General features: G+C 70.8%; 49 protein-coding genes and 2 pseudogenes (1 of these 51 running past the window's edge). 28 read left to right on the top strand and 23 right to left on the bottom strand.

What is annotated here, in order from left to right:
• The 8 genes from IE325_RS23730 to IE325_RS23695 all read left to right on the top strand — a co-directional run.
• A protein-coding gene (locus IE325_RS23730) for a DUF6519 domain-containing protein (RefSeq protein ID WP_190072047.1) crosses the window boundary here: on the top strand, positions 1-1204 show its 3' portion. The gene continues 347 nt to the left of window position 1, outside the view; only the last 1204 of its 1551 coding nucleotides appear in the window; its start codon lies off the left edge, out of view; it ends in the stop codon at positions 1202-1204.
• Positions 1204-2091 carry a peptidoglycan-binding protein gene (locus IE325_RS23725; RefSeq protein ID WP_190072046.1) on the top strand — a complete coding sequence of 296 codons (888 nt, stop codon included), beginning with the start codon at positions 1204-1206 and terminating at the stop codon, positions 2089-2091. Before IE325_RS23730 ends, IE325_RS23725 begins: the two co-directional genes overlap by 1 nt.
• A gap of 140 nt (positions 2092-2231) precedes the next feature.
• Entirely contained in the window at positions 2232-3170 is a 939-nt protein-coding gene (gene paaA, locus IE325_RS23720; protein WP_190072045.1) for a 1,2-phenylacetyl-CoA epoxidase subunit PaaA, read from the top strand.
• Entirely contained in the window at positions 3167-3460 is a 294-nt protein-coding gene (gene paaB, locus IE325_RS23715) for a 1,2-phenylacetyl-CoA epoxidase subunit PaaB (protein WP_190072044.1), read from the top strand. The genes paaA and paaB overlap by 4 nt, the downstream gene beginning before the upstream one ends.
• 10 nt (positions 3461-3470) lie before the next feature.
• Positions 3471-4298 (top strand): 1,2-phenylacetyl-CoA epoxidase subunit PaaC, encoded by an 828-nt coding sequence (paaC, locus tag IE325_RS23710; protein WP_190072043.1) that lies wholly within the window; start codon positions 3471-3473, stop codon positions 4296-4298.
• Entirely contained in the window at positions 4292-4795 is a 504-nt protein-coding gene (paaD, locus tag IE325_RS23705) for a 1,2-phenylacetyl-CoA epoxidase subunit PaaD (RefSeq protein ID WP_190072042.1), read from the top strand. The genes paaC and paaD overlap by 7 nt, the downstream gene beginning before the upstream one ends.
• The gene (paaE, locus tag IE325_RS23700; protein WP_190072041.1) at positions 4796-5911 is read left to right on the top strand and encodes a 1,2-phenylacetyl-CoA epoxidase subunit PaaE; all 1116 of its coding nucleotides are present in this window, start codon (positions 4796-4798) and stop codon (positions 5909-5911) included.
• Positions 5912-6047: 136 nt separating this feature from the next.
• On the top strand, positions 6048-7010 hold the full coding sequence (locus IE325_RS23695; protein WP_190072040.1) for a Dyp-type peroxidase: 963 nt from the start codon (positions 6048-6050) through the stop codon (positions 7008-7010).
• 13 nt (positions 7011-7023) lie between these two features.
• Here IE325_RS23695 and IE325_RS23690 read toward each other — a convergent pair whose 3' ends face one another.
• Positions 7024-7410, bottom strand: a complete 387-nt coding sequence (locus IE325_RS23690; RefSeq protein ID WP_190072039.1) for a DUF5997 family protein — start codon at positions 7408-7410, stop codon at positions 7024-7026.
• Positions 7411-7468: 58 nt separating this feature from the next.
• Here IE325_RS23690 and IE325_RS23685 point away from each other — a divergent pair, with 58 nt between their 5' ends.
• On the top strand, positions 7469-8254 hold the full coding sequence (locus tag IE325_RS23685) for a LysR family substrate-binding domain-containing protein (protein ID WP_229911949.1): 786 nt from the start codon (positions 7469-7471) through the stop codon (positions 8252-8254).
• 12 nt (positions 8255-8266) lie between these two features.
• On the opposite strand, the gene IE325_RS23680 is transcribed toward IE325_RS23685, so the two are convergent.
• From IE325_RS23680 to IE325_RS23670, 3 genes are all read right to left on the bottom strand, one after another.
• Positions 8267-11089 carry a beta-L-arabinofuranosidase domain-containing protein gene (locus IE325_RS23680; RefSeq protein WP_190072038.1) on the bottom strand — a complete coding sequence of 941 codons (2823 nt, stop codon included), beginning with the start codon at positions 11087-11089 and terminating at the stop codon, positions 8267-8269.
• 190 nt (positions 11090-11279) lie between these two features.
• A complete protein-coding gene (locus tag IE325_RS23675) occupies positions 11280-11966 on the bottom strand; it encodes an HAD family hydrolase (RefSeq protein ID WP_190072037.1) in 687 nt (228 codons plus the stop codon).
• A gap of 19 nt (positions 11967-11985) precedes the next feature.
• Positions 11986-12465, bottom strand: a complete 480-nt coding sequence (locus tag IE325_RS23670) for an Lrp/AsnC family transcriptional regulator (RefSeq protein WP_190072036.1) — start codon at positions 12463-12465, stop codon at positions 11986-11988.
• 205 nt (positions 12466-12670) lie between these two features.
• On the opposite strand from IE325_RS23670, the gene IE325_RS23665 reads away from it, so the two are divergent.
• Together IE325_RS23665 and IE325_RS23660 are read left to right on the top strand one after the other, a co-directional pair.
• The gene (locus IE325_RS23665) at positions 12671-14161 is read left to right on the top strand and encodes an FUSC family protein (protein ID WP_190072035.1); all 1491 of its coding nucleotides are present in this window, start codon (positions 12671-12673) and stop codon (positions 14159-14161) included.
• Between the two features lie 388 nt (positions 14162-14549).
• A complete protein-coding gene (locus IE325_RS23660; RefSeq protein WP_190072034.1) occupies positions 14550-15602 on the top strand; it encodes a lactonase family protein in 1053 nt (350 codons plus the stop codon).
• An 80-nt stretch (positions 15603-15682) separates the two neighbouring features.
• On the opposite strand, the gene IE325_RS23655 is transcribed toward IE325_RS23660, so the two are convergent.
• The 3 genes and pseudogenes from IE325_RS23655 to IE325_RS23645 form a co-directional block, all read right to left on the bottom strand.
• Entirely contained in the window at positions 15683-16606 is a 924-nt protein-coding gene (locus IE325_RS23655; protein ID WP_190072033.1) for a sirohydrochlorin chelatase, read from the bottom strand.
• 119 nt (positions 16607-16725) lie between these two features.
• Positions 16726-17703, bottom strand: coding sequence for an N-acetylglucosamine kinase (locus tag IE325_RS23650; RefSeq protein WP_190072032.1), 978 nt, complete (start codon positions 17701-17703; stop codon positions 16726-16728).
• A pseudogene (locus IE325_RS23645) lies at positions 17700-17864 on the bottom strand (uracil-DNA glycosylase); the annotation flags it as partial. The gene IE325_RS23650 and the pseudogene IE325_RS23645, both read right to left, overlap by 4 nt.
• A gap of 269 nt (positions 17865-18133) precedes the next feature.
• Between IE325_RS23645 and IE325_RS23640 the strand changes: the two are divergent.
• Positions 18134-18811 carry a uracil-DNA glycosylase gene (locus IE325_RS23640; protein WP_190072031.1) on the top strand — a complete coding sequence of 226 codons (678 nt, stop codon included), beginning with the start codon at positions 18134-18136 and terminating at the stop codon, positions 18809-18811.
• A gap of 243 nt (positions 18812-19054) precedes the next feature.
• Here the strand turns inward: IE325_RS23640 and IE325_RS23635 are convergent, their stop codons facing one another.
• Both IE325_RS23635 and IE325_RS23630 read right to left on the bottom strand, forming a co-directional pair.
• Positions 19055-20275, bottom strand: coding sequence for a metallophosphoesterase (locus IE325_RS23635; protein ID WP_190072030.1), 1221 nt, complete (start codon positions 20273-20275; stop codon positions 19055-19057).
• 626 nt (positions 20276-20901) lie between these two features.
• Positions 20902-22368 (bottom strand): non-reducing end alpha-L-arabinofuranosidase family hydrolase, encoded by a 1467-nt coding sequence (locus IE325_RS23630; RefSeq protein WP_190072029.1) that lies wholly within the window; start codon positions 22366-22368, stop codon positions 20902-20904.
• A gap of 873 nt (positions 22369-23241) precedes the next feature.
• Here IE325_RS23630 and IE325_RS23625 point away from each other — a divergent pair.
• The 5 genes from IE325_RS23625 to IE325_RS23605 all read left to right on the top strand — a co-directional run bounded on the left by IE325_RS23625 (position 23242) and on the right by IE325_RS23605 (position 29299).
• Positions 23242-24672: an endo-1,4-beta-xylanase gene (locus IE325_RS23625; RefSeq protein ID WP_190072028.1), complete on the top strand. Its 1431-nt coding sequence runs from the start codon at positions 23242-23244 to the stop codon at positions 24670-24672.
• Positions 24673-24772: 100 nt separating this feature from the next.
• The gene (locus tag IE325_RS23620; protein ID WP_373315209.1) at positions 24773-26074 is read left to right on the top strand and encodes an RICIN domain-containing protein; all 1302 of its coding nucleotides are present in this window, start codon (positions 24773-24775) and stop codon (positions 26072-26074) included.
• Between the two features lie 959 nt (positions 26075-27033).
• Entirely contained in the window at positions 27034-27672 is a 639-nt protein-coding gene (locus tag IE325_RS23615) for a restriction endonuclease (protein ID WP_308437674.1), read from the top strand.
• 431 nt (positions 27673-28103) lie between these two features.
• Positions 28104-28589 (top strand): GNAT family N-acetyltransferase, encoded by a 486-nt coding sequence (locus IE325_RS23610; RefSeq protein ID WP_190072026.1) that lies wholly within the window; start codon positions 28104-28106, stop codon positions 28587-28589.
• Between the two features lie 494 nt (positions 28590-29083).
• Positions 29084-29299, top strand: coding sequence for a hypothetical protein (locus tag IE325_RS23605; RefSeq protein WP_190072340.1), 216 nt, complete (start codon positions 29084-29086; stop codon positions 29297-29299).
• A gap of 83 nt (positions 29300-29382) precedes the next feature.
• Here the strand turns inward: IE325_RS23605 and IE325_RS23600 are convergent, their stop codons facing one another.
• Positions 29383-30138 (bottom strand): SDR family NAD(P)-dependent oxidoreductase, encoded by a 756-nt coding sequence (locus tag IE325_RS23600; RefSeq protein ID WP_190072025.1) that lies wholly within the window; start codon positions 30136-30138, stop codon positions 29383-29385.
• A gap of 126 nt (positions 30139-30264) precedes the next feature.
• On the opposite strand from IE325_RS23600, the gene IE325_RS23595 reads away from it, so the two are divergent.
• Both IE325_RS23595 and IE325_RS23590 read left to right on the top strand, forming a co-directional pair.
• A complete protein-coding gene (locus tag IE325_RS23595) occupies positions 30265-30699 on the top strand; it encodes an Rrf2 family transcriptional regulator (protein WP_075032814.1) in 435 nt (144 codons plus the stop codon).
• Between the two features lie 49 nt (positions 30700-30748).
• Complete coding sequence (locus IE325_RS23590) at positions 30749-31180, top strand: transposase (protein ID WP_190072024.1); 432 nt, start codon at positions 30749-30751, stop codon at positions 31178-31180.
• 152 nt (positions 31181-31332) lie between these two features.
• Here IE325_RS23590 and IE325_RS23585 read toward each other — a convergent pair whose 3' ends face one another.
• Entirely contained in the window at positions 31333-32418 is a 1086-nt protein-coding gene (locus IE325_RS23585) for a WD40/YVTN/BNR-like repeat-containing protein (RefSeq protein WP_190072023.1), read from the bottom strand.
• A 274-nt stretch (positions 32419-32692) separates the two neighbouring features.
• On the opposite strand from IE325_RS23585, the gene IE325_RS23580 reads away from it, so the two are divergent.
• Positions 32693-33274, top strand: coding sequence for an Rv1733c family protein (locus IE325_RS23580; RefSeq protein WP_190072022.1), 582 nt, complete (start codon positions 32693-32695; stop codon positions 33272-33274).
• A 287-nt stretch (positions 33275-33561) separates the two neighbouring features.
• On the opposite strand, the gene IE325_RS23575 is transcribed toward IE325_RS23580, so the two are convergent.
• On the bottom strand, positions 33562-35235 hold the full coding sequence (locus IE325_RS23575) for a DNA alkylation response protein (RefSeq protein ID WP_190072021.1): 1674 nt from the start codon (positions 35233-35235) through the stop codon (positions 33562-33564).
• Positions 35236-35310: 75 nt separating this feature from the next.
• On the opposite strand from IE325_RS23575, the gene IE325_RS23570 reads away from it, so the two are divergent.
• Positions 35311-36069, top strand: coding sequence for a PaaX family transcriptional regulator C-terminal domain-containing protein (locus IE325_RS23570; protein ID WP_190072020.1), 759 nt, complete (start codon positions 35311-35313; stop codon positions 36067-36069).
• Positions 36070-36168: 99 nt separating this feature from the next.
• On the opposite strand, the gene IE325_RS23565 is transcribed toward IE325_RS23570, so the two are convergent.
• Positions 36169-36966, bottom strand: coding sequence for a pectate lyase (locus IE325_RS23565; protein ID WP_190072019.1), 798 nt, complete (start codon positions 36964-36966; stop codon positions 36169-36171).
• 31 nt (positions 36967-36997) lie between these two features.
• Positions 36998-37975 (bottom strand): pectate lyase family protein, encoded by a 978-nt coding sequence (locus tag IE325_RS23560; RefSeq protein ID WP_190072018.1) that lies wholly within the window; start codon positions 37973-37975, stop codon positions 36998-37000.
• Positions 37976-38407: 432 nt separating this feature from the next.
• Here IE325_RS23560 and IE325_RS23555 point away from each other — a divergent pair, with 432 nt between their 5' ends.
• Complete coding sequence (locus tag IE325_RS23555) at positions 38408-39706, top strand: extracellular catalytic domain type 1 short-chain-length polyhydroxyalkanoate depolymerase (protein ID WP_190072017.1); 1299 nt, start codon at positions 38408-38410, stop codon at positions 39704-39706.
• Between the two features lie 96 nt (positions 39707-39802).
• Positions 39803-44140 carry a cation-translocating P-type ATPase gene (locus IE325_RS23550; protein ID WP_190072016.1) on the top strand — a complete coding sequence of 1446 codons (4338 nt, stop codon included), beginning with the start codon at positions 39803-39805 and terminating at the stop codon, positions 44138-44140.
• 19 nt (positions 44141-44159) lie between these two features.
• On the opposite strand, the gene IE325_RS23545 is transcribed toward IE325_RS23550, so the two are convergent.
• Complete coding sequence (locus IE325_RS23545) at positions 44160-45239, bottom strand: NADH:flavin oxidoreductase/NADH oxidase (RefSeq protein ID WP_190072015.1); 1080 nt, start codon at positions 45237-45239, stop codon at positions 44160-44162.
• Positions 45240-45371: 132 nt separating this feature from the next.
• Here IE325_RS23545 and IE325_RS23540 point away from each other — a divergent pair, with 132 nt between their 5' ends.
• Positions 45372-45725, top strand: a complete 354-nt coding sequence (locus tag IE325_RS23540) for an ArsR/SmtB family transcription factor (RefSeq protein WP_190072014.1) — start codon at positions 45372-45374, stop codon at positions 45723-45725.
• On the opposite strand, the gene IE325_RS23535 is transcribed toward IE325_RS23540, so the two are convergent.
• Both IE325_RS23535 and IE325_RS23530 read right to left on the bottom strand, forming a co-directional pair.
• Positions 45645-47033: a nucleobase:cation symporter-2 family protein gene (locus tag IE325_RS23535; protein WP_190072013.1), complete on the bottom strand. Its 1389-nt coding sequence runs from the start codon at positions 47031-47033 to the stop codon at positions 45645-45647. The genes IE325_RS23540 and IE325_RS23535 overlap by 81 nt on opposite strands.
• Positions 47034-47154: 121 nt before the next feature.
• On the bottom strand, positions 47155-48501 hold the full coding sequence (locus IE325_RS23530) for an FAD-dependent oxidoreductase (protein WP_190072012.1): 1347 nt from the start codon (positions 48499-48501) through the stop codon (positions 47155-47157).
• A gap of 209 nt (positions 48502-48710) precedes the next feature.
• Between IE325_RS23530 and IE325_RS23525 the strand changes: the two genes are divergently transcribed.
• Positions 48711-49169: a DUF6214 family protein gene (locus tag IE325_RS23525; RefSeq protein WP_190072011.1), complete on the top strand. Its 459-nt coding sequence runs from the start codon at positions 48711-48713 to the stop codon at positions 49167-49169.
• A 24-nt stretch (positions 49170-49193) separates the two neighbouring features.
• On the opposite strand, the gene IE325_RS23520 is transcribed toward IE325_RS23525, so the two are convergent.
• On the bottom strand, positions 49194-49880 hold the full coding sequence (locus tag IE325_RS23520) for a DUF305 domain-containing protein (RefSeq protein ID WP_190072010.1): 687 nt from the start codon (positions 49878-49880) through the stop codon (positions 49194-49196).
• A gap of 63 nt (positions 49881-49943) precedes the next feature.
• On the opposite strand from IE325_RS23520, the gene IE325_RS23515 reads away from it, so the two are divergent.
• Positions 49944-51440: an LVIVD repeat-containing protein gene (locus IE325_RS23515; RefSeq protein WP_190072009.1), complete on the top strand. Its 1497-nt coding sequence runs from the start codon at positions 49944-49946 to the stop codon at positions 51438-51440.
• Here the strand turns inward: IE325_RS23515 and IE325_RS23510 are convergent.
• The 4 genes from IE325_RS23510 to IE325_RS23495 all read right to left on the bottom strand — a co-directional run bounded on the left by IE325_RS23510 (position 51428) and on the right by IE325_RS23495 (position 54322).
• Positions 51428-52123 carry a TetR/AcrR family transcriptional regulator gene (locus tag IE325_RS23510; RefSeq protein WP_190072008.1) on the bottom strand — a complete coding sequence of 232 codons (696 nt, stop codon included), beginning with the start codon at positions 52121-52123 and terminating at the stop codon, positions 51428-51430. The two genes, IE325_RS23515 and IE325_RS23510, sit on opposite strands and share 13 nt — an antisense overlap.
• Before the next feature lie 169 nt (positions 52124-52292).
• Positions 52293-52988 carry an HAD family hydrolase gene (locus IE325_RS23505; protein WP_190072007.1) on the bottom strand — a complete coding sequence of 232 codons (696 nt, stop codon included), beginning with the start codon at positions 52986-52988 and terminating at the stop codon, positions 52293-52295.
• A 52-nt stretch (positions 52989-53040) separates the two neighbouring features.
• Positions 53041-53712, bottom strand: a complete 672-nt coding sequence (locus IE325_RS23500; protein ID WP_190072006.1) for a phosphatase PAP2 family protein — start codon at positions 53710-53712, stop codon at positions 53041-53043.
• Between the two features lie 76 nt (positions 53713-53788).
• Positions 53789-54322, bottom strand: coding sequence for a DUF5134 domain-containing protein (locus IE325_RS23495; RefSeq protein WP_190072005.1), 534 nt, complete (start codon positions 54320-54322; stop codon positions 53789-53791).
• Positions 54323-54558: 236 nt separating this feature from the next.
• Between IE325_RS23495 and IE325_RS23490 the strand changes: the two genes are divergently transcribed.
• Complete coding sequence (locus IE325_RS23490) at positions 54559-55098, top strand: MarR family winged helix-turn-helix transcriptional regulator (protein WP_190072004.1); 540 nt, start codon at positions 54559-54561, stop codon at positions 55096-55098.
• 7 nt (positions 55099-55105) lie between these two features.
• Here IE325_RS23490 and IE325_RS23485 read toward each other — a convergent pair whose 3' ends face one another.
• Positions 55106-55870 carry a VOC family protein gene (locus IE325_RS23485; RefSeq protein ID WP_190072003.1) on the bottom strand — a complete coding sequence of 255 codons (765 nt, stop codon included), beginning with the start codon at positions 55868-55870 and terminating at the stop codon, positions 55106-55108.
• Between the two features lie 171 nt (positions 55871-56041).
• On the opposite strand from IE325_RS23485, the pseudogene IE325_RS23480 reads away from it, so the two are divergent.
• Positions 56042-56937 (top strand): annotated as a pseudogene (locus IE325_RS23480) (GNAT family N-acetyltransferase).
• Positions 56938-56999 lie beyond the last annotated feature (62 nt).

The following is a 56999-nucleotide window of genomic DNA, read 5'->3' as shown; positions in this document are numbered from 1 at the left end:
GCCCGCGTACTGGACGTACTGGGACCAGCCCGACGGCTTCCGCGACCCGGAGAAGCCCGGCGACCGGCTGCCCTCGCCCGCCACATCGCCGTTCGTGGTCTACCTGAACGTGTGGGAGCGCGCCGTCTCCGCCGCCGAGGACCCCGCCCTGCGCGAGGTCGCCCTCGGCGCCGCGATGCCGGACACCGCGGCCCGGGTGAAGGTCGTCTGGCAGGTGCTGCCGCTGTCGCTGGCCGCGCTGGACATCGAGGAGACCGACCCGTCCAAGGAGGTCGTGCGGGCCGCCTTCGACAAGTGGGCGCAGAAGCAGGCCACGCCCAGCGCCCGCCTGGCCGCCCGCAGCGAGCGGCCCGACCACGCCGACGAGGACCCCTGCCTGGTCAAGCCGGACGCCCGGTACCGCGGCCAGGAGAACCAGCTGTACCGCGTCGAGGTGCACGCGGGCGGCGAGGCCAAGGACGCCACCTTCAAGTGGTCCCGGGAGAACGGCTCGGTGGTCTTCCCGGTCGACGAACTCGACGGCACCTGGGTGCAGTTGGCGTCCCTCGGCCATGACGACAAGCTGGACCTGGACGTCGGCGACCACGTCGAGCTCGTCGACACCGCGTACGCCTCCCGCCTGGAGCCCCTGCCCCTGCTGCGGGTCGAGGAACTGGACCTGCCGGGCCGCCGCGTCCGCCTCAGCGCCGAGCCCGATCAGAGTGTCGGACGGCTGCCCCACCTCAACCCGTTCCTGCGTCGCTGGGACCACCATGAGGGGCCGAAGCGCAAGGGCCGTACGACTGCCCTGAAGGGCGGCGCGGTCCCGGTCGCCGAAGGGGAGTGGCTGACGCTGGAGGACGGGGTCGAGGTGTACTTCGCCAAGGGGGCGGCGTACCGCACCGGCGACCACTGGATCATCCCCGCCCGCACCGCCACCGGCAGCGTCGAGTGGCCCACGGACGCCGCCCGGCGCCCGCTGCTCCAGGCGCCCGCCGGCATCGTCCGGGGCTTCGCCCCGCTCGCACTGGTCAAGGGCGAGGGCGGCACCGTCGATCTGCGGCTCGCCTTCAACCCGCTGGCCAGCAGCATCCCGGCCGCGGACGAGGCGGCGCTGGCGGCCGAGGAACAGGCCCGCCGTGAGGAGCAGCTGGCGGAGGACCCGTCCCGAGGGAGGTCGCAGACGACCGCGGACGCGGAGGCCGCGGCGGAAGGAGACGAGTAATGGCGAAGCCCCTGAGCGCGTCCAAGATGGTGGAGATACTCCGTGCGGAGGGACTCACGGTCCACGAGGTCCGCAGCTGGCGCACCCACAACCGCAACAGCAAGGGCAACTGGGGCCCCGTGAACGGCGTGATGATCCACCACACCGTCACCAAGGGCACCGAGAACTCGGTGAGCATCTGCTACAACGGCTACTCCGGCCTGCCCGGCCCGCTCTGCCACGGGGTCATAGACAAGCAGGGCCATATCCACCTCGTCGGCAACGGGCGCGCCAACCACGCGGGACTCGGCGACAGCGACGTCCTGCGCGCCGTGATCAACGAGTCCAAGCTGCCGCACGACAACGAGGCCGACACCGACGGCAATGCCCGCTTCTACGGCTTCGAGTGCATCAACCTCGGCGACGGCAAGGACCCCTGGCCCGAGGCGCAGAAGGAGGCCATCGAGAAGGTCTCCGCCGCGATCTGCCGCCACCACGGCTGGAGCGAGCGCTCGGTGATCGGGCACAAGGAGTGGCAGCCCGGCAAGCAGGACCCGCGCGGCTTCACCATGGACGGCATGCGCAAGCGCATCGCGCAGCGGCTGAAGGGCGGCGGGGGTGGCAAGCCCGACCCGGACCCGAAGCCCGCGCCCAAGCCGAAGCTGGAGCCCTTCCCGGGCAGCGGCTTTTTCCACGTCGGGCAGAAGTCCCCGATCATCACCGCGATGGGCCGCCGTCTGGTCGCCGAGGGGTGCGGCCGCTACGAGGAGGGCCCGAGCCCCGAGTGGACCGAGCGCGACCGCCAGTCCTACGCCGCCTGGCAGCACAAGCTCGGCTTCAAGGGCAAGGACGCGGACGGCATCCCCGGCAAGGTCAGCTGGGACAAGCTGCGGGTGCCCAACGTGTGACACACGTGCTGTGCGAACGGCCCAGGTACCCCTCGGGGGTGTCCTGGGCCGTTTTCGTGCGGCGACAGGGTCTTGCTCACCTGGCGGAAACCCGTCACACTGGATACCGAACGAATGGTCGGTTGGGGAAGCTGGTATCGATGACGGAGCAGCTGCAGGAGCACTTCGACGCGACGATCTCGCGCGACCAGCGGATCGAGCCGCGGGACTGGATGCCGGACGGCTACCGCAAGACGCTCATCAGGCAGATCGCGCAGCACGCCCACTCGGAGATCATCGGCATGCAGCCCGAGGGGGAGTGGATCACCAAGGCGCCGTCCCTGCGCCGCAAGGCCATCCTCTTCGCCAAGGTCCAGGACGAGGCCGGGCACGGTCTGTATCTGTACTCGGCGGCGGAGACCCTGGGTGCCGACCGCGCAGACCTCACCGACCGGCTGATCGAGGGCCGGCAGAAGTACTCGTCGATCTTCAACTACCCGACCATGAGCTTCGCCGACGTCGGAGTGATCGGCTGGTTCGTGGACGGCGCCGCGATCTGCAACCAGGTGCCGCTGTGCCGCAGCTCGTACGGGCCGTACGCACGCGCGATGGTGCGGATCTGCAAGGAGGAGTCCTTCCACCAGCGGCAGGGCTATGAGCTGCTCATGACCATGATGCGGGGCACCGAGGCCCAGCGGGAGATGGTGCAGGACGCCGTGAACCGCTGGTGGTGGCCCTCGCTGATGATGTTCGGCCCGCCCGACGAGAACTCGCCCAACTCGGCACAGTCGATGGCCTGGAAGATCAAGCGGCACAGCAACGACGAGCTGCGTCAGCGGTTCGTCGACATGACGGTCCCGCAGGCCGAGAAGCTCGGTGTGACGCTGCCCGACCCGGAGCTGTCCTGGAACGCCGAGCGCGGTCACCACGACTTCGGCACCCCCGACTGGTCCGAGCTGATGCGGGTCATCAAGGGCGACGGGCCGTGCAACGCCCAGCGGATGGAACGGCGCAGAAGCGCCCATGAAGAGGGCACCTGGGTGCGGGAGGCGGCCACCGCCCACGCCGCCAAGCGTATGGAGAAGGGAGCGGCGGCATGAGCGCCGACAAGAAGGACTGGCCGCTGTACGAGGTGTTCGTGCGCGGCAAGCGCGGGCTGAACCACGTCCATGTGGGCTCGCTGCACGCCGCCGACGACCGGATGGCGCTCACCCACGCCCGCGACCTGTACACGCGCCGCAACGAGGGCGTCAGCATCTGGGTGGTGCGCTCCGAGCACATCGCCGCCTCCACCCGCGACGAGAAGGACCCCTTCTTCGAGCCGAGCGCCGACAAGGTCTACCGCCATCCGACCTTCTACGACATCCCCGACGACGTCCCGCACATCTGAAGGAGAGGGCATGAGTGACGACCACGTCTACATGACCCTCGCCGAGGGACACGAGGACGACACCCGCTGGGCCTACGGCACCGGCTTCGAGGACCCGCTGCACGGCGTCGACACCACCGTGCCCGAGGGCGTCGACGCCGCCGAACTGGCCGCCGTCTGCGTCGCGTTGGCCGACGACGCGCTGGTCTCGGCCCAGCGCCTCGCCGAGTGGATCACCCGCGCCCCCGAGCTGGAGGAGGAGGTGGCCCTCGCCAACATCGGCCTCGACCTTCTCGGCCAGGCCCGCCTGCTCTACTCCCGCGCCGGCCAGGCCGACGGCACCGGCCGCGACGAGGACGCCTACGCCTACTTCCGCGACGCCGGCGACTTCCGCAACGTACGCCTCGCCGAACTGCCCTGCGGCGACTTCGCGTTCTCGATCGTGCGGCTGCTGGTGCTGTCCAGCTGGCGCCTCGCCCACTTCGAACGACTGGCCTCCCACCCGGACCCGGTGCTCGCGGCGATCGCGACCAAGGGCGTCAAGGAGCTGGCCTACCACCGGCAGTACGCCGCCGAATGGGCCGTACGCCTCGGTGACGGCACGGACGAGTCCCATCGCCGGATGCGCCGGGCCCAGGAACAGGTCGCCCCCTACATCGGCGAGTTGTTCACCGCCTACGACGTGCGCGACGAGGTCGTCGCGGACATCCGCCAGGTCACCGCGGCGGCCGGACTGCCCATGCCGGTGTACCGTCCGCTGCCCGGATCCGGCCGCGACGGCGAACACACCGAGCATCTCGCCCCGCTGCTCACCGAGTTGCAGGGCATCGCCCGCGCCCACCCGGAGGCGACATGGTGACGACCCTGCTCGACGCCCGGCACATCGCAGCCCAGGTGCCGGACCCCGAGCTGCCCATGCTCACCCTCGCCGACCTCGGCGTCCTGCGGGACGTGGAGGTGACCGAGGACGGCACGGTCGTCGCGAGCCTCACCCCGACCTACTCCGGCTGCCCGGCGATGGCCGAGATGCGAGCGGACGTCGCGGCACGCCTCCGCGACGCCGGGTACGCGCGCGTGGAGATCCGTACCGTCCTCGATCCCCCCTGGACCAGCGACTGGATCACCCCCGCCGGTCGCCGCAAGCTCGCCGAGCACGGCATCGCCCCGCCAGGCCCCGCACCACGCGCCGGCGGCCCCGTCGCACTCGTCCTGTCACCCACCCGGCACGCGGTGACCTGTCCGCGCTGCGGCTCGGCGGACACCGAGGAGACCTCCCGCTTCGCCGCCACGTCCTGCAAGGCGCTGTGGCGCTGCCGCGCCTGTCGCGAGCCGTTCGAGTACGTCAAGGAGATCTGAATGGAAGGCGTCACCGAAGCAGGGACGGCCGCCGCGGTACGCCCGCGCACCCGCCGCCGTCCGGCCTTCCACGCCCTGCGCGTCGCCGCCGTACAGCCCCTGTGCTCGGACGCGGTCGCCGTCGGCTTCGACATCCCGGCGGAACTGGCCGAGGAGTTCGCCTTCGAGCCGGGACAGTCGCTGACGCTGCGGCGCGAGGTCGAGGGGCGCGACGAACGGCGGTCGTACTCGATCTGCTCGCCGGTGGGTTCGAGTCCGCGCATCGGCGTACGGGTCGTGCCCGGCGGTCTGTTCTCGTCCTGGCTGGTCGAGGACGTGCGCCCCGGTGACACCGTCGAGGTCATGGGCCCGATCGGCGCCTTCACCCCCGACCTGACCACACCCGGCCATCACGTACTGATCGCGGCGGGCTCCGGCATCACGCCCATGATGTCCATCGCCGAGTCCGTGCTCGCGGCCGACTCCCGCTCGACGGTCACCCTCTTCTACGGCAACCGCCGCACCGACACGGTGATGTTCGCCGACGAGCTGGCCGATCTGAAGGACCTCTACCCGAGCCGCTTCCAGCTCGCCCACGTGCTCTCCCGTGAACCCCGCGAGGCCGAGGTGCTGTCCGGCCGGATCGACGCCGAGCGGCTCTCGACGTTGGTCGAGGCGCTGGTCGATGTGGCGTCCGCCGACCACTGGTGGCTGTGCGGCCCGCACGGCATGGTCCGGGACGCGCAAGAGGTGCTGGCGGGCCTCGGCGTGCCGGACGAGCGGGTGCACCAGGAACTGTTCTTCGCCGACGACGAGCCGGTGCGCGAGGTGCGGCACGAGGAGGTCGGCCCTCAGGGACCCGTCAGCCAGGTCACCATCACCCTCGACGGCCGCTCCACCACCGCCGACCTGTCGCGCGAGCGCACCATCCTCGACGGCGCCCAACGCACCCGCCCCGACCTGCCGTTCGCCTGCAAGGGCGGCGTCTGCGGCACCTGCCGGGCCCTGGTCACCGACGGCAAGGCGGACATGCGGCGCAACTTCGCGCTGGAGACGGCCGAGGTCGACGCGGGCTATGTGCTGACCTGCCAGTCCTACCCGGTCTCGGAGACGCTCACGGTGGACTACGACAGCTGAGCCGCCCGGGAAGAGCAGAGTTCAACCGTCCGATCTCACCTCACACACACGCCAGAAGTGCGTGAATTCGCCGGGTATCGTTCCCGGTTCGACCGGGCATCGTTAGGTGGCGGGGTTCGAGGGTGAGAGGGGAACCATGCCGTCATCCAAGCCGTCGTCCATACGGTCGGCCGGTGCGCTGCCGCAGCCGGTGCTCAGTCAGCCGGCGCCCGTCGCGGTGTTCCTGGTGGTCACGATCGAGCCCGGGGGTGAGAGCGCGGTACGCGATCTGCTGGCCGGGCTCGCGGGACTCGTACGGGCCGTTGGCTTCCCCAGCCCCGACGGGGGCCTGTGCTGTGTGGCGGGCGTCGGATCCGCCGCCTGGGACCGGCTGTTCGAAGGCCCGCGTCCCCAACAGCTGCATCCCTTCCAGGAGTTGGAAGGACCCCGGCACCGGGCCGTGGCCACACCCGGAGACCTGCTCTTCCACATCCGCGCCGCCCGCACGGACCTGTGCTTCGCCCTGTCGGCGGAGATCATGAAGCGGCTGCGCGGGGCGGTCACCGTCCAGGACGAGGTCCAGGCCTTCGCCTACTTCGACTCGCGCAACCTCCTCGGCTTCGTCGACGGCACCGAGAACCCCGTCGACCAGGCGGCGGCCGAGGCGGCGCTCGTCGGCGAGGAGGACCCCGCGTTCCCCGGCGGGAGCTACGCGATCGTGCAGAAGTACGTGCACGACGTCGACGCCTGGGAGGCCCTCGCCGTCGAGGCCCAGGAGAAGGTGATCGGCCGCTCCAAGCTGACCAACATCGAGCTCGACGTCCCCGACTCCCACATCGACGTGAACACCGTCACCGGGCCGGACGGGGAGGAGCTGGAGATACTGCGGGGCGCCATGCCGTTCGGCAGGCCAGGACACGGAGAGTTCGGCACGTACTTCATCGCCTACGCCCGGACCCCCGAGATCCCGGAGACCATGCTCCGCAAGATGTTCCTCGGCGGCCCCGAATCCGGCCCGGACCCGATCCTCGACTACTCCCAGGCCGTCACCGGAACCCTCTTCTTCTGCCCGTCGGCCACCTTCCTGGAGGCGATCCCGGCAGAAGCCGACAAGGAGTGAAGGAACCGGCCGGTCACTGAGCGTCGCGCTCGGCGTTCCGCTGCTTGATCCGGGCCGTCTCCTTGCGGACCTCGGCCTGGGTGGTGCGCTCCTTGGCCAGCCACTCCGGCTGCTCCTGCTTGAGCGCCTCGATCTGCTCGGTGGTCAGGGGCTCGGTGACACCGCCGCGGGCGAGTCCCGCGATGGAGACACCGAGCTTCGCCGCCACCACCGGGCGCGGGTGCGGGCCGTCCCGCCGCAGGTCACGCAGCCACTGCGGAGGGTCGGTCTGGAGCGCGTTCAGCTCGGCGCGCGTGACGACCCCCTCCCGGAACTCGGCGGGGGTGGCTTCGAGGTACACACCCAGCTTCTTCGCCGCGGTCGCGGGCTTCATGGACTGGGTGCTTTGGTGCGACGTCATGGACCCCAGGGTATCGAGTGCGTGAACGACCCCCGACCACGCCCGGTAACCTGGGCAGGTGACAGGCTCGGAAGCACCCCCGCCCACCCCGCAGGCAGCGCCGTCGTTCCGGCTCGCGTACGTCCCGGGAGTGACCCCCGCGAAGTGGGTGCGGATCTGGAACGAACGCTTCCAGGACGTCCCCCTCACCCTCCACTCGGTGACCGCCGCCGAGGCGCCCGAGCTGCTCAGGGCGGGCGGGGCGGACGCCGGATTCGTACGGCTCCCGGTGGACCGTACGTTCTTCAGCGCGATCCCCCTCTACACCGAGACCACGGTCGTCGTCGTCCCCAAGGACCATGTGATCGCCGCGGTCGAGGAGGTCAGCACCGAGGACCTCGCCGACGAGGTCGTCTTCCACCCCCTCGACGACGTCCTCGACTGGGAGCGGCCCCCGGGACAGCCCGCCTTCGAACGCCCCGCCACCACCGCGGACGCCGTCGAGCTGGTCGCGGCGAACGTCGGCCTGCTCGTCGTACCCCAGTCGCTGGCCCGCCTCCACCACCGCAAGGACCTCACCTACCGGACGCTGGTGGACGCCCCCCAGTCGGGCATCGCCCTGTCCTGGCCGGAGGAGGCGACCACCGACCTGGTCGAGGACTTCATCGGCGTCGTCCGCGGCCGGACCGTCAACAGCACACGCGGCCGTACGACGACCCAGCCGACGTCCGCGACGGAGCAGCCGAAGCGCAAGCGCCCGGAGAGCGGGGGCGGCGCGCGTCGCCAGCCCGGGACCGGCCGCGGCGCCCAGGGGACCAAGGGAACCAAGGGCGCGCGGCGCGGGAAGCCCCGACGCAGGTCATAGACGTACGGCGGCTCAGGGGGCGTACGTCGCCCGTTCCGCCGTCCGCGTGACCGTCTGGCCGTCGGCCTGGCTCAGCAGACCGGCGCTCACCCATGCGTTCACGGTGGACCGCACCCGCGTGACCAGCGCACCCTTGCTGCCGAACGGGGCCCCGGCCCAGATCTCGTCCAGCAGGGTGGTGCCGTCGGCCTTCGCGGGGTTGGCGACGCCGGAGTCGGTGTTGCCGAAGATCACCCGGGGCTCCGAGCGCCGGAAGTAGGCGTGGGTCGGGTCCTCGGTGCCCTCGAAGAAGGGGGCGAACTCGGTGCCGGCGAGGGTGTGGTGCAGCGGCTTGCCGGACACGGGGGTGAGGGACGGCAGGAGGTCGCCGGAGAGTCCGGCGTTGCGGTAGAGGCCCAACTGGAGGTAGCTGGTCGCGGAGTTGCGGCCGACCAGATTGATGGGGCCGTAGAACAAGGTCTGGAGGGAGGGATCGTCGATCGCCTTCTCCACCCGCAGCCGGAACGGCATGGTGATCCGCACCGTGTCCCCGCTGCGCCAGGTCCGCGACACGGTGAAGTAGCTGCCCGGCGTCGGCGTACCGCTCACCGCACGGCCGTTGACCGTCACCCGGAACCCGGCCGTCGCCCACGACGGCACCCTCAGCCGCAGGGCGAAGGCCGCGCTGCCGCCGCCGATGATGAGCGTGGTGCCCTGCTCGCGCGGGAAGGCGGTGGTCTGAGTGACCGTCACTCCCTTTTCCGCCCAGGTCAGTTGGGACGGGCTGTACAGATTGACGTACAGCGCGCTGCCGTCGGCGGCCTTGAAGTACACCGAGTCCTGGTACTTGGTGGCGCTCTCCATGCCGGTGCCCTCGCAGCAGGTCGTACCCTGCTTGGGCGTGTAGTCCCGCACATGGCCCGGCGTCAGCCCGATGAAGTACGTGACCAGCGGCTTCTCGGCGTCGGCCTTGTCCTGCTTGGAGCCGAGGACCTGGTTGTAGAGGGCCCGCTCGTAGTAGTCCATGTACTGCGGCCGCTGCTCATGGAAGAACAGGGTCCGGCTCAGCTTCAGCATGTTGTACGCACAGCACGTCTCGGCGTCGGTGTCGCTGATCGTGCCCGCGATCACATCCCGGGCCTTCCAGAACTCGGCGGTACTGGTGCCGCCGATGCCGTACATGCGGTGCGGCACGACCATGCCCCAGAAGTTGCGGGCGGCGTCGAGATAGCGCTTCTCGCCGGTCGCGTCGTACAGCCGCAGGTACCCGGTGAAGATCGGTATGTGCTGGTTGGCGTGCAGCCCGTCGAGGATGTCGGTGTTCGCGGCGCAGTTGTCGATGAGCCGGTCGAGGTCGAACAGCTGGGCCAGCGCGAGGTGTTCGGCCTTGCCGGTGATCGAGTGCAGCTCGCAGATCGCCTCCACGATGCCCCCGAACTCGCCGCTGGAGAACAGCCCCCACATCCGCTGGAGGGTCGCCTCGGGCAGCTTGGACAGCCGTGAGTACATCCAGTCGCACATGCCGGACGCGAGATCGAGGGCCCGGTCGTCGTCGGTGGCGAGGTAGGCGTCCAGCACCCCCCGGAGGATCTTGTGCGCGGTGTAGTACGGCGCCCACACCTTCGTGTAGTCGCTGCTGGTCCTCGACTCCAGGTCGATGAACTGCGTCTCCGGGTACGCCGCCAGGAACCCGGGATGACTGGGCCCGCCCCAGGTGCGGCGCAGGGTGGCGTGGAGTCCGCGTCCGGAGGCATCGGCGAGCGTGCCGCCAGTGGTCTCGTCGAAGCCGTACGACGCGAGATCGCCGCGTCCGGCGGAGGTGTCGGCGGCGCGCTCGCCCTGCAACTCCGTGATGTCGGCGGAACTCAGCGCGCGCGACCAGACGTTGAACTCCTCGAAGGCGCCCGCGAAGACAGGGTCGGTGGAGAAGTTGGAGCGCCCGAGCCAGTTGTTGGTGAGGGTGCCGAGGGCGGCCGGGGTGAGCGTCATCGCCGTGTTGCGGGCCACGGCGGTGCCGTTGACGTACAGCGTCCCGGTGCCGCCCGCGATCGTGACGGCGAGGTGGCTCCACCGGTCCAGGGGCAGCGCGGCGGTGCCGTCGAGGCCCTGCTCGCCACCCGGTCCGCCGGTGGTGAGGGCGAAGCGCGGGACGCCGGCGGCGTTGCGGGCGGCCAGGTACATGTACCGGGTGTTGTTGTCGCCGAAGTCGAAGACCCGCGCCCAGTTGGCGGCGTGCGTGGGCTTCACCCAGATGGACAGGGTGATCGCCGAGGCACCCCCGGGGACGGCGGCGGGCAGATCGACGTACTGGTACGAGCCCCGGACATTCTCGGTGGCCGTACCGAACCTCCCGCCGACGCTCAGCACCGCCGGGTCCTTCCGCAGCGCCGCCCGCACCTCGGTCAGCGCCCCGACCATGGTGCGGATCCGGTCGGCGAAGACCTGCTCGCCGGTGCCGGCGTAGGCCTGCGACAGCATGGTCAGGAAATGCCCGGTGTAATGCCCGCGCAGGTTGCCGTTCGCCTCACCGTCCAGCCCTTCCCACCCACCGGGCGCCACCGCACCACCGGTGGAGAGCCCGGCGTTGGCACGGAAGACCTGGAGCAGCCGGTTGACGTCGTAGCCACGGGCATGGTCGAGCATCAACTGCCGCTTGTCGGCGAAGAGTCCGGGCCTGAGGGCCACTTCGTCGAGGGCGAAGGGCCGCACGGTCCATGCGGACGGGGTGACGGTCACGGCCTGCGCCTCCTCAGCGGCGGCCATGGCCCGCCCGGTCGCGGTGTAACCGATCGCCGGTGCCGCGGCGGCGAGGGCCGCGGCCTGGAGAAGGGATCTTCTGGAGAGGGGCGGTGCCATGGGGTGCTCCTCCGCGCGGGGGTCGTGTGGATCGTGATTCCGAAGCGTCTTGTTCGTGAGTCGTGTTCGTGATTCCGAACGACGTACGGATGGTCGACCAGACGTTATGCGGGGACCTAGGAGCCGTCAACGGTGCTGACGGGATTGGCGGTCAGGGATGCTCAGGGATGTGACGCCGGAGGTTCGTCCGTCACTCCGCCCCGCGCAGCCAGTCGTACGCCCGCCGCGCCGTGAACTCCCCCTGCCCGCCCCGCAGGAGCAGCCCCGCCGTCGCGAACTCCGGTGCGTCCGCCTGGGCGGGCACATACGGGATCGCGATGCACCGCATGCCGGCCGCGTGTGCCGCGGCGGCGCCAGGGGCCGCGTCCTCGACGACCACACAGTCGCCCGGGGCGGCGCCCAGGCGGTGGGCCGCCTCCAGGAAGACGTCGGGGGCGGGCTTGCCGTGGGCGACCTCGTCCGCCGAGACGACGGTGCGCAGATGGGCTGCGAGGCCCGTGGCGGAGAGGATCGCCGTGATGGCCGCCAGGGACGAACCCGAGGCCACGGCCATCGGGACGTTCGCGGCGGCCAGCAGTTCCACGAACTCGCGCATCTCCGGGTACGCGCGCGTCGAGGTGCGGGCGAGTTCCAGGTAGTGGTGGTTCTTCGCGGCCAGCAGTTCGGCGACCGGGGGTCGAAGGCCGTACTCCCGCTTCCAGAGGGTGACCGTCTCCAGCGTGCTGATGCCGACGTAGCGCTCGTGGTCCGCCCAGGTGAAGCCGAGGACGCCGTGCTCGGCGAGGAGTCGGCGGCCCGCCTCGTAGTAATTGGGCTCGCTGTCCACGAGTGTTCCGTCGAGATCGAAGATGACCGAAGTGCCGCCGAGACCGCTCATGGCCCCAGGATGTCAAAGGTCATTTCCGGGCCGCCGCCCGCCCGATCGACTCCACCAGCGGCAGCAGCCGGTGCGTGACACGTTCGCGCAGAGCCACCTCGCTGCGGGTGCGGACCACGCCGGGCAGGCTGATCAGTTTCTGGATCACATCCTCCAGGTGGGCGTTGTCCCGGGCCACCACCCGGGTCAGCAGATCCCCGCCGCCCGTGATCGAGAAGGCCTCGACGATCTCCGGTACGGCGGCGAGCGCGTCGCCCACGTCGTCGAGGTGGCCCTGGGTGACCTCGATGTGCACGAACGCCAGCACCGGGTGGCCGAGGGCGGCGGGGGAGAGCGTCGGTCCCGTGCCGGTGATCACGCCGTCCCGCTCCAGCCGGTCGAGCCGGGCCTGGAGGGTGCCGCGCGCGACACCGAGGACGCGGGCGTACTCGCGGACGCTGGTGCGGGGCTGTTCCAGCAGCAACCGCAGGATGCGGGTGTCGAGCTCGTCGACGGGCATGGTGTCCCGGCCTTCCTCCGCGCATGGTCCGATGGCTCTCCGATGGACGCCCAGGGACCGATTTCTCTGTGCCAATGGCCCAGCATATGTGAGGCCACTTGAGCCACTCTGCCCCGTGATGCTGCAATGGACCGGTCGATGGCGCTGCGGACCTCCGCGGCGCCTTTTTCATGCCGGTGTCGTGCCGGTCGAAGGGGCGGTAGTAGTGCTGAAGAGGGTGTTCCTGGCGCCGGACCCGGGGCGGGCGCGGCTGCGCTTCGCCGTGCGGGCCGTCCTCGGCATCGGGCTCGCGGTCGTGGTCTGCTCACTGGCCGGACACTCCCTCGTCGGCGCCGTCACCGGCGGGCTCGCCGCGCTGCTCGCCCTGTTCACGGTCACCGACGCCACCGTCCGCGGGCAGGCCGTCACCACCGCGCTGCTGCCCGTCGTCGGCATTCCCGTCCTCGCGGCGGCGGCCGAACTGCACGACCAGCCGGTCGCCCGCGACCTCACCTTCCTCGCCGTCGTCGGCGCCGGCGTGTACGCCCGCCGCTGGGGCCCGCGCGGCCACAGCCTCGGCGTGTTCGCGTTCATGACCTTCTTCGTGGCGCAGTTCCTGCACGCGACCCCGGGGCAGCTGCCCGAGCTCTACGCCGCCGTCCTGCTGTCCCTGCTCACCGCGTCCGCCGTGCGCTTCGGACTGTGGTGCTACGAGCGCCGCATGCCCCCGGCGCCCGCCCCCGCGCCGCCGGGCGGCAGCGGGCTGGCCCGGGTGACCACACGCCAGGCGATCCAGGCCACCGCCGGCGCGGGCTTCGCGCTCGTCGTGGGGCAGCTGGTGTCCGGGCAGCGCTGGTACTGGGCCGTCGGCGCCACCTGGTGGATCTTCGTCAACACCACGTCGCGCGGCGAGACCCTGGTCCGCGGCTTCCGCCGGGTCCTCGGCACGGTGATCGGCATCGGCCTCGGCCTGATGGTGGCCGTCCCGCTGGCGGGTGCGGGGGCGCCGACGGCGCTGCTCCTCGCCGCCTGTGTCTTCGGCATCTTCTACACGGCCGCCGTCTCCTACACCTGGATGATGCTCTGCGTCACGGTGCTCGCCGAGCTCCTCTACGGCCTCCTCGGCGTCCTCGACCCCGCCCTGCTGGCACTGCGGCTCGCCGAGACGGGCGTGGGCGCGGTCGGCGCGGTGCTGGCCGTGCTGTTCGTCCTGCCCGTCACCACCCACGCCGTCACCGACATCTGGATCCAGCGCGCCCTGCGCTGCGTCCACACCGCCACCGCCGAGGCCGCCGCCCGGCTGGCCGGCGACGAGAGCGCCGACCCCGCCCCGCGGCTGGCCGAGCTGGAGCAGCTGCTCGGCCGGGTACGGCTCTCGATCGCCCCGCTCATGCACCCGCTGAACCCGATGCCGGCCCGCAAGCGGCGCGCCCGCCATGTCCTGGCCCTGCTCGACGACTGCGCCCGGGAGATCCGCGGGCTCGCCGCCGTCGCCGCCGACCCCGAGGCCTCGCACGACGCCCGCCTGGCCGCCGCGTGCTGGCGCGTCGAGGCCGCGGTCGAGGCCCTGACCGCCGGCACGGACATCACCACCCCCACTGCCCACCCCACCGCGACGGACCCCGCCCTGGCCCACCTCCACGGCCTGGAGCGAGCCCTCACCGAACTGGCCCAGCCACTGCGGACGCCGTCGGGGTCACCGCTGGTCGGCGCGTAGCGCTCCGCGGGAGGGCGGGGGCGTGTCATCGCCGTCGTGGCAGAGCTGCATGGCGATGCGGCCTATGTAACTGGGTACGTCCGCGGCGTCGTCATGGCTGGTCGCGCCCGCGCGGCGGAGCCGCGGATCGCGATACGGGCTCGCGCCCCGTCGGCGCGCTGACACGGTCGTAGGCCGTCCGGAGGGTGGATCAGGGCGTCCGCCGGGTACTCCCGCACCCATCGGACCCCTCAGCTCGCGAGCCGCGCGGGAGCGGCCCGCGGGTGAGGTCGTGCGTCCGGGCGGAAGGTTGACCGAACTCGCCGACGATCACCCGACCTTGGTCTAGACCGATGATGATCCGCTGCTACCGTCAGCCCGGACGGCACCCGACCGGAAGGGGACAACGGTGGCAGACGTCGACAGGCTGGGGAGGCGGGCCTATATCGGCTCGTTCACGGCGGCCGGGGGCCATGGCATCACGACGGCCGCAGTGGCCGCGGGAAGCGGTGCGCTGACCGTCCTGAACGGCGTGCGCGATGTGCCCGACCCCGCGTACCTGGCCCTGTCGCCCCGAGGCGACACGCTCTACGCGGTCAGCGAGACGGCCGACGGCACCGTGGCCGCGTACCGCGTGACCGGCGCGAAGCCCGAGCCCGTCGGATCGCCGGTCCCGGTGGGCGGCAGCGGACCCACGCACCTCACCCTGTTCGCCGGCCACGTCCTGACCGCCAACTACGGCTCCGGCAGTGTCACCGCCCTGCCCGTGCGCTTCGACGGGACCCTCGGGGACGGCCCGCCCGTCGTCCTGCGGCACACCGGCTCCGGCCCGCACACCCCACGCCAGCAGGGTCCGCACGCCCATCAGGTGCAGCCCGACCCGAGCGGCCGCTGGGCCGTCAGCGTCGACCTCGGCACCGACTCGGTGAGGGTGTGCACGCTGGCCGACGGCACGCTCGACGTGCACCGGGAGATCGCCCTGCGCCCCGGCTCGGGCCCCCGCCACCTCGCCTTCCACCCGCACGGCCCGTACGCCTACGTCGTCAACGAACTCACCCCCACCGTGACCATCTGCCACTGGGACGCCGACGACGGCACGCTGAAGCCCCTGACCGAGATCCAGGTGCTGCCGGGCGCCCCGGCCGGCGACGCCTACCCGTCGGGCATCGCCGCCTCGCCGGACGGCCGCTTCGTGTGGACCGCCACCCGCGGCGAGGACGTCCTGTCCACGTTCGTCGTCGAGGGCGAGGAACTGCGGCTGGTCGGCACGGTCACCTGCGCCGGACACTGGCCCCGCGCGCTCACCGAGGCGGGAGGCGTCCTGTACGTCGCCAACGAGCGCTCCGGCGATGTGTCCTGGTTCGCCGTCGACCCGGACCGGGGACTCCCGCGCTACGAGGGCTCGATCGAGGTGCCGGCGGCGTCGTGCGTGGTGATCGGGCCGGACGTCCACATGCCGTGACCGCGTGACCGTATGCCGAAGGGCCCGCTCCTCGTACGGGAGCGGGCCCTTCGGCGTCACGGCTGTGATTGATGCGCGCGTCAGCGCACCGGCGTCCCCTGTGCCTGCTGCGGCGCGATGCCCAGTGCCGTCGTGTACTTCGACAGGGCGAGCTTCCCGATCGCCGGGTACGGGCCGAGCGCCTCGGCGGCGGAGCAGCCCGCCTCCTGCGCGGCCTCCGCGATCAGGCTCGGGTCGATCTCCGGCCCTATCAGGTACGGCGCCAGCGCCAGCTGCTGCGAGCCCGAGGACCGCAGCTGCTCGGCGACGGCAGTGATCGAGCCGTCCTGGTCCAGGGCCGCCGCCATCACCGGCACGGCAAGCCGCGCGGCGAGCAGCATGCCGGTGATCCCGGCCGCCTGCACGGCCTCCTCGCCGCCGACGGACGCCAGGATGATGCCGTCCGCCGCCGTGGCCACGGTGAACAGCCGGGCGCGGTCGGCGCGGGCAAGGCCGGCCTCCGACAGCCGCACATGCAGCGCCTCGGCGAGCAGCGGGTGCGGGCCGAGTACATCGGTCAGGTCGGCCGCGACGCGGCTGTCCATCACGGCCTGGCGGATGACGCGCAGCAGCGCACCGTCCGGGCCTGCGAGCAGCGGCACGACCACGGCGACGGGGCCCTCGGGCTCCTTGACCTCCACACCCGCGGCGAGCGCCTGCTCATAGCGGGCGGTGCGCTCCTCGGCGGCGTGCACCAGCACCGACTGGAGTGTGGGGAACTCCATGTCGTCGCCGTCGACGTACCCGATCCGGGCATCCAGACCGGGGAGCTCGGAGCGGGCGATGCTCACGACCTCCTCGGCGAGGCCGCGGGTGGCGGCGCTCGGCGTGCCCGGCACCGCGAGAACAAGCGAGGGCGCGCCCTCGGGAGCCGCCAACGGCTCGGGTCGGCGGTGCCGCCCGGGCTGACGAGGTCGCGGCATTCGTACTGGCAGGCCGGACGCGGGCCCAGTGGGGGAGCTCATGGCGACGCATGTTACTGGCTTCCTGGGCTCCTCTGTTCGGGGAGGGTGCAGGTGAGCGGTATCTGTCCGCTTATGTCTGATTGAGTTATTGCGATACGGAACCTGGTGACGTAGGTGGATCAGTCCCGCTGCTCGGTCGCTACGCAGAGCATCGCCTCGTCACCCGGCAGAGCGAGCACACCCGCCGCCAGATCCGTCGCGATACGCACCGCCCCGTCCAGCGGATCCCCGGCGGCCCGGACACGCCGTGCGTGCGGCAGTCGCTTCGACAACTCCTCGTCCAGAGATACGACAAGAGGCGTGCCCATGTTCAACAGGCCGCCGGTGACGGCGACTTGGGGCTCTCCGGCGGCGGGGCAGACGGCGGCCGCGGAGTCGGCCATGTGCCGGGCGGCGGCCCGCAGGATGTCCGCCGCCACCGGGTCGGCGTCGGCGCAGGCGCCCACCTGGGGAGCGAAGGAGGCGAGCACGGCGGCGCGGTCCGGGCGCGGATAGAGCCTGCCCGGCAGTCCGGGCGCCGGGCCGAACAATTCCTCCGCGCGGGCCAGCAACTCGGCCGACCCCTCGGGCCGCCCGTCGTACGCCCGCATCGCCGCCTCCAGCCCCGCCCGCCCGATCCAGGCACCGCCGCCGCAGTCACCGAGCAGATGCCCCCAGCCGTCCGCACGGCGCCAGCGCGTCAGATCGGTGCCGATCGCGATCAGGCCCGTGCCCGCGGCGACCACGGCACCGGGCACGGGCCCGAGCGCCCCGACATAGGCGGTGACGGCATCGGCGACCAGAGCCACTCGCCGGACGCCGAACTCCCGCTCCAACGCGCCCGGCAGCTCGGCCCGCAGACCGTCCCCCAGACTGGCGAACCCGGCGGCCCCGACGGCCACCGCATCCAGCCGGGAGACCCCGGCCTCGGCCACTGCCGCGCGCACCATGGGCACCAACTGCTCCATGAAATGCCCGGCATCGATGCCCTGGTCCCCGGTGCGCACCGCCTCACGGGACGCGCGCCGCGCCCGCGCACCACCGTCGACGGTGCCGACGACGACCCGCATCCCGGACCCGCCGGAGTCGACCGCGACGAACCCGGCGACGCCGGTCACGGCAGGCGCCAGTCCACCGGCTGCCCGCCCTGACCGATCAGGAGGTCATTGGCGCGGCTGAACGGGCGGGATCCGAAGAGGCCGCGGTCGGCCGACATGGGGGAGGGGTGCGCGGACTCCACCGAGGGGAGGCTGCCGAGCAGGAGGCGCACCTCGGGCGCCACCGAGAACGACAGCCCCACCGCATGTGCGGGGGTTCCGGGATCTGGGTATCGGGGACGAAGGGCTGACCGAGGATGATGACCGTGGCGGAGTGGCTTGCGCACTGGACGGAACAAGCTCCTCTCCTTCCCGGTGACCGGCTGCGTCATCTGCTCGACCGACTCGAAGGTCTCGACGAGGAGGAAGAGTAGCGCCTGAAGGGTGGCCCCTGTGCGGGGGCTTGCGTGTGTATGGAGGGCGGCTGTGTGTGCCAGTAGAGTGACGTGCCGTGGCACCACGACCCTTGCATGAACTTGTTGAAGCAGGCTGGGCGAAGGCTCTTGAACCTGTGGCCGAACGCATCGCCGCCATGGGGGACTTTCTTCGGGCCGAGATAGCGGCTGGCCGGACTTATCTTCCTTCCGGGGCGAATGTCCTGCGGGCCTTCCAACAGCCCTTCGATGACGTCCGGGTCTTGATCGTGGGGCAGGATCCCTACCCCACACCAGGCATGGCGATCGGGTTGAGCTTCGCGGTCTCGCCCGAGGTGCGTTCGTTGCCGGGGAGTCTGGAGAACATCTTCCGGGAGATGCACTCCGACCTCGGTCTGGCGAGGCCGTCGAACGGTGATCTGACGCCGTGGGCGCAGCAGGGGGTGCTGTTGCTCAACAGGGCGTTGACGACGGCTCCGCGCAAGCCCGGCGCGCACCGGGGTAAGGGGTGGGAGGAGGTCACCGAGCAGGCGATCACGGCGCTGGCCGGGCGTGGTAAGCCGCTGGTGTCGATCCTGTGGGGTCGTGACGCGCGTAATCTGCGGCCGTTGCTGGGGGATCTGCCGGCGATCGAGTCCGCGCACCCGTCTCCGATGTCGGCGGACCGGGGCTTCTTCGGTTCGCGTCCGTTCAGCCGGGCCAACGACCTGCTGATCCGGCAGGGAGGACAGTCGGTGGACTGGCGACTGCCGTAGGGCACGGCCCCCCCGCTGCGCCGAGCCTTCCTGGCCAAGTATCAGCAGGTTCTTGGTCTGCTGGTGGTACAAGCGTCAGGTGTCGCTGACCGGCGTAAAACGTGGCCAGATATGGCTCATTGGAGCCGTCGGCCCGGGAATGGTCCGGATCTTGTCCTCAGCGAGACGGGCCTGGTCATCTGTCGACGCCGCACCCCCTCGGTTCATGGACTGCTCCAAGCGGATGTGTTGGCCCGCCCAGTGCTACGGCGAGGTGGGCAGGTGCGGGGAGCGGAGCACGAGCAGGGTGATCTCGCTGGGGGCGAAGACGCGGAACGGCGGGCCCCAGAAGCCGGTGCCGCGGCTGGTGTAGAGGAGGGTGCGGGTGCCGTGGTGGCTGAGGCCGGCGAGGACGGGCTGGTCGATGCGGACCAGGTGGTGGAAGGGCCAGATCTGGCCGCCGTGGGTGTGGCCGGAGAGTTGGAGGTCGATGCCGTCGGCTGCCGCCCGGTCGACGAACTTGGGCTGGTGTGCCAAGAGCAGGACGGGTAGGTCGGGGTCGGCGCCGTTCAAGGCTCCGGCGAGGTGGGCGCGGTGGCCCGCCAGGCCGGAGGACTCGGCGGTGACGTCATCCACGCCGGCGACCACGAGGGAGTCGCCTCCGCGTTCGAGCAGCAGATGGCGGTTGCGCAGCGGCTCCCAGCCCAGCTCGCCCATCAAGTCGACCCAGCCCTGGGCCTCGCTGTAGTACTCGTGGTTGCCGGTGACGTATACACGGGCCCGGCTGGCTCGCACGGTACCGAGTGGGAGGGCCTGGGCGCGGCGGCGTTCGGCCGTGCCGTCCGCGATGTCGCCGGTGTGGCAGACCAGGTCGGCTTCCAGGGTGTTCACCGTCTCGCATACCCGCGCCGACCAGCGCGTGCGGTCGAGTGGGCCGTAGTGCGTGTCGGTGATGAGGACGACGCGGATGCCGTCCAACCCGGCACCCAGCCGTGGGAGTTGCACGTCGAGGCGGCGCACGCGTGGCACGCGGCGGGCTTCGGCGTACCCCCAGGCGAGTAGCACCGCGGTTATGCCGAGGACGGCCCAAGTGACGATTCGGGCCCGGTCCTGACTCTCGCCGATGCCGGCCACGGTCAGGGCGAGCCGCAATGGGACGCCGAGCAGAATGGACCAGGTGAACAGAACCCAGCTGGTGCCCAGCAGAGTGTCACCGGTGATCGCCGCCCGGTCCTGCTGGCGTCGGCCGTGGCCGCGCACCATCGCGAGCGGCATACCAACGAGGCCGAGGGCGAACAGGGTGGTGCCGACCAGCGTGACGGGGATCGGCCAGTGCTGGCCGGTGTGCAGGAGCACCCAGCAGGGCACGGCCCACAGCAGGACGGGGGCGATCAGGGGGATGTAGCGCATCAGGCGGTGCAGTCGGCTCTGCCGCGGAGCTTGCACTTCGCTGTGGGCGGGTCGGGCGTTGCTCGTGTCGGTCACGCTTCCCCTCCCTGGCCAGGCTGCCGTCTCGCGCACTGTATCCGGTCGCCCTCGGGCCGGCCGGACCGGCGTTCATGGGCGCGGCCCCCTGGGGCGAAGGGTTCCTGAGAACTCGCATCGGCGCGGACCGGGGAGGCCACTGTCCTCCCTGGACTTGTCCAGGCCCACCACATGGGCACTCAAAGATCAACCAACTTTGCGATCGAAGTAGGACAAACCCGACACTCGCCAGGCGCGGATTCTCTCCACCGGCCGCACACCGCACGGTACATGGGCCGGCCCCGAGCGCGACATGTGCGTCGCCTCCAACCGCGGCCATCGCCGCGTGTACGAGCGCATCGCCGCCCACGACCCGAGCGGTGCGGTCGTGGCGATGTTCACCCACATCACTGAAGCCTGGCTCGTCCGCCGCAGCGCGCCAGGCGACCCGGTGCGCCTGGACCGTTGGCAAGGGCCACCGGCGGCGGCACCGCGTTGCAGGATGGCCTTCGGGCTGGTGAGCGTTCCCCGATCCCGCGCTCTGTCGCCGTATGAGCGCTGACGTTGTCGCGTGACCCGGGCGGGCTCGGCCTTCCGCCGAGCCCGCCACGCCGGCTCCATACCGGAGCCGGACTCGTGTCACGCCGTCAGCGCTGCAGTGTCAGCAGGCCCGGACGGTAGGGCAGGAGGCCGTAGTCGCCGCCGGAGTTGGGGCTGCGCCCCTGGTAGAGCAACTGCAGATTGCAGGGATCGACGGTCATGGTCTGATCGGCGCTGGTGCGGAGCAGTTCGCCATGGCTGATGTCGTTGGTCCAGGTGGCGCCACTGTTGGCCTTGCCGGCAAAGGGGTTGCTCTCGGTCGCGGCCTGGGGTGTCCATGAGCCGTTCAGACTGGTGGCCGTGAACGAGCGGAAGTAGCGGCCCTGCGAGCCGATCGCCTCGACGATCATGAGGTAGCGGTTCTGGCCCTGCAGTTTGTAGACCTGCGGGGCTTCGAACAGGTTGTTCCTCGTATCGCTCATGATCACTGTCGAGGTCGAGCCGAAACTGCCCGGGAAGTTCCCGATCGGCATGCTGGCCCGGTAGATCTTGCCGTTGTCACCGGCGAAGAACAGGTACATGTTCGTCCCGTCACCGATGAGTGCCTGGTCGATGGGTCCTGTTCCGGAGTCGCCGATGCTTCCGGAGAAGAGCACCTGCTCCGACGACCAGCCGTTCGGGTTGGTGGGGTCGCTCGACGTCCGGTAGGAGAAGGCGGTCCTACCCCACTGGTAGGCGAGCACCCAGATGTTCTTCGGCGCGAAGTAGAAGAGCGTGGGCGCGACGGTGGATGTCGACATCGTGTTCTGGCTGGCCGAGGCCATCTCCGACCAATTGGTGAACAGGCCGAAGTTCATTGAACCCCAGCTCGTCCCCGTGTCGTGCGTCGTCGCGTAGACGAGCTGCTTGCCGTTGTAGGGGGCGACGGTGAAGTCCTTGAGCGAGACCCACCCCGACTTGGGCTGCGCCAGCGCCCCCGTCGATGACCAGCGGTATGTCGACGGAAGATTGCACGTGCCGGGGTTGCCGGCGCCGACCTGGACGAGCTGCCACTGCTGGTTTGCGCCGCCCCAGTCGTCGTACTGGACGATGTTCGCGTTGTCGGCGGTGGAGCCGCCCTGCACTTCGAGGGCCTTGTTGCTGTGGCGGGCGATCAGCCTCACGTAGCCACCCGAGCTGTCGGCCAGCCGCCACTGCTGGTTGGTGGCGTTCTGGTCGGTCCACTGGACGATCGGGCCGCCGTTGGCGGTGGACCCGTTCTGGACGTCCAGCACCTTGCCGGAGTGGCGGGACTTGATGCGGTAGTAACCGCCGCCGGCGTCGACGAACTGCCACTGCTGCTGGTTCTGATCGTTCCTGGTCCACTGGGTGATGCGCGCGCCGTCGGTGGTCGCCAGGTTGTAGACGTCCAGGGCTTTGCCGCTGTTGCGGTTGACCAGCACATACGAGGCGTTGGGGTCTACGGTCGCCGCGCCGGCCGGCTGGGCGCCGAGGAAGGTGGCCACCAGCAGCAAGGGCGCAAGGACGGCGAGTATGCGTCTTGGACGGACCGGGGACGCGTGGCGAAACCACATCAGAGGGCCTCCTTTGGGGCGGGGGTGAGGTGATCCCGATGAACCACGAAGCGGACGTGCCGAGGGACAGGGGGAATCTCGAATGTTTCGAAGAATTCTCCGGATGCTTCGACGCCACAAGCTAGGAATGCGGGACCCTCTGGTCAAGGCTTGTCGCCGATCTGTCCATAAACAGCGCGTCCCCTCTGGGCTTGACAGGCTGTCGCGCCGACCGGAAACCCTCCGGTGGTTTGCGTATACAGCTCGCCGGTCCAAGGTGGCATCCGCCGACGTCGGCGCCGGGGGTTCGCCTTCCGGCTCGCCGGGATTCCAGAAAGTTTCGAGATGAGAACCGAAACTTCTTCTGCGGGGAGTATTGACGATGCATCGTCAATACCTCAATCATCCCTGTCTGAGACGCCGGGGATAGTTCGAGATATCGGACCACGTCGGCCCTGAGCAATCTGTGCTGCACGCCAGATCCACGCACGGCTGCACGACAGATCCGCGCACCAAAGCACCTGCGCCACCCCTTTTCGTTCCGGTGAGGTTCCCACCAGCGCGCATCCTGGCTCTTCGCGCAGTTGGAGAGGTACGCGACGCCGCGTGGCGGTCCCCCGGCTGAGCCGCGATGGAGTACCCCCATGCCTGTGTCGAACATGCCTGTGCCGAAACACCGCCGCCGCCCGCCGCCGGCTGTACGCCGTACGTCACCCGCCGGCCGACCGGATGCCGTCCGTGCCGGTTGAGCTGGTCCCGGTCCCATGACCGCGGTGTCCGGTGATTCCGTGCTGCCCGGGTTCCGGCTCGCCCCGTCCGTCTGCCGAGTGGGAGCGGACGACGCATCCCCCTGCGCTTCAGTCCTTCCGTGATTTCTACCTTGGAGGCACAGCCATGGGCTCGTATGCCCTTCCCAGACCCGTTATCCGCCGGAAGCTCCGCGGCCTGCTGTTGGCGCTGGTCGTCGCCGTCCTCGGTGCGGCCGCCGCACTGGTCGCGCCGCCGACCGCCCACTCCGCCGAGAGCACGCTCGGCGCCGCGGCGGCGCAGAGCGGCCGCTACTTCGGCACCGCCATCGCCTCGGGCAGGCTGGGCGACTCGGCGTACACGACGATCGCGGGCCGTGAGTTCAACTCGGTGACGGCCGAGAACGAGATGAAGATCGACGCCACCGAACCGCAGCGGGGCCAGTTCAACTTCACCGCCGGCGACCGCGTCTACAACTGGGCGGTGCAGAACGGCAAGCAGGTGCGCGGCCACACCCTGGCCTGGCACTCCCAGCAACCCGGCTGGATGCAGAGCCTCAGCGGCAGCACGCTGCGCCAGGCGATGATCGACCACATCAACGGCGTGATGGCCCACTACAAGGGCAAGATCGCCCAGTGGGACGTCGTGAACGAGGCCTTCGCCGACGGCAGTTCGGGAGCCCGGCGCGACTCCAACCTGCAACGCACCGGCAACGACTGGATCGAGGTCGCCTTCCGCACCGCGCGCGCCGCCGACCCGGCCGCCAAGCTCTGCTACAACGACTACAACGTCGAGAACTGGACCTGGGCCAAAACCCAGGCCATGTACGCCATGGTCCGGGACTTCAAGCAGCGCGGCGTGCCGATCGACTGCGTCGGCTTCCAGTCGCACTTCAACAGCGGCAGCCCCTACAACAGCAACTTCCGCACCACCCTGCAGAACTTCGCCGCCCTCGGCGTCGACGTCGCCATCACCGAACTCGACATCCAGGGTGCCCCGGCCTCGACCTACGCCGCCGTGACCAACGACTGCCTGGCCGTCCCGCGCTGCCTCGGCATCACCGTCTGGGGTGTGCGCGACTCCGACTCCTGGCGACCGGAGCACACGCCGCTGCTGTTCAACGGCGACGGCAGCAAGAAGCCCGCCTACACCGCCGTCCTCAACGCACTCAACGGCGGCTCCACCACGCCCCCGGGGGAATCCGGACAGATCAAGGGCGTCGCTTCCGGCCGCTGCCTGGACGTGCCGAACGCCAGCACCACCGACGGCACCCAGGTCCAGCTGTGGGACTGCCACAGTGGCACCAATCAGCAGTGGACGCCCACCGCCGCCGGCGAGCTCAGGGTCTACGGCAACAAGTGCCTGGACGCCGCCGGTACCGGCAACGGCACCAAAGTCCAGATCTACAGCTGCTGGGGCGGTGACAACCAGAAGTGGCGCCTCAACTCCGACGGATCCATCGCCGGCGTCCAGTCCGGCCTCTGCCTCGACGCCGCCGCAAGCGGCACCGCCAACGGCACCCTGATCCAGCTCTACTCCTGCTCGAACGGCAGCAACCAACGCTGGACCCGCACCTGAGGGGACCTGCCACAAACGAAAGGGAGAATCCATGAAGACCTACGGTGCGGCTTCCCCCGCCCCTCCACCCAGACATCGCTGGTGGTCCCGGATCGCCGCCGTGGTGGCGGCAACCCTCGCGATCGGCATGCTCGCCGTCGTGAATCCGGCGCCCGCCGAGGCGGCGACGGTGGACACCAATGCCTGGTATGTCCTGGTCAATCGAAACAGCGGCAAGGCGCTGGACGTCTCTGACACGTCCACCGCCGACGGCGCGCGGGTCAACCAGTGGACGCGCCACGACGGAGCCAACCAGCAGTGGCAGTTCGTGGACTCCGGCGACGGCTTCTACCGCCTCAAGGCCCGGCATTCGGACAAGGTTCTCGACGTGGCCGGCGCCTCGACCGCAGACGGTGCCGCGATCCAGCAGTGGGCCGACCACAACGGGGCCAACCAGCAGTTCCGACTGGCCGACTCCGACGCGGGCCACGTCCGGCTGATCAACCGCACCAGCAGCAAGGCGGTGGAGGTGCAGGGCGCCTCCACCGCCGACGGCGGCAACGTCGTCCAGTACTCCGACTGGGGCGGTGCCAACCAGCAATGGCAGATGGTCAAGCTGTCGTCCGGTGGCGGCGGCGCATGCGGCAGTGCCCCGACTCTGGCGAGCGGTACGCACACGATTCAGAGCGGCGGCAAGAGCCGCAGCTTCATCCTCAGGGTTCCCGCCAACTACGACAACAGCCACCCCTACCGGCTGATCTTCGCGTTCCACTGGCGGGGCGGAACCGCCGGCGAGGTGGCCTCGGGCGGCACGAGCGGGAGCGCCTGGTCCTACTACGGCCAACAGGAACAGTCGAACAACAGCGCGATCCTCGTCGCGCCCCAGGGCCTCGGCAACGGCTGGGCCAATTCGGGCGGTGAGGACGTCACCTTCGTCGACGACATGATCCGGCGAATCGAGGGCGGTCTCTGTGTCAACCCGGCACAGCGTTTCGCCACGGGATTCAGCTGGGGCGGCGGCATGAGCTACGCACTCGCATGCAGCCGAGCGAACGTCTTCCGGGCCGTCGCGGTCATCTCCGGCGCTCAGATCAGCGGGTGCAGCGGCGGCACCCAGCCCATCGCCTACTTCGGAATCCACGGCATCAGCGACAACGTCCTCAACATCGGGCAGGGACGGTCCCTGCGCGACAAGTTCGTCGCCAACAACGGCTGCACTGCCCAAAGCCCGCGCGAGCCCGCTCCGGGCAGCCGAACGCACATCACCACCACCTACTCGGGCTGCCGTGCCGGATACCCGGTCCAGTGGGCCGCGTTCGATGGAGGCCACATACCCGGTCCGGTCGACGGCTCCTCCGGCGAAAGCGGCGTCACCACCTGGACCAAAGCAGAGATCTGGAGGTTCTTCGCACAGTTCCAGTGACACGCCCGCAGCACTGAGTGGAGCCAGGATGATCCTGGCTCCACTCCGTCGACGCCCATCCCGGACTGAAGGACGGAAGAGGCCTTTCCAGGCGTGCGCCCACGCCTTCGGACTGGGTGCGGCTGGTGAACAGGCCGTGGGAGAAGTGGCGTTCGTAGAACACGCCCTCGCGAAAGGAGGTCTCGCCCGCCCGGTTCACGGCCTCGCGGGCCGCCACGGCCGCGGGTTTCTGAACAAGGGCGACGGTGGCGGTGATCTCGGCGGTCCCCTCCAAGAGAAACAGCGCATTCACGCACCGGTTGTCCCTAAATGGCCCTGTCCCGGGCCTGGACCCCTCGAACGAGACAGCGCTCTCGACCTTGTTCGGAAGGGCGAGTATCACCAAGGAAAGGATCCCGGCTTTCTTGGTCTGCTGGTGGTACAGCGGCAGCGCATCGCTGACCTGCGCACATGGCAGCCATGGACACATCGGCGAAGTCGTTGGCCCGGGAATGGTCCGGATCTATGCGGGCGTTGAAACTGAGGCTCGGCTTGGATGGGCCTTCGCCTCGTTCATGGGTTGATGGCCGACGCCGATGAGTGGAATTCGCATGTGAACAGAAAGTCCACCGCCAAACCCCCTCCGCCTGGTCGCGGTGTCCTCCAGGCTGCCTGCGCGTGAGCGCGGCGGCAATAGCCTCGGCAGCGGCTGGGCGTCTCTTCGCCTGGCCGCAGCGGCGCACTGAGTTCAGGCTGTCTGCGCAAGTCGGCTTGTTCCGCTTGCTCCTGTGGCCAAACTGCCTGGTCGTCCTTTTTTGGGGTGCGGGTTGAGCAGCTGCGCCTGCGTCTGGTTTCCGTCGTGGTTGTGGTGCTCAGGGTGGCTGACTGTCAGTGGCGGGTGCTGTCATCTGGCCAACGAACCTTCTGCGTAGTTGAGTTGGGCGGAGTGAGGAGCAGGTCATGCCCTGGGTGGGGGAGTCATGGCGACACGACGACGGCGCCGGCGGTTGAGGAAGCGCACGCGCCGGCACTTACAGGGCTGGAGCAGCGTCGCGGCGGTGGTCGTGGTGGTGTGGCTGGTGGGGAAGTGGGCTGCGGTGTGGCCGATCCTTGTGGTCGCGTTCGGTGTGATCGTGGTGGCCGGGGGCGGCTGGAAGTTGTGGCGTGCGCACTCGGACGCGGTGGGCCAGGACCGAGAGTGGCGGGCGCAGGAGGAAGCGAAGGCGCGCGAGCTGTCGATGACGGAGGTCGATGCTCTGTCCTGGCAGGACTTCGAGGCTTACATCGCGGACCTGTGCCGCCGGGACGGCTGTACGAAGGTTGTCGTCAGCGGCAAGAGCGGTGACCTGGGTGCCGACGTCATCGGCTACTTCCCGGACGGCCGCAAACTGGTCGTCCAGTGCAAGAAGTACGCGCCCGAGCGCAGCGTGCCCTCGCAGGACATGCAGAAGTTCGTGGGCACCGCCCGCCTTGAGCACGGCGCGGATGTCGCTGTGTTCGTCACCACCTGCCGTACGTTCACCAAAGCCGCGCAAGGGCTGGCGCTGCGGCAGAACATCGCGGCCTGCACCGGGACCTGCTGGGGGCCTGGGCCAAGGGAGCCGATCTGGAGACTCTGATTCCGCTCGGCGGGCGAGGCGACGGCAGAGCGAAGCGCAGCTCGCCGGCCTGATGTCCATGAGGTGTTGGAGGCTCATACTTCGAGCGCCGCGCTCAGGAGGGCAAGACCCGGCGTGAGATCAACCACTGCCTCAAGCGATATGCCGCCCGCGAGGTCTTCAACCTGGTCCGGACGGTCTCCACCGACCCCCCCCGTTATAGGGGCGTCTGTGATAGCGGGTGATGAGGCAGAGCCCCCGTCGGGAACCATCCCGACGGGGCTTTTGCGGGGTTGGTCGTGGCCGCGGGTGACCTGTCGGCCTACGCGGACGCCGGTCACCTGGCCTGCCGAGGCCGACCCCCTCGCCTTTCCCGGGAGCGGTGCAGGAGCGCCTGCGCGAGCAGCCGACCCGCCGCATGAAGGCATTCCCCGGTGCGAAATACTCTCCCGATGAGTTCACGCAATTCCCCGATCAGCCAGCCGATCATGATACGGAGGGCCGTCGCGCGGGATGCCAAACGGCTCACCCGGCTCGTGCGTGGCTCAGCAGCCTACGAGGGTAAGTACGCAGCCGCAGTCGCGGGCTACCGGGTCGGTCCTGATTACATCGAGGCCCACCGCGCCTTTGTGGCCGTCGGCGCCGACGAGCACGGAGACCGGGTCCTCGGGTTCTACTCGCTCGTCCTCGCTCCACCGGAGCTCGACCTGCTGTTCGTCGCCGACGAAGTGCAAGGGCGGGGTATTGGACGGCTACTCGTCGCGCACATGCAGTCCGAGGCCCGTGCCGCCGGGATCGACCGTCTCAAGGTCGTGTCGCACCTTCCCGCCGAGGACTTCTACCACCGCGTCGGTGCGGTGCGGACCGGGACCGCGTTCGCGAACCCGCCCGCCGTGCCGTGGGACCGTCCCGAATTCGAGTTTCGCATTTCGGGATGACGCGGTGTGCCGGTTGGCGGGGCACCGGCTTCGTCTGCGTGGTGGCCGGCTGCGCGCTCCGTGTGTGCCGTCGCCTTTGCCCCGGCGTGGTGATCGCCTGCGCCAGCGGCCTGCCCTCCTGGCGAATTTCTCACCTCGGGCACTCCTGGAGCCATCGCAATCGGCATGCATTCCCTGCCAACCTGTCGGGCCATGGTGCGGCTAAGCCGTCTTCCGCGCGATTGGAGCCGGTGGGTGAACCTGTGTCTTCAGCGAATACTCCGAAGCTGTCGGAGTGCTGACAGCGTCCTGGGGAGGTTTGCGGCGATGGGCTCGGGCCCAGATGGCCGCGGTGGTCCATGAGGTGCTGGAAGAGGTCGATTGCTCACCGCCTGATCCCCGCAAGACAGGGTCTACGTACTAACACTCGATGCCCGGTCCAGGCATCGCCGGCCCGTGGTTTCCGCCAGCACGGCCCGCCAAGATCCATGTATGGGCCCGACCGAGGAGGCGCCATGCTGTCCGAGCCATTCAGAGAGTTCCGATTCGCAGAGGTCAACAAGCACGAGAGCGACCGCAATCTGGATCTGGTCCTGGCCGAATTCCGAAACTACCAGCAGGGTATTCTGCCCGCCGAGCCGGGCGCCCGCAGCCTGACCGAGCTCTTCGCCAGCATCGACGAGAACTCGATCCTACGAGCTCGTAACACGATCACGATCCGGGCTTCTTGAGGCGTGTCCACGCACGCGCGGGTCGTTGGGGTGCGCGCCCCGAAGACGGGATTTCCTTCGGGGCGCGCGGCAGGGGTTCCGGTTCAGGCGTTGTAGCCACCGTGGGCGTCCAGCACCGCGCCCGTGACGTACGAGGCGGGGGGGCTCGCCAGAAATGCGATCGCCGCGGCGATTTCTTCGGGGTGCCCCATGCGTTGCAGGGACAGCGAGCTGACCAGGGCCTTGAGGGTCTCGGGGTCCGGCGGTTGCATGCCGGTCTCCATCAGTCCGGCTTCCACGACGTTGGCCGTGATGTCCCGGGGCCCGAGGTCGCGTGCGACACCCATGGTGTACCTCTCGATCCCTGACTTGGTCGCCGAGTAGTCGGCAGCTCCCGGGACACCGACCCGGGAGCCCAGTCCGGAACTCACCGTGATGATGCGGCCGCCCGCGCGCAGCACTCGGGAGGCGGCTCGGATGACGGCGATCACGCCGAGGTAGTTGGTGGCGTGCATCCGGTCCAGTGCGGCGGTGTCGGCGTCAGGGTCGTCCACCGTGCGGCCCTGCTCCACCGAGATCGCCGCGTTGTTGACGAGGATGTCCAGGCCGCCGAAGTGCGCGACCACGTCGTCGATCAGCGCCGGCGCCTGACTCATGTCTGCCTGGTCGGACTTGAAGGCGATGGCCTTCGCTCCCTTGAGGCGCACGTCGTCGACGACGGCCTGCGCCTGCTTCTCGGAGCTGACATAGGTGAAGGCGACGTCGGCGCCCTGCTCGGCCAGCAGACGTACGGTCGCGGCTCCCAGTCCGCGCGACCCCCCGGTGACCAGGGCGACCTTGCCCGTGAGTGGCTTGCTCATTCTTCTCACCTCGTTGATTGACCCTTCCGTAGTCGTAACGCTAATTGTTACGACACCTAGTTGCAACTATAACTGTTACGACTGAGCTGTCGTAACATAAAGCGTTGCGGCCGAGAGGAGGGGTTCATGAGTGCCAACAGCAGGCTGACCCTTGCCGCCCACGCGCTGGCCTGGATCGGTCTCTACCAGCGCCAGGGCCATGAGGTCGCCACCTCCGAGCAGATCGCGACCAGCGCGAACACCAACCCCGTGGTGATCAGGCGGCTGCTCGGCGAGCTGCGCAGGGCCGGGCTCGTGGAGTCCCGGCGGGGTGTGGGCGCGGGCTGGTCGCTGGCGCGCGAGCTGGGGTCGATGACCCTGCTCGACGTGTACGAGGCAGTGGAACCCGGCCCGCTGTTCGCGATGCACCGCACCACCCCGGACCAGGGATGCGTGGTGGGTTACGGCATCCAGCCGGCGATGCAGGGCGTCTACGAGGGCATCGAGGAGACCCTGAGACACGAGCTGGCCCGCGTCACGCTTGAGAACGTACTCCGGGATGTACTCGCGGCACCTCGCTAGCCTCCCCGTTACGCCCTGACATCACCAAGATTCCGCCGGTCGGGAGGATGTGAGCACCCGGCCGTGGATCGTGGACGACGACTTGTGGGCGCTGATCGCGCCGCTGCTGCCGCCCTGGCCGGAGAAGTCGCCGGGTCCGCGGCCGGTGGCGGACCGGCTGCGACTGCAGGGCATCCTGTACGTCCTGCACAACGACATGGCCTGGCAACTCCCGCCGCTGGAGCTGGGGTTCGGTTCCGGACAGCCCTGTTGGCGGCGCCTGGAGCGGTGGCAGCAGGCCGGTGTCTTCGACCAACTGCACCGCATCCTGCTCGCCGACCTGACGCGGGGCCGGCGAACTCGACTGGTCCCGCGTGTGCGTGGACGGCTCCCACATCCGCGCGAAAAAAGGGGGGCCGACACCGGTCCGTCGCCGGTCGACCGACGGAAGACGGGCAGCAAACACCACCTAATGGTGACTCACGGGGCCGGTGAAACCTGAAGCACCACCGGGTCTGGAACCCTGTGATCAGACGGGTTCACCGGCCCCGTCCTGGCGATGCTGCCGCTAGTGATCACGCGATCGTCACCCTGCTGCCGTACCGGCAGCGACGATCAACCAGTGGCCAAGGCCGGCCCGTAAGAACTGACGGTTCATCCGACCACCGCGGCCCTGACGCACAGCACATCCGGCAGATGCGACGCCAGCTGCTGCCAGCTGTCGCCGTCGTCGGCCGACGCGAACACCTCGCCGTTGCGATTGCCGAAGTACACGCCCGCCGGGTCCGCGTCGTCCGTGCACATCGCGTCCCGCAGCACCGTGCCGTAGTGGTCCTCCTGGGGCAGTCCCGCCGTCAGCGGCTCCCAGCTCTTACCCGCGTCCGCCGTACGGAACACGCGGCAGCGGTGGTCGGCCGGGACGCGGTCCGAGTCGGCGTTGATCGGGAAGACGTACGCCGTCTCGCCGCGATGCGGGTGGGCGGCCGCCGCGAAGCCGAAGGTGGACGGCAGCCCCTCGCCGATGTCCGTCCAGTGCGCGCCCGCGTCGTCGCTGCGGTACACACCCCAGTGGTTCTGCAGATACATGCGGTCCGCGTCCGCCGAGTCCTGCGCGATCTTGTGCACGCACTGGCCGAACTCAGGGTTCGGATCCGGCAGGAACACCGCGGAGACACCGGAGTTGGACGGAGCCCAGCTCGCGCCGCCGTCGGCGGTCTTGAAGACGCCGGCGGTCGAGACGGCGACCGTCACGGCCCTCGGATCGCGCTTGTCGGTGATCACCGTGTGCAGGCCCTCACCGCCGCCGCCCGGTACCCACTTCGACCGGGTCGGGTGCTCCCACAGCGGGCGGACCAGCTCGAAGGTCTCACCGCGGTCCTCCGAGCGGTACAGCGCCGCCGGTTCCGTGCCCGCGTACACCACGTCCGGCTCCGCGGCCGCCGGGTGCAGCTGCCACACCCGCTCCAGCGAGGCCTCCGTGTCCTGCGGGAACTTCACCGCGGGCTTGGCCGGTTCGGTCCAGGTGCGCCCCAGGTCGTCGGAGTGGAACACCGACGGCCCCCAGTGCGCGCTGTCGCCGCCGGCCAGCAGCCGCGGACGCTCGCCCCGGGTGTCCACCGCGACCGAGTACACGGCCTGGGCGTTGAAGTAGGGACTCTCGTCGAACTCCCAGGTGCCACCGCGCCTCCGCCCGATGAACAGGCCTTTGCGTGTGCCTACGGCGAGCAATACCTCGGTCATGCCGATCACCTCCGCGACGCCTTTGTCTCAGACACGGGCCAGTCTGCACCCCGGCACTGACAGTCACCCCTGGAAACAGCGACGTCGCAGGTCAGCGCGGCGATGATAGACCGCGGCCACGAGCTGCGCGGCCCTTTCGCGAACACACGGACAGGGACCCGTGACGCGCGACACCGTCGTCTCCGGCAGCTGCCGTGAGCATCCGCCCGCCCGCTGCCGTATGGGAGTGAGGTCGGTCCGGCATGTTCGTGTGCTCATGAGGAGGAAGCCTTCGATGGCGTTCCGTGGTCCGAAGGTGTGGCTGTGGCGGTGGCGGCGCAATCCGCTCCGACGCCGGGCCGACGCGGTGGAGACCTGGGTGCTGCTCGCCGCGTGGCTGCTCACCGTCCTCGCCGGAGTCCTCGCCGGTCTGACGACGGCCCGCACGGTCGAGCAGGACATGGCCAGGGAGCGGGTCGAGTGGCGGCCGGTCGTGGCTCTGCTCGCCGAACAGGCGCCGGGCACGGCCGCTTCCGGCACCGCCAGCAGCGACCAGGTGTGGGCGAAGGTCCGCTGGAGCGCACGGGACGGCTCCACGCACACCGGCCAGGCCCGCGTCCACCCCGGCAGCGGTGTCGCCACCCCGGTCACCGTCTGGACGGACCCCCAGGGCCGCATGGTCACCGAGCCCGCCACCCCCTCCGAGGCCCGCACCCGAGCCGGCCTGGTAGGCGGCATCGCAGGCGCCTGCGCCGCATCAGTCCCCTTCGTCGCGGGCCGGGCCCTCCGCCGCCGCCTGGAGAGCCGGCGGATCGATCAGTGGGGGTACGAGTGGGCGCGGGTCGGGCCGTTGTGGGGTGGGCGGATGCGGGGGTGACGGCGACGCCGGGGCGCGCGGGCTCGCCGACGTGTGCTCGGGTTGGCGTGGAGCTTCTGGGGTGCGTGGTGCGCGCGGGTGGGCGTGACGCACTTTCCTCGGTGTGGCGCTCCCGGGTCAGTGCGGCGCTCCCGGCTTGGCACAGCGCTCTCGCGGGTCGGCGTGGCACCCGAGTGCTGGACACGGCTCCTAAGGCCGGCATTGAGCGGCCGTAGCTTGACCGGCCCGGCCTCACCGCAACGCCAACCCTCAGCCAGACCGGCCCCGCCCCCCTCCGCACGACCACCTCACCCCCGCGCCGGCAACGCCCTCCCCAGAATCCCGTCCACATCGGCCCCCTCCGGCAACGTCCCGAACGCATGCCCCCAGTCACCGCCGAGCCGCGTCGCGCAGAAGGCGTCGGCGACCGCCGCGGGAGCGTGTCGAACCAGCAAGGAGGCCTGGAGGGCGAGGGCCATCTGCTCGACCAGACGACGCGCACCGGCCTCGGAACCCGTGGCGAGCATGCTCTTCAGGCGCGTGACCGAAGCGTCCAGGCGGGCGTCCGCGCCGCGGGCCAGGGCCAGTTCGGCGAAGAGAGCGTCCGCCGTGCCCGGTTCCCGGCTCAACGCCCGCAGTACGTCGAGGGCGTTGACGTTCCCCGAGCCTTCCCAGATCGACAGCAGCGGGGCCTCGCGATAGTGGCGTGGCATGCCCGAGTCCTCGACATAGCCGTTGCCGCCCAGGCATTCCAGGGCCTCCGCCGTGAAGGCCGGACCTCGCTTGGTGACCCAGTACTTGCCGATGGCGGTGGCGATCCGACGGAAGGACGCCTCCGTCCCGTCCGCGTCGTCGCCGCGCACCGTACGGTCGGCCGCGCCGGCCAGCCGTAGCGTGAGGGTGGTGGCCGCCTCCGACTCCAGCGCCAGGTCGGCGAGGACATTGCGCATCAGCGGCTGGTCGATCAGCCGGGCGCCGAACGCGCTGCGATGGCGCACATGGTGGCCCGCCTCCACCAGCGTCTTGCGCATCAGGGTCGCCGAGGACATCACGCAGTCCAGCCGGGTGCAGTTGACCATCTCGATGATCGTCTTCACACCCCGCCCCTCGGGCCCGACCAGCCAGGCGACGGTCCCGTCGAACTCCGGCTCGGAGGACGCGTTGGAGCGGTTGCCCAGCTTGTCCTTCAGGCGCTGGATGCGGAAGGCGTTGCGGCTGCCGTCCGGCAGGATGCGCGGCACCAGGAAGCAGGACAGGCCGCCCGGCGCCTGGGCCAGCACCAGGAAGACGTCGCACATCGGCGCCGAGGTGAACCACTTGTGCCCGCGCAGCGTGTACACGCCGGGCTCGGCGGTCGGCCACGCCGTGGTCGTGTTCGTACGGACGTCGGAGCCGCCCTGCTTCTCGGTCATCCCCATGCCCGCGAGCAGACCCCGCTTCTCGGTCGGCACGCGCAGCCCCGGGTCGTACTCCCGGCTGGTCAGCAGCGGTTCGTAGACCTTCGCGAGCTCGGGCTGGCGGCGCAGCACGGGGACGGCCGCGTAGGTCATCGACGTCGGGCAGCCGTGCCCGGCCTCGGTGTGCCCCCACACCATCCCGCCCGCGGTGCGGGCGACATGCGCGCCGGGCCGCTCGTCCGCCCACGGCGCCGCCGCGAGGCCCTCGCCGACCGCGACCCGCATCAGGTGGTGCCAGCTCGGATGGAACTCGACCTCGTCGATCCGATGCCCGTACCGGTCGTGGGTCCGCAGCTCGGGCTCATGCCGGTTCGCCAGCTCGCCCCACTCCTGCGCCTCGGCGCTCCCGGCCCGCAGACCGAGCCGACGGAGGTCCTCCTCGGCCCACCCGGCGCCCTCCCGGCGCAGCCCTTCGAGCAGGGCCGTGTCCTCGGACGCGTCGTACGGCGTCAGGGGAGGGGGCTGGTTGGTGACGTCATGCGTGGCGTACTGCGCGGACTGCTCCTGCGCGGGTATAGAGACCATGCCGCTAGTGTTGCACCGTCGCTACGACCGCAGCAATCCTGTAATACGCAGACCCGGCACGTAAGGTACCTGGCCATGCCGAACAACGCGTCACCGCAGGCCGACGAGGTGGAACTGCGCCCGCTGTCCGCCCGCTCGGTCGTCCTGAGCCTGCTGCTGGGCCTGCATCCGCCCGAGCTTCCGGTGAAGGACCTGGTGGGCGCCGTGGAGCCGTTCGGGATCGCGGGGTCCACGCTGCGGGCCGCGCTCAGCCGGATGGTGGCGGCCGGTGACCTGCGCCGCGCGGACACGGTCCACGGGCTCAGCGAGCGGCTCCTGGAACGCCAGCGGCGCCAGGACGACGCCGTCCACCCCGAGACCCGTCCCTGGGACGGTGACTGGGAGATGCTCGTCGTCACGGCCACGGGCCGGGGCGCCGCCGAACGCGCTGAACTGCGCACCGGGCTCACCCGGCTGCGCCTCGCCGAACTCCGCGAGGGCGTCTGGCTGCGGCCGGCCAACCTCCGCCGCACCCTCCCTGATGGGCTCAACGAGGTGGCGCAGTGCTACACGGCCCGCCCCGACCGCCCCGCCCATGAGCTGGCCGCGGACCTCTGGCCGCTGGACGCCTGGGCCGACACGGGCCGCGCCCTGCTGGCCCATGTGGTGGGTGCGCGTCGCCCCTCGGACCGTTTCACCGGCTTCGCCGCCGTCGTACGGCATCTGCTCGCCGACCCGGTCCTGCCGTCCCCGCTCCTCCCCGCCGACTGGCCGGGCGAGCGGCTGCGTGCCGCGTACGCGGACTACCGGCGGGAGCTGGCGGAGGACGTACGCGCGCGTGGCCTTCAGGAATGAGACATGGCCCCGGGAACGGCACGGCGGCCGCCCGAAGCGCCGTGCGGGGACGCTTCGGACGGCCGCCTTCACCGTGGGGGGACTATCCGCCGGCGCGGCTTACCTGTAGGTGATGTCCGAGCTGGAGTACAGGCAGTTGGTGCTGTCCGGCCCGGTGCCCACGGCCGTGTTGTTGTTGTACTTCTGGCAGGGGATGACCTTGCGGGAGGCATCGTTGAGGATGGTGATGCCGCGCAGTGTCGCCACGTCGTTGCGGTTGACGTTGATACCGACCAGGCGGGCCGTCGACCCCGTGCCGGTCACCTCGATGTTGCTGAGGTTGACCTTGCGCGTGTACTGCGTGGAGCAGTCGCCGCACGAGCGGTACAGCGTCTTGAACTCGCTCACCGCGAAGTTGGAGATGTTCAGGGTGCCGGGCCCGTTGTGCTGGAAGACCTTGTCGGCGGCCTTCTTCGCGCCACCGCCGGTGACGGTGTAGGTCGAGCCGCCGCGGAAGGTGGCGGCGTCCTCGCCGACGTCCTCCCACCACACGTTCTGCAGGGTGCAGTTGCCCTCGCAGTGGATGCCGTCGGCGCCGGGTGCGCCGATGATGACGTTCTTCAGCGTCGCGCCGGCCGCGAGCTCGAAGATCGGGTCCTGGCCCTCCTCCTGCCCGTCGCCGGCCAGGTCGCCGCTGCCGTAGTAGCGGACCATGCCGCCGTCCCGGGTGCCGGACACCTTGATGGTCGAGCTCACCGGCTGGCTGCTGGCGGGCGTCGGCCATGTGGCGGCGCTCGCCGGTGGCGCACCGAGTGTCGTGATCATGACAGACGAGAGGCCGAGTGCGGCCAGACCGCCGGTCAGCGCGCGCCGACGGGTGCGGGGCCTGGCTGGTGAAGGCGTTGCTGGTGAAGTCATGTCCCGATGCCTTCTTCCGGTTGGGGGGTGGTCAGAGCTTTCCGGCGCCCGCGCCGGACGTCACCGAGGCGACGACGGTGGACGCGGACTCGGCGGTGTAGCTGTAGGGCGGTGTGAAGCTGCCGGTCTGGGAGATCTCGGTCGCGGCTCCGCCGAGATCGTTGCCGCGCAGCGTCGCGTAGCCGTCCACGTCACTGCTGCGGTTCGTGGTGACGGCGATCTTGGTGTCGCGGAAGACGTTGTTCTCCACGAGCATCCGGGCGCCCATGCGCGAGTGGCAGGCGGTGTCCGCGCCGGACACGTAGTTGTTGTAGAAGTGCCCGGTGCCGAAGCGCAGGCTGGGGATCCGCGAGTAGACGTTGCTGAACTGGTTGTGGTGGTACGTCACCTTCAGATGCCCGGTGTCCTCGCTCGCGTTGTTGTCGCTGTGGCCGACGAGCGAGCCCTTGAAGTGGTCCTTGAAGGTGTTCCAGGACACCGTGACGTTGTCCGAGCCGTGGTTGATGTCCAGCAGGCCGTCGTAGTAGTCCTTGTCGTGAGCGCGGTCGGCCGAGAAGGAGTTGTGGTCGATCCACACCTTCGTCGACGCCTGGACCGTGATGCCGTCGGACGGTGCCACCGGCTTGCTGATGTTCAGATTGCGTACGACGACGTTGGTGACGTTCTTCAGCCGCAGCCCGCCACCGGTGAACCCGGACGACGAACCCACGCCCAGCACCGTGGTGTTGGAGCCGATGTCGACCTGACCGCTCAGCGAGATCAGTCCGCTGACCCGGACCACCTTGGCCGAACTGCCGGTCACCGCCGTCCTGAAGGCGTCCAGCGTGGAGACGGTGACCGCCGAGGCGCTGCCGCCGCCGGTCGTTCCCGCGCCGAAGCCGATCGGTGAGGTCTCGGCGGCCCCGGCGGACTGCGGCAGGGTGAGGACGGCCGCGGTGGCGAGGGCGGCCGCGGCGGCCGTCACCAGTGCGGTTCTTTGCGAGCGTGCACGTGGGGGGAGAGTGCGCATGCGGGTGCATCCCTTCGGGAGTACCGACACGATCAAGTACGTGAACTTTGTGCGTCATGCAGAACGCCGTGCGCGGACAGTGTGGCCATGTGGGGGTTCTTCAGAGCGGCTCGGTCACACTGCTGAACGGAACGTAGAGGGCAAGCGCTTTCTGGTCAACGCTTTGCGCAGAAGAATCCAGTCAGCGCTGGTGGGAAGCAAGGGCTCTCTGGCCAACTGTCGTGGGAGCGCTTCCATGGTGAGCGTGTCCATGCCACGATGCCCCTCCGGATGGGTCGTCGAACGTCTGCGGCGCCGTCGTGGCCGGTCGCGCAGTTCCCCGCGCCCCTTCAAGGCGCTGCCGAACCGTTGCCGGTGCACGCGACCTGCTGTGCGGAAACGTGACCCTCGGACCGCGCCAGAAGGGACAAGGACGTGCCCACCCCCCACCGCATGACCACGGCAAGACCGCTCCGGACGCTACTCGCCGCCCTCCTGCCACTCCTCGCGGCACTTCTCGTCGCGGCCCCCACGGCGTCCGCCCGCACCGAACCCGCCGCCGACGCCGTCCCGACCGCGACGCTCACCGAGGTCACCGACTTCGGCGCGAACCCCAGCAATCTGCGGATGTACGTGTATGTGCCGGACAGCGTCACCGCCAACCCGGCCGTGCTGGTCGCGGTGCACTGGTGCACCGGATCCGGCCCGGACATGTACAACGGCACCGAGTACGACACGCTCGCCGACCAGTACGGCTTCGTCGTGGTCTACCCGTCCGTCACCCGCAGCAGCAAGTGCTTCGACGTCTCCTCCCCGCAGGCGCTCAGGCGCGATGGCGGCAGCGATCCGGTCGGCATCAAGTCCATGATCGACTGGGCCACCCGCACCTATGACGCCGACACCGACCGGATCTTCGCCACCGGAATCTCCTCCGGCGCGATGATGACCAACGTCCTGCTCGGCGACTACCCCGACGTGTTCGCCGCGGGCGCCGCCTTCTCCGGCGTCCCCTTCGGCTGCTTCGCCACCACCGACGGCTCCGAGTGGAACAGCGCCTGCGCACAGGGCACGGTCACCCGCACCGCGCAGCAGTGGGGAGACATCGCCCGCGCCGCCTACCCCGGCTACACCGGGCCCCGGCCGCGTATGCAGCTGTGGCACGGCACCGAGGACGACGTCCTGCGCTACTCCAACTTCGGGGAGATGATCAAGCAGTGGACGAACGTCCAGGGCGTCGCCCAGACACCGGCCGCCACGGACACCCCCCAGTCCGGTTGGACCCGCACCCGCTACGGCGGTACCGGTGACCGTGCCCCGGTCGAGGCGATCAGCCTCCAGGGCGTCGGCCACAACCTGTACGGCAACGGCATGGCGGCCAGGGTCCTCACCTTCTTCGGCCTGGACAGCGGCGGACCCGCGCCCCAGCCCCAGCCCGGCTCCTGCAAGGTGACCGCCACGACCAACGCCTGGAGCACGGGCCTGACCGCCTCGCTGACGATCACCAACACCAGTACGACGCCGGTCAACGGCTGGCGGCTCGGCTTCACCCTGCCCGCCGGCCAGACGATCACCAACGGCTGGGGAGCCACGTACACACCGGGCTCCGGCGCGGTGACGGCGACCAACGCCTCGTACAACGCGGCACTCGCGCCAGGGGCGAGCGTCAGCATCGGCTACCAGGCGAGCCACACGGGGAACAGCGCGGCGCCCGGCGGCTTCACGCTCAATGGGACCGCCTGCACGGCCGGCTGATCCAGCTGGGCCCCTTGAGGGCGGATGACATGCCGTTCTGCGGGAACTCGGCAGCGCACAAGGCGATGTCACCGTACGACCGGCTGAGAGTGAGCGATGGTTCTCGGACTTCTCACCCCCGCCCTCAAGCGCCCGGCGGCCGCCGCGGCCGGTCTCCTCGCGGCCGGGCCCCGGCTGCTGGCCGAAGGAGCCGCCCCGGCGGTGGGAGCCGCCGCGGGAGCGGTGGCCGGGACCGCCCGCGCCGGGGTGCGGGGCGCCGACGCCGCGGTGCGTGTCTCGCGGGTCGCCCGCAACGCGCTGTCCGTCGGCCCGCACCCCTGGCGGTCGGGCACCCGGGCCCACCTCGCACTGCGCCCCGAGGCGCCGGAACGCGTACGGCGTCGGGGCGGCACCGAACATGTGGCGCGCAGGGTCGCCGCGGCGCTGGCGGAGCGGCCCGACGTGGCTCTGGCGTACTGGGACGGGGGGCTGCGCCGGCTGGTGGTCACGGCCGTCGAGGAGTCGGCCGGTGACCGGGTGCTGGAGAAGGCGGCCGAGCTCGCGTCCCGGCACGGTCTGGCCGTGGCGGACGAGTCGGTGGACGAGGTCCCCCACCCCGCCGACCCCGCCGGAGTGCGGGCGGCCGCCACGATCCTCGCCGCCGACGGGATCGGCATCGCCACCGCGTTCACCGGATACGTCCTGCGGCTGCCCGCCTCACCCCGGGCGGTGACCGCGCTGGTGACGCTCCTGCGGGAGAACCCGAACTTCCGCGGCTGGCTGCGCGCGAGGATCGGCCGCTCCCGCATGGACATGGTGCTGGCCATCGCCAACGCGGCCGCCCACGGCGCCGGCCGCACCCCGGCCGCCCTGCTGCTCGACGGCGCCCTGCGCTCGCTCCAGCTGGCGGAGACGGTGGCGCGCGCGGCGGCGTTCGACAGGGCCCACGACGAGTTCTGCGCGCCGGAGCGGCACAGCGTCGCGGGGGAGCGGCTGTCGCGCCCGCCGCTGCGCACCTCCCCGGCCCAGGAGTACGCCGTGCACGCCGAGACCGGCAGCCTGGTGGGAGCGGCGGCCATCCTGCTGGTCAAGCACAACGGCACGGAGGCGGCCGAGGCGGTGCTCGCCGGCTCGCCCAAGGCCGCCCGCTATGGGCCCGCCGCTTTCCACGCCGTGCTGAGTGCCGCCCTGTCCCGGGCGGGCCTCCTGGTGCGGGACACCGAGCGGCTGCGGCAGCTGGAGATGGCCGACACGGTCGTCCTGCATCCCAGCGCTCTGCGGACCCCGGACGCCGGTGCGGATCCATGGGCGGAGGCCGTGCTGGACGCGGCGCGACGTGCGGGGCTGCGGGTCGTGATGGTGGACGACCCTGCCCTGGCCGATTTCACCGGCCTCGCCGACCAGGTGGTGCGCGACGATCGGCCGCTCAGCGACGTGGTGAACGCGCTGCGCACCGAGCACGGCGCCGTCGTCACGGTCGCCCGGCCGGGCGCGGACGACGAGGACCTGTTCGCCGGGCTGCTCGCCGGTGATGTGGCCATCGCCCTCACCGACCAGGACGGTGCCGTCGTCTGGGGCGCGGACGTCCTGGCGCCGCACGGTCCGGCCGATGTGTGGCGGCTGCTGCGGGCGGTGCCGGCCGCCCGTGCCGTCGGCCGCAGATCACAGACGCTGGCCCGGTCCGGCGCCGCCCTGTCGGGGCTCCTGGTGGCCGTCGGCAAGTCCGCGCGGGGCCGCCGCACGCCATGGCCCGGGCTGCGCCACACCCCGGTCGACGCGAGCGCCGCCTGGGCCCTGCTGACCGGCACCCGTGGGGCCGTCGGCGTGGCCCTGGCCCGCGCACCGCACCCCCGCCCACGTGTGGCCTGGCACGAACTGGAGCACACCGAGGTCCGCGACCGGCTGGAGCGCGAACCGGGCCCCGAGCCGACCCTGCCCGAGCAGCTCACCGAAGGTACGCGCAAGACGCTCCGGACGATGGGTCGGCAGCGTGTGTTCGCCCCGGTGAGCGGGCCGCTGCGACTCGCCCGCGCCATGCGCGACGAACTCGACGACCCCCTCACCCCGGTGCTGGCCGTCGGCTCGGCCGCCGAGGCGATCCTCGGCTCCGTCCTGGACGCCCTGCTGGTCGTCGGCGCCCTCGATCTGAACGCGCTGATGGGCGGCGTCCAGCGGATGCGGGCCGAGCGGGCGCTGTCCGGGCTGCTGGCCAAGCAGAAACAGAAGGCGCGCGTCGGCACCGAGGACGACGAGTCCCGGCCGCGCCTGGTGGACGCCGCCAAGCTCCGTCCCGGCGATCTGATCGACCTCCGGGCGGACGACGTGGTGCCCGCCGACGCCCGCCTTGCGTGGGAGGACGGTCTGGAGGTGGACGAGTCCGCGCTGACCGGGGAGTCCCTGCCGGCAGGCAAGGACGTCGACCCGACGCCGGACGCCGCAGTGCCGGACCGGCGGTGCATGGTGTTCGAGGGTACGACCGTGGTGGCCGGGGAGGCCCGGGCCGTCGTGGTGGACACCGGGGAGCGCACCGAGGCCGCACGGGCTGTGGCCCTCGCCGCCCGCAGGCCACCGTCCGCCGGAGTCCAGGCCAGGCTGCGCGAACTCACCGACAAGGCCCTGCCGTTGACCCTGGCGGGCGGCGCCGGGGTGACCGCGCTGTCGCTGCTGCGCGGCACACCGATCCGCCGGGCCGTGAGCGGCGGGGTCGCGGTGGCCGTGGCCGCGGTCCCGGAAGGGCTGCCGCTGGTGGCGACCATGGCGCAACTGGCCGCCGCCCGACGGCTCAGCCGCCGCGGTGTCCTCGTCCGGGCCCCGCGCACGCTGGAGGCGCTCGGTCGCATGGACACCGTCTGCTTCGACAAGACCGGCACGCTCACCGAGAACCGGCTGCGCCTGGTGCGCGTCACGGACGCCGACGGCACGGTCCGTACGCCGGACGGGACGGGAGCCGGCGCCCCCCTGCGGATCGCGGCCCGTGCGTGCCCCCGGCTCGACGGCGACTCGGACCGGCCCGTGCACGCCACCGACGAGGCCGTCCTGGACGCGGCCGCTCCCGACCCCGAGTGGACCCAGGCCGAAGCCCTGCCCTTCGAGGCCGCGCGTGGCTATGCCGCCTCCGTCGGCCGGGCCGGGCACGGCACGCCCGTGCTCGTGGTCAAGGGCGCCCCCGAGACCGTGCTGCCCGCCTGCTCCGACCTGCCCTCCTCGGCATCCGACGCGGCGCACTCCCTGGCCGGCGACGGACTGCGCGTACTGGCGGTGGCCCAGCGCCCGCTCGACCCCGACGACAAGGCGACGGACGTCCTCGAACAGGACCTGGAGGAGCTGGAGTTCACCGGCCTGCTCGCTCTCGCGGACGTACCGCGCACCACCTCCACGACCCTCGTCACGGGCCTGCGCGAGGCAGGCGTACGGCCCGTCATGCTGACCGGCGACCACCCGCAGACCGCACGGGCGATCGCCGCCGAACTGGGCTGGCCCGAGGACACCGGCGTGATCACGGGTGACGAACTGGCGTCCGCCGACCGGGAGGCGCGGGTGCGGATGCTGCGCGACGTCGGCGTCGTCGCCCGGGTCGCGCCCGAGCAGAAACTCCAGGTCGTCGAGGCACTGCGGGACGCCGGGCGGGTCGTCGGCATGGTCGGCGACGGCGCCAACGACGCCGCCGCCATCCGTGCCGCCGACATCGGCGTCGGCATCAGCGCCCGAGGCTCGGCGGCGGCCCGCAACGCGGCGGACCTCGTCCTCACCGGCGACGACCTGACGGTCCTGACCGACGCGGTCACGGAAGGCCGGTCCCTGTGGCACGGTGTCGCCGACGCCATCGCCATCCTGATCGGCGGCAACGCGGGCGAGGTCGGCTTCGGCCTCCTCGGCACGGTCCTGTCGGGCTCGGCGCCCCTGTCGACCCGTCAGATGCTGCTGGTGAACCTGTTCACGGACCTGTTCCCGGCGATCGCGGTGGCGGTCACGCCGAAGGAGCCGGAGAGTGCGGAAGCCGCGGCCGAGGACCAGGGCGCCGTCGGACCCGGAAGCACCGACCCCCTCGGCACCTCACTCCTCGGCGCCCCGCTGATCCGCAAGATCCGGCACCGGGCCCTGACCACCACCCTGGGCGCCACGTCCGCCTGGCTGTTCGGCCGCTTCACCCCGGGCTCGGCCCGCCGCTCCACCACGATGGCGCTGTGCGCGGTCGTCGGCACCCAGCTCGCCCAGACCCTGTCCGACCGGCGGGGCAGCCCGCTGGTCCGCGTCACCGCCCTCGGCTCCGCGGCGGCCCTGGCTGTACTGGTCGAGACGCCCGGTCTCAGCCACCTCTTCGGCTGTACGCCGCTCGGACCGGTCGCCTGGGCGGGCGTGGCCGCCTCGATCGCCGTCGCGGTGGCCGGTCAGCGTGCCGTGCCGGATCTGGAGCGGACACTGCTGCGGTATCTGCCGACGACAGGCTTGAGCTGATGGCTGCCGCGACCGGCGCTCAGACCGACCGGTGGTACTGGTCCGGAACATGCACGTCCCCGCCCAGCTCCCGAGCCGCGTGCCGGGCCCACGACGGGTTGCGCAGCAGCTCACGGCCGAGCAGCACGGCGTCCGCCTCACCGTTGGCGAGGATCTTCTCGGCCTGCTCGACCTCGGTGATCAGCCCCACCGCGGCGACCGGCAGCGAGGTCTCCGCCTTCACCCGCGCCGCGAAGGGCACCTGGTAGCCGGGGCGGACCGGAATGCGCGCGCCCGAGGCATTGCCGCCGGTCGAGACGTCCAGCAGATCGATGCCGTGCGCCCTGAGGTCGGCGGCGAAGCGGACCGTGTCGTCGGCGGTCCAGCCGTCCCCCTCCACCCAGTCCGTCGCCGAGATACGGAAGAACAGCGGCTTGTCGTCCGGCCACACCTCCCGCACGGCGTCCACGACCTGAAGGGCGAAGCGGGTGCGGTTCTCGTACGAGCCGCCGTATGCGTCGGTGCGGTGGTTGGAGTACGGCGAGAGGAACTCGTTGATCAGATAGCCGTGGGCGCCATGGATCTCGGCGATCTCGAAGCCGGCGGCGAGCGCGCGGCGCGCGGCGTCCGCGAACTGCCCCACGATCTCCTGGATCTCGTCGACCGTCAGCTCGGTCGGCACCGGATGTCCCTCGGCGAACTCGACCGGGCTCGGCGCCACCGGCTGCCATCCATGGGCGTCGGCACCGACCGGCGCACCGCCCTTCCAGGGCTGGTCGGTCGACGCCTTGCGGCCGGCGTGGGCCAGCTGGATCGCCGGCACCGTGCCCTGCGCCACCAGGAACCGCGTGATCCGGCGGAACGCCTCGACCTGTGTGTCGTTCCAGATGCCCAGGTCGTACGGGGAGATCCGGCCCTCGGCGCTGACGCCGGTGGCCTCGACGATGATCAGCCCCGTGCCGCCGGCTGCGCGTGCCGCGTAGTGCGCGAAGTGCCAGTCGTTGGGGGCGCCCACCTCGGGGCCGTCCGGGGCGGCCGAGTACTGGCACATCGGGGGCATCCACACCCGGTTCGGGATCGTCACTTCGCGCAGGGTGTAGGTCTCGAAGAGCGCACTCACGGCGGACTCCATTCGTCGCGGGGACCAGACGTCGACTCGTACGATAAGCATCGTAGTACGGGAAGTGTCAAACTACGAGAGTTCTCGTACAATGGAGGAGCCGACGAAGGCACCCGAGGAAGTGGAGCCGCCGTGACCATCCCCGCTGTCAGCAGCCGAGACCTGCCGCACCCGGCGCGTGCGGAGATCCGTCTCGAAGGCGTGCTGCACGCGCTGTCCGACCCGCTGCGGCTGCAGATCGTGCGGGAGCTCGCCGCCGTGGACGACGAGCTGTCCTGTTCGCACTTCGATCTGCCCGTCACCAAGTCCACCACCACGCATCACTTCCGGGTGCTGCGCGAGAGCGGTGTGATCCAGCAGATCTACCGGGGCACGGCCAAGATGAACGGCCTGCGCAGGGACGACCTAGACGGTCTCTTCCCGGGACTTCTCGACGCCCTTCTCGACGCCGCCGCCCGCCAGGCCGTCCGGCTCGGCGACCGCTGAACCGGCCTTCGCGGGCAGGTGGTTGAAGAGCAGGTTCAGCACGATCGCCGTCAGACATCCCGCGCTGATACCGCTGTTCATCACCGTCTGGAACCAGTCCGGGAACTTCGTGTAGATCGTCGGCACCCCGACGGGCAGCATGCCCATGGCCATGGAAACGGCCACCACCGTCAGGTTGTTGTTGCCCTTGAAGTCCACCTGCGCGAGGGTCCGCAGCCCACTCGCCGCCACCGTCCCGAACATCACCAGACCCGCACCGCCCAGCACCGGCGCCGGTATCGCCGCCACCACCGCGCCCAGCTTGGGCAGCAGACCGAGCAGCACGAGGATGCCGCCCGCCGTGGCCACCACCCAGCGGCTGCGCACCCGGGTCATTCCGACGAGGCCCACGTTCTGGGCGTACGCCGTGTAGGGGAAGGTGTTGAAGACGCCGCCCAGCACCGTCGACAGGCCATCGGCGCGCAGACCGTCGGCGAGGGAGCGCGGCTCGACCTTGCGGTCCGTCATCTCGCCGACCGCGATCAGGTCACCGGTCGTCTCGGTCATCGTCACCAGCGCCACCACCAGCATCGACACGATCGCCGAGAACTCGAAGGTGGGTGCGCCGAAGTGGAACGGCGTGCTGATCCCGAGCCAGTCGGCCTCGCCGACCCCGTCGAAGTCCGTGAACCCGAACGGCACCGCGACCGCCAGCCCGACCACGATGCCGATGAGCACGGCGACCCGGCTCAGGAACGCCGGCGCGAACCGCTGCACGCCGAGCACCACCAGCAGCACGAAGGCGGCCAGCGCGAGGTTCTTCGGCTCCCCGAAGTCCGCCGAACCGACGCCGCCGGCCGCCCAGTTGCCCGCGACCGGCAGCAGGGAGAGGCCGATGATCAGAATCACCGTGCCGGTCACCAGCGGCGGGAAGAAGCGCAGCAGCCTCCCGAACACGGGCGCCAGCAGGACGATCGCCAGCCCGGCGACGATCACCGAGCCGTAGATCGCGGGAAGTCCGCCGCCCGTCGTGCCGATCAGCACCATCGGGGAGACGGCGGCGAAGGTGCAGCCCTGCATGATCGGCAGCCGTACGCCGAAGCGCCAGAAGCCGATGCACTGGATGAGCGTGGCGATGCCGCACACCAGCAGATCGGCGGTGATCAGATACGCCAGGTCCGCGGGCGGGAGCTTCATCGCGCCGCCGACGATCAGGGGGACGGCCACGGCGCCGGCGTACATCGCGAGGACGTGCTGGAGGCCGAAGGCGGCGAGGTGGCGGGCGGGTGGGACTTCGTCGACGGGGTGTACGGGTGCGGTTTTGGTCATGGGCGGACCGTAGGCTCCTTGAACAAGTTGTTGATTTCGGGGGTGTTGCTGGTTCGTTGCCGGCTGCGGGTCCGATGTGGTTGCTCGTGCCCACGCGGCGGAGCCGAAAATTGATACGGCCCTACGGGGCGCTGCCGTTCGCGGCGCTCAGCAGCGAATCCCAATCCGGGAGCTTCACCACACCCCTGCCCAGCTGTGCCCCCAACTCCGCCTCCGCTCGCTCGATCGCGCACCACCCCGACCACTCAACCGGCTCCACCCCTTCCCGGCGCAGTCCCGCCAGTGGATCCTCACGCAATTCCCTCCGTACGAGCACGGGGGCGTCCTCCACCAGCGAAGTCACCGTCTCCTTCGCGCACGGACGGTTGGTGCCGATGACACCGGTCGGGCCCCGCTTGATCCAGCCCGCCACGTACTCGCCCGGCGCGACGGCGCCCTCGCGCAGGACGCGCCCCGCGAGGTGCGGCACTGTGGCGGTGGCAGGGTCGAAGGGCAGGCCCTCCAGCGGTACGCCGCGATAGCCCACCGAACGCAGCACCAACTGGGCCTCGATGTCCTCGAATCGCCCCGTGCCCGTCACTCCGCCCCGGCCGTCGGGTGCCGTCCGTTCGAAGCGCACCGCGCCCACGTGTCCCGACGCGTCGGGGAGGAGCTCGACCGGGCGGAGGTAGAAGCGCAGCCGGATGCGGTGGGCGGCATCCCGCGCCGGGGACTCGGCCCAGCCGCGCAGCACCTCCACGTTGCGGCGCTGGGGCGCGGGCAGGCCGGAGGGGTCCGCGTAGGCCGGATCCAGCGTCAACTCCCGTCGGTCCACGGCCACTTCGGTGTCGGGCAGGGTGCCCAGCTCCCGTAGCTCCTTGGTGGTGAAGCGGGCCTGCGAGGGGCCGCGCCGGCCCACCACGCTGACGTCGGCGACGCGGCTCGCGGAGAGGGCGGTGAGGGCCGCCTGCGGCATGTCGGTGGGGCTCAGTTCGGCCGTGCCCCGGGCCAGCATCCGGGCGACGTCCACCGCGACGTTCCCGACGCCGATGACCACCGCCGAGCGGGCCCCGGCCACGAAACCGTCGTCCACGGCGTCCGGATGGGCGCTGTACCAGGACACGAACTCGGTCGCCGACCAGCTGCCCGGCAGGTCCTCGCCGGGAATCCCGAGGTGCCGGTCGGTGGCGGCGCCCACGCAGTACACGACCGCGTGGTACAGCTCGCGCAGCCTTGCCGTGGGCACCCCGCCGGGGCCGATCTGGACGCCGCCGAGGAAGCGCACCCGCTCATGCTCCAGGACCGTCCGCAGGTTGTTCTGGAGGGACTTGATCTTCTCGTGGTCCGGCGCCACCCCGTAGCGCACCAGGCCGTACGGGCACGGCAGGCGGTCCAGGACGTCGACGACCACGCCGGGATCCTGCTGTACGAGGCTCTGGGCGGTGTAGCACCCGCTGGGCCCGGAGCCGACGACGGCGACACGAAGCACGGCGGAACTCCTTGTCCGAGGGGTTTTCGGGGTTCGTCAGGAGTCGCTCTCGACTCCAGCATCGCACCGTGGCCGCTCCGCTGACAGGGTGCAGTGCGTGGCGAGGGGCGCGTGTTCGATCGTATGGAATGTGATCATGCGGTTACGTTGCGTGTGTGCTGGAAGCATCCTTTCTTAATCTTTCCGATCGTTCTGCGACCGACGGTGCCGTGTCCGTGTGGCCCGCGTGGAAAGTGCGGGACGGCGGCGGCGCCACGACGTGGTTCGGCGTGCGGCTGGAGTTCGGTGACGGCGCCCGGGTCGACGCGGTCGCCGTGGTGTCCGAGGGGTGTGTGTCCATCGAGGACGTACGGGCCGAGCCCGCGCTCTCCCTGGACGACCTCGCGGCGCTCGCCGACTGGATCGAGGGGCCGCTCTCCGAGGTGTGCGGGATCGGGGGCGAGCGGGATGTGGAAGACGCCGAGTCCGGCCCCGCGCGGCCGGACTGGCCACCCGGTGTCGAGGGGCACTGGCTCGTCGCGCAGAAGTACCGCGCGGCCCAGCAGGCGGGCACCGACCCCGTCCTCGCGGTCATGAGCGCGACCGGGCACAGCCGCCGCCGATCGCTCAGACTCATCGGCCAGGCGCGCGACGCGGGCTTCCTGTCGCCGCGCCGCGCCCGCCGCTGAGCATGGCCGGAAGGACGAGGCGTATCAGAGCATGTCCCGCATCCGCGTGATCTCGCTCGTCTGCTGGGCGACCACGTCGTCGGCCATCTCCTCGATCCGGATGTTGTTTCCCTGCCCCTTCACATCGGTGGCCATGGTGATCGCCCCGTCGTGATGGGTGATCATCAGCGTGAGGAAGAGCTGGTCGAACGCCTTGCCTCGTGCGGCGCGCAGCTTCGCCAGCTGCGCCTCGGTCGCCATGCCGGGCATCGATCCGTGCTCGTGCTCGTGCCCGTCGCTCTTCTCGCTCTTGCCGTAGCTCTTGAGCCAGCCCCTCATGGCGGCGATCTCCGGCCCCTGCGCGGCCGCGATCCGCTCGGCGAGCTGCTTGACCTTCGCCGATTCGGCGCGGTCGGGGGCGAGCCCGGTCATATCCAGGGCCTGGGCGTGATGGGTGATCATCATCCGTGCGTAGCCGACGTCGGCCGTATTGGGGGAGTCGTCCTCGGCGCGCTCGCGCGCGGCCTCCTCCGCGGACAGCATCCGGTTCGACTCGCCCGGCTTGCCCGGCACGATCACCGAAGGCCCGTTGCGCGCGGGCGACTTGGCGTCGGAGCCGCTGTCGCAGCCGCCGAGCGCGAGCAGGGTCAGGGCCACCGCGACCGTGACGCAGGCCGCCCGGCGCGATGGCGTCTGCGTTACATGTCCATTGCCCCCTATTGATATGTGCATGACGCAGACGATACTCGGGCGTGCGTGAACCGTTCCAGTGCGAGCGGAACAAGGGAGGAAACAGTGATCCTGTTCAGCAATCCCCGAACACGGCGCAGACGCCTGGGAGTTGCGGCTGCCGCGGCGGGGCTCATGGCCGCGCTGCTCACCGCGCAACCGGCTGCCGCGACCCCCGACCCGGGGGACGGCCCCGCCGCCGAGCAGAAGGTCTCCGAGAGCACCCGGGCCGAGGTGCGCGAGGCTCTGGCGAACGGCGAGATACCCGGCCAGGACGAGATCGTCCACTCCGACAACATCGAGCATCTGGGACTCGTCCCCAAGGACGCACTCCAGGGCACCAATTCCGACATCGCCTTCCAGGGCAGGTACGCCTTCGCGGGCAACTACGACGGCTTCCGCATCTTCGACATCGGCAACCCCCGTGCGCCGAGGACGGTCGCCCAGGTCCTGTGCCCGGGCTCGCAGAACGACGTCTCCGTCTCCGGCGACCTGCTCTTCCTGTCGACCGACTCCTCGCGCAGCGACAGCAGCTGCAACAGCACCACCCAGCCCGCGACCGAGAAGTCCTCGTGGGAGGGCATGAAGGTCTTCGACATCAGCGACAAGCGCAACCCCAGGTACGTCGCCGCCGTCGAGACGGCCTGCGGCTCGCACACCCACACGCTGGTCCCCGAGCGCAGGAACGTCTACATCTACGTCTCCTCGTACTCACCCGACGCCACCTACCCGGACTGCCAGCCCCCGCACGACGGCATCTCCGTGATCAAGGTCCCGCGCCACGCACCCGAGAAGGCGGCCGTGGTGAGCTTCCCGGTGCTCTTCCCCGGTGAGGGCCCGGACGGCGGCGGCAACCCCGGCCCGCCCGGCGGCCAGCGCAAGACCACCGGCTGCCACGACATCACGGTGCTGCCCTCGAAGGACCTGGCCGCCGGTGCCTGCATGGGCGACGGCATCCTGCTGTCCATCGAGGATCCGGAGCGTCCGAAGGTCATCGACCAGGTCCGGGACGACGTCAACTTCGCGTTCTGGCACTCGGCGACCTTCAACCAGAAGGCGAACAAGGTCGTCTTCACCGACGAGCTCGGCGGTGGCAGCGCCGCCACCTGCAACGCGCAGACCGGCCCGGACCGCGGTGCCGACGGCATCTACGACATCGTGGGCAAGGGCGACAAGCGCAAGCTGGTCTTCCGCAGCTACTTCAAGATCCCCCGCCACCAGGCCGACACCGAGAACTGCGTCGCCCACAACGGCTCGCTGATCCCGGTGAAGGGCAAGGACATCATGGTCCAGGCCTGGTACCAGGGCGGCATCTCCGTATGGGACTTCACCGACTCGGCCCGCCCCAAGGAGATCGCCTACTTCGACCGCGGTCCGCTCACCACGGACACGATCCGCTCCGGCGGCTCGTGGTCGGCGTACTACTACAACGGCTACATCTACTCGAACGAGCTCGCGAGGGGCTTCGACGTACTGAAGCTCCACGACCGGCGCACCGACCCGGCCCGCTGGGTCAAGCTGCGCGAACTCAACGTCCAGACCCAGCCGGACTACTTCGACTGACCGTCCGGGCGATCGGATGAGGATTCGGTCGATCCGGTCGCGAAGTAGCGCGACAGATCGGTGACGCACGTCCCGCCGGGCGCGGAGCCCGTGTCCGGCGGGACCCCGAGCTCCCAGTCCAGCCGGTAGCGCTTGAACAGCTCGGCCCGCAGCACCGGCACGGACATCGGGACCCCGGGCACGAGCGCCGCGTACACCGCGCCCATGAGCAGGGCGCGCAACATGGGGTAATCGGCGTCGACGTCCGGTGAGCCGCGCCGTACGCAGGTGTCCCGCAGCAGCTCCGCCAGCCGCCGCTGCTCGGGGCACTGCATGAAGCCCTCGGCCTGGAGGATCCCCGCCATGTGCTGGCGCATGAGCACCGGCCGCTCGCTGGCCAGGCCCAGGATCGCGTCGATGGCCCGGGCCATCCGCTCACTGCCGTCCTCGGTGTGCGGCTCGCGCTCCAGCGCCTCCTCCAGCGTGCGGTGCATCAGCCGGTGCACGGCGGACTGCACAAGCTGGCGCTTGCCGGGGAAGTAGTACGACACCAATCCGCGCGCCGAGCCGGCCCGGTCCGCGATGTCGCCCAGCGTGGTCGCCTCGTAGCCGCGCTCGCCGACCAGCTCCACCGCCGCCTGCAGAAGCCGCTCCCGGGAACGCCGCCGCAACTCTTCATTGACCGAGGCGCTGCGCGGGGACATGCTGTAACTCCTGCGTTGACTGGCTGCCAGCCAACTATACTCAGCGCGTCCGGCCCGGCCTCGATACGGCCTGGTCGGGGTTGTCGTCTGCCCCGGGCGACGCGGGGGATCGTCCGGGGCGGGCTCGACCCCCTGATGGTCGCCGGAGGCTACTTCTTCGCCTGCCGGTTCATGCCGGACCCACCAGATCGAGCACCGGCCGCAGCGCGTCCGGTCGCTGCGCCGCCGGCAGATGGTCCACGAAGTGCACCGCGCAGCCCAGCGCCGCCGCACCGCCGTCCGCGCGCCGGTTGTCACCGACCATGACCACATCGCTCGGATCGGCGTCGAGCGCCTCGCAGGCGGCCGCGAACAGCCGCGGGTCGGGCTTCTGGATGCCGTGCTCGAACGACAGCACATAGGTGTCCACGAACGGGTCGAGACCGTGCTCCCGGAACACGGGACGGAGATCCCAGCCGATGTTGCTGACCACGCCCACGCCGATGCCCCGCTCCCGCAGCGCCCCCAGCACCTCGGCGGTGTCCGGGTACGGCTCCCACGCGGCCGGCGCCATGTGGCGGTCGTAGAGCACGTCGTGCAGTCGGTCGTCGGGCAACTCCACATGCCGGGAGAGGGCGGTGTAGGCGGCGCGGTGCAGCTCCGCGCTCTTGTCCCGCACGCCCCACACGCTCGCGACATCCTCCGGCAGCCAGGAGGGATCCACCCCGCCCGGCAGCGCGCCCATCGCCTCCAGCGCCTGCGCCGCCTCGACCAACTCGGCCTCGGCGAGCTCCACCTGGGCCTCGGCGAGCGCTCCGCGCAGCCAGGACTCGGTGGACTCGATACGGAACAGGGTGCCGGAGAAATCGAACAGAACTGCGGTCATGATTCGGATCCTACGGGCCCGAGTTCCGCCGCGCGGGAAGATCGGCCCGAGCTCACCCCCGCCAACGGGCGTGCACGCCCACCGCGAGCACCACCACCAGAGCCCCCAGCAGCCAGCCACCGACGACATCCGTCGCCCAGTGGACGCCCAGCCAGATCCGGGTCAGCCCGACGCCCGCCACGGACACGGCCGCCACGGTGACCGCCGTGCGCCACAGGGTGCCTTCGGCGCCGTAGCGGTGCAGGAGCCACAGCAGAAGGCCGCAGACCACCGTGGCTGTCATGGCGTGGCCGGAGGGGTAGGCGGCGTAGTGGGCGGAGTCGACGGGGTCGGGCCAGACGGGGCGCGGGCGGTCGAGCAGCGCCTTGAGGATCTGCTGGATCGCCGTGGCGAGCGCGCAGGTCGCCACCAGCCACAGCGCCGTCCACCGCGCGGCTCTGCGCCACAGCCAGACCGCGACCGCGAACGTCAGGATGCGCATCGTCCATGGATCCCAGACCCAGTCCGTCAGGATGCGGAACGCATGCGTGACCCCGCGCTCGTCGACCGCCCAGCGGTGCGTGGTCTCCGCGACGTCGCCGTCGACGGCCATCAGCGGGGACCATCTGATCGCGACGAGGACGAAAAGGACTACGGAGCACAGGGCCAGGCCACCGGCCCAGCGGGAGACGGCGCTGCGCTCGGCGGGCGGGCGGGGCGGGGACTCGACGGACTGGATGTGCATAGTGCGATCCTCGCCGACCGATGGGGCGGAAGGCCACTGTGGGGCGAGATGCCCGACAGAAACGCGGACCGCGGCCTCAGAGCGTCAGCAGCATCGCCACCATCGCGATCCCCATCGACAGCCGGCAGGCCCGCGACAACTCCGGCCGGTCACCCCACCCGACGCCCACGCCACCACCGGCCGTCACCGGCACCAGCCGTACGCCGGACAGCAGCACATATCCCGTGAAGTACAGCAGCAGCGCTACCGTCACCGGCGGGACGCCGGACCCGCCGTGATGGCCGGGGGAGTCCGCCATCGCGACGGACATGTAGACCATGGCCGAGGCGCCCACCAGGTGGTGCACATGGTGCCCGCCCGCCCGCGCCGCCCACAGGGCGTGCAGGGCGGCCGCCCCGAACACGGTGACGTACAGGAGCCAGGCCCACGACGGCGGGGTGAACGCCGCGGCGGGCACCGCCATCGCGGCCATCCCGAAGCCCATCAGCGCCTCGCCGCCCGCGGTCCGGCGCTGTTCCTCGACATGGCTGCGCATCCGCAGCAGGCAGTAGGCACCGGTCGCCGCACACAGCGCGACCAGCAGCCAGCCGGGCGAAGCCGGTCCGTGCACGCGCACCTCCCCGCTCGACGGTCTCGGACAGTCCGTCGATGCCCCGGCCGTGCGGCGCGCACGCGAGCGCAAGGGTGTACACGGGGAGCATTCACCGGAGCACGGCAGGTCAGCGCCACCGGGCGCGGGTCGCGCGTGCCGAGCGTCACCGACCACGTACGCTCGCCGCTACGGGGCGAAGCAGGACACCGCTCCCGGACCAGCGCACGGGCGGACACTATGGAGGGCGTACGGCCATGACGGGGACCAGCGGCGGGCCGACCGGGACGAGACAGGACACGGTGGCCGGGGTGGTCCGGCAGTGGCAGACCGTCCATCCCGACCTCGACACCGGGCCCATGGAGATCATCGGCCGTATCAACCGCTGCGCCGCCCTCCTCCAGCAGGCCGAGGACGCTCCGCTGCGCCGGGCGGGCCTGAGCCGCCCCGAGTTCGATCTGCTCGGCGCGCTGCGCCGCACCGGCCATGAGCTGACGCCCAGTGAACTCGCCCGCGAGACCTTCTCCTCGGGCGCCGCCGTCACCAAACGCCTCAAGCAGCTCGCCGAGCGCGGCCTGGTCGAGCGCCGCGGCGACACCCGCGACCGGCGCGTCGCCCACCTCCGCCTCACTGACGCCGGCCGGGACCTCGTCGACGGCGTCCTGCCGGAGCAACTCGCGTACGAGACGACCGTACTGTCCGAGCTCGAACCCGAGGGACGGGGCGAACTCGCCTCCCTGCTCGGCGAGTTGCTCGGCCGCCTTGAGGGGCGGCTGGGCGCCGCGCGCCTGACCTGATCCGGGGTCAGCTCGCATCGGGCGAGCGGTACACACCGAACACCGCCCCCTGCGGGTCCCGCAGCACGGCGAGGCGCCGCCCGCCGGGTTGCGAGGTGGGCTCCATGAGGATGGTGCCGCCCGACCGTGTCGTGTCCGCCGCCGTGGTGTCCACGTCCTCGACGGCGAAGTACGGCAGCCAGTGCGCCGGCACCTCGTGCGGGAACTTGTCGTCCATCCTCACCATGCCGCCGAAGTCGGCGCCCTCGACGCCCCACTGCGTGTAGTACTCGGAGGCGTTGACGCTCCAGCCGAACACGGTCGTGTAGAACTCCACGGCCCGCTCCGGGGCCCGCGTCAGCAGCTCCACCCAGCCCAGCGAGCCGGGCGCGTTGAGCAGGCCCGCGCCCGGGAACGACCGCGCCTGCCACAGCTGGAAGGCCGCCCCGGTCGGATCCACGGCCACCGCGAAACGGCCCACGTCGAACACGTCCATCGGACCGACCAGCACCGTGCCACCGGCCTGCGTCACCTGCTCGGCGGCGGCATCGGCGTCCGTCACCGCGAACGACACGTTCCACGCCACCGGCTGCCCCTCCTGGTACAGCGGCGTCAGCGCGGCCACGGCCGCGTCCCCGAGGTGCGCGACCGTGTAGCCGCCGGCCTCCTGACGCGGATCGGTCTCGGTGCGCCAGCCGAACAACGCCTCGTAGAACCGCCCGGCCCCGGCCAGATCACTGGTGCCGAGCTCGGTCCAGCAGGGCCCGCCGGTCACCGGCTTGTCGAGCTTCATGGCGCTCCTCCCACAGGAAACCGAACCCCTTCCAGCACGCTATGCCTCACCCACGGCCCAGGCCATCCGGCGCGAAACCACTGGAGCCCGGCGCCGCCACCGCCGTACCCTCGACCCCGTACCGCATCGCATGGCGGCCTCCCGACACCGTTCACCGACCGGAGGTCCCGCATGCCCGCGCCCGAGGTGCGCCCCTTCCGCCGCGCCGACCGCGACCAGCTCACCGAACTGATCAATCTGCATGTCGCCGCCGTCGTCCCCGGCGTGTCCGTCTCCGTGAACACGGTGCTCAGCGCCCTGGAGCGACAGCCGGACGAGTTCCTCACCGACCCCTGGGTGAGCGAGCGCACCACGCTCGTCGCCGAGCAGCGCGGCCATGTCGTGGCCCCGCCCATCTGCTGCGCTACCGGGCCGACGACGAGGTGGGCCCGGCCTACCGGGACATCGGCGAGATCGACTGGTTCGTCTTCCGCCCGCCCGCCTCCTTCTGGCCCGACTCTGACGAGGCGGCCGACCTCCTGATGAACGCCTGCCTGGCACAGCTGGCCCGCTGGGACGTACGCGCCCGGTACGCGAGCGGTGAACTCCCCGCCCCGGCGGTCTACGGCCTGCCCCGCAACTGGCCGCACATCCGCGCCCTCTACGACCGCGCCGGCTTCCGGCACGTGGGCGGCACCGAGACGATCCTGATCGCGCACGTGGCCGACCTGCCGCCGTCCGGGCCGCGCCCCGGGGTCACCGTCGACCGCACCCTGGGGGAGTGCGGCACCCGCTTCACGGCGCACGCCGCCGATGGCCGCCTCCTCGGTTTCATCGAGGTCGACACGGCCCTGTCCCGCCCGGAACGCCAGACCCGCGGCACAGGCCTGGCCGACCTCGGCAACCTGCACGGCGAGGGCCTGGAGCACTGGCTCCTGGGCCAGGCCGCGGACTGGCTACGACTGTGCGGCGTCGACCGCCTCCTGGCCTACGAGTCGACCGACGACACCACGACGATCGACACCCTGACCACGGCCGGCTTCCGGGAACTGACCCGCACCGACCGAGGCTGGCAGCACAAGCCCTAGATGTATTGACCCGCAGGGTTGTTCACGCGGCTGATCGGTGGGTGGCCGCCGAGTGCGGTGTG

The sequence above is a fragment of the Streptomyces lanatus genome, assembly GCF_014655715.1.
Lineage (GTDB): Bacteria > Actinomycetota > Actinomycetes > Streptomycetales > Streptomycetaceae > Streptomyces > Streptomyces lanatus.
This window is presented reverse-complemented; position numbering and strand designations above follow the sequence as displayed.

Excerpts from the sequence above, each read along its gene's own strand:
- IE325_RS23725 (WP_190072046.1), top strand. The coding sequence starts at position 1,204 with ATGGCGAAGCCCCTGAGCGCGTCCAAGATGGTGGAGATACTCCGTGCG.
- paaA (WP_190072045.1), top strand. The coding sequence starts at position 2,232 with ATGACGGAGCAGCTGCAGGAGCACTTCGACGCGACGATCTCGCGCGAC.
- paaB (WP_190072044.1), top strand. The coding sequence starts at position 3,167 with ATGAGCGCCGACAAGAAGGACTGGCCGCTGTACGAGGTGTTCGTGCGC.
- paaC (WP_190072043.1), top strand. The coding sequence starts at position 3,471 with ATGAGTGACGACCACGTCTACATGACCCTCGCCGAGGGACACGAGGAC.
- paaD (WP_190072042.1), top strand. The coding sequence starts at position 4,292 with ATGGTGACGACCCTGCTCGACGCCCGGCACATCGCAGCCCAGGTGCCG.
- paaE (WP_190072041.1), top strand. The coding sequence starts at position 4,796 with ATGGAAGGCGTCACCGAAGCAGGGACGGCCGCCGCGGTACGCCCGCGC.
- IE325_RS23695 (WP_190072040.1), top strand. The coding sequence starts at position 6,048 with ATGCCGTCATCCAAGCCGTCGTCCATACGGTCGGCCGGTGCGCTGCCG.
- IE325_RS23690 (WP_190072039.1), bottom strand. The coding sequence starts at position 7,410 with ATGACGTCGCACCAAAGCACCCAGTCCATGAAGCCCGCGACCGCGGCG.
- IE325_RS23680 (WP_190072038.1), bottom strand. The coding sequence starts at position 11,089 with ATGGCACCGCCCCTCTCCAGAAGATCCCTTCTCCAGGCCGCGGCCCTC.
- IE325_RS23675 (WP_190072037.1), bottom strand. The coding sequence starts at position 11,966 with ATGAGCGGTCTCGGCGGCACTTCGGTCATCTTCGATCTCGACGGAACA.
- IE325_RS23670 (WP_190072036.1), bottom strand. The coding sequence starts at position 12,465 with ATGCCCGTCGACGAGCTCGACACCCGCATCCTGCGGTTGCTGCTGGAA.
- IE325_RS23655 (WP_190072033.1), bottom strand. The coding sequence starts at position 16,606 with ATGAGCTCCCCCACTGGGCCCGCGTCCGGCCTGCCAGTACGAATGCCG.
- IE325_RS23630 (WP_190072029.1), bottom strand. The coding sequence starts at position 22,368 with ATGTGGTTTCGCCACGCGTCCCCGGTCCGTCCAAGACGCATACTCGCC.
- IE325_RS23625 (WP_190072028.1), top strand. The coding sequence starts at position 23,242 with ATGGGCTCGTATGCCCTTCCCAGACCCGTTATCCGCCGGAAGCTCCGC.
- IE325_RS23615 (WP_308437674.1), top strand. The coding sequence starts at position 27,034 with ATGGCGACACGACGACGGCGCCGGCGGTTGAGGAAGCGCACGCGCCGG.
- IE325_RS23610 (WP_190072026.1), top strand. The coding sequence starts at position 28,104 with ATGAGTTCACGCAATTCCCCGATCAGCCAGCCGATCATGATACGGAGG.
- IE325_RS23605 (WP_190072340.1), top strand. The coding sequence starts at position 29,084 with ATGCTGTCCGAGCCATTCAGAGAGTTCCGATTCGCAGAGGTCAACAAG.
- IE325_RS23600 (WP_190072025.1), bottom strand. The coding sequence starts at position 30,138 with ATGAGCAAGCCACTCACGGGCAAGGTCGCCCTGGTCACCGGGGGGTCG.
- IE325_RS23595 (WP_075032814.1), top strand. The coding sequence starts at position 30,265 with ATGAGTGCCAACAGCAGGCTGACCCTTGCCGCCCACGCGCTGGCCTGG.
- IE325_RS23585 (WP_190072023.1), bottom strand. The coding sequence starts at position 32,418 with ATGACCGAGGTATTGCTCGCCGTAGGCACACGCAAAGGCCTGTTCATC.
- IE325_RS23580 (WP_190072022.1), top strand. The coding sequence starts at position 32,693 with ATGGCGTTCCGTGGTCCGAAGGTGTGGCTGTGGCGGTGGCGGCGCAAT.
- IE325_RS23575 (WP_190072021.1), bottom strand. The coding sequence starts at position 35,235 with ATGGTCTCTATACCCGCGCAGGAGCAGTCCGCGCAGTACGCCACGCAT.
- IE325_RS23570 (WP_190072020.1), top strand. The coding sequence starts at position 35,311 with ATGCCGAACAACGCGTCACCGCAGGCCGACGAGGTGGAACTGCGCCCG.
- IE325_RS23565 (WP_190072019.1), bottom strand. The coding sequence starts at position 36,966 with ATGACTTCACCAGCAACGCCTTCACCAGCCAGGCCCCGCACCCGTCGG.
- IE325_RS23560 (WP_190072018.1), bottom strand. The coding sequence starts at position 37,975 with ATGCGCACTCTCCCCCCACGTGCACGCTCGCAAAGAACCGCACTGGTG.
- IE325_RS23555 (WP_190072017.1), top strand. The coding sequence starts at position 38,408 with ATGACCACGGCAAGACCGCTCCGGACGCTACTCGCCGCCCTCCTGCCA.
- IE325_RS23550 (WP_190072016.1), top strand. The coding sequence starts at position 39,803 with ATGGTTCTCGGACTTCTCACCCCCGCCCTCAAGCGCCCGGCGGCCGCC.
- IE325_RS23535 (WP_190072013.1), bottom strand. The coding sequence starts at position 47,033 with ATGACCAAAACCGCACCCGTACACCCCGTCGACGAAGTCCCACCCGCC.
- IE325_RS23520 (WP_190072010.1), bottom strand. The coding sequence starts at position 49,880 with ATGCACATATCAATAGGGGGCAATGGACATGTAACGCAGACGCCATCG.
- IE325_RS23510 (WP_190072008.1), bottom strand. The coding sequence starts at position 52,123 with ATGTCCCCGCGCAGCGCCTCGGTCAATGAAGAGTTGCGGCGGCGTTCC.
- IE325_RS23505 (WP_190072007.1), bottom strand. The coding sequence starts at position 52,988 with ATGACCGCAGTTCTGTTCGATTTCTCCGGCACCCTGTTCCGTATCGAG.
- IE325_RS23500 (WP_190072006.1), bottom strand. The coding sequence starts at position 53,712 with ATGCACATCCAGTCCGTCGAGTCCCCGCCCCGCCCGCCCGCCGAGCGC.
- IE325_RS23490 (WP_190072004.1), top strand. The coding sequence starts at position 54,559 with ATGACGGGGACCAGCGGCGGGCCGACCGGGACGAGACAGGACACGGTG.
- IE325_RS23485 (WP_190072003.1), bottom strand. The coding sequence starts at position 55,870 with ATGAAGCTCGACAAGCCGGTGACCGGCGGGCCCTGCTGGACCGAGCTC.